The 57,671-nt window shown below is 39.3% G+C and carries 40 protein-coding genes and 1 pseudogene (1 of these 41 running past the window's edge); 6 read left to right on the top strand and 35 right to left on the bottom strand.

Annotated features, from left to right (window positions below; translation table 11 throughout):
- The 3 genes in view from EO121_RS01965 to EO121_RS01955 are tightly spaced (at most 12 nt apart) and all read right to left on the bottom strand, a layout consistent with a single transcriptional unit that may run on beyond the window.
- Positions 1-34, bottom strand: partial view of a hypothetical protein gene (locus EO121_RS01965; RefSeq protein WP_127165635.1) — the start only. It extends 938 nt beyond the left edge of the window; only the first 34 of its 972 coding nucleotides appear in the window; it begins with the start codon at positions 32-34; its stop codon lies beyond the left edge, outside the window.
- 4 nt (positions 35-38) lie between these two features.
- Entirely contained in the window at positions 39-851 is an 813-nt protein-coding gene (locus EO121_RS01960) for a hypothetical protein (RefSeq protein WP_127165633.1), read from the bottom strand.
- 12 nt (positions 852-863) lie between these two features.
- Positions 864-2,321 carry a nicotinate phosphoribosyltransferase gene (locus EO121_RS01955; protein WP_127165631.1) on the bottom strand — a complete coding sequence of 486 codons (1,458 nt, stop codon included), beginning with the start codon at positions 2,319-2,321 and terminating at the stop codon, positions 864-866.
- 212 nt (positions 2,322-2,533) lie between these two features.
- On the opposite strand from EO121_RS01955, the gene menA reads away from it, so the two are divergent.
- Complete coding sequence (gene menA / locus EO121_RS01950) at positions 2,534-3,439, top strand: 1,4-dihydroxy-2-naphthoate octaprenyltransferase (RefSeq protein ID WP_127165629.1); 906 nt, start codon at positions 2,534-2,536, stop codon at positions 3,437-3,439.
- A 325-nt stretch (positions 3,440-3,764) separates the two neighbouring features.
- Entirely contained in the window at positions 3,765-4,586 is an 822-nt protein-coding gene (locus EO121_RS01945; RefSeq protein ID WP_127165627.1) for a MetQ/NlpA family ABC transporter substrate-binding protein, read from the top strand.
- 276 nt (positions 4,587-4,862) lie between these two features.
- Here EO121_RS01945 and EO121_RS01940 read toward each other — a convergent pair whose 3' ends face one another.
- From EO121_RS01940 to EO121_RS08610, 11 genes are all read right to left on the bottom strand, one after another.
- A complete protein-coding gene (locus EO121_RS01940) occupies positions 4,863-8,675 on the bottom strand; it encodes a YadA-like family protein (RefSeq protein WP_164725827.1) in 3,813 nt (1,270 codons plus the stop codon).
- A 355-nt stretch (positions 8,676-9,030) separates the two neighbouring features.
- Entirely contained in the window at positions 9,031-20,640 is an 11,610-nt protein-coding gene (locus tag EO121_RS01935; RefSeq protein ID WP_127165623.1) for an ESPR-type extended signal peptide-containing protein, read from the bottom strand.
- A 658-nt stretch (positions 20,641-21,298) separates the two neighbouring features.
- The gene (gene mglC / locus EO121_RS01930; RefSeq protein WP_127161263.1) at positions 21,299-22,306 is read right to left on the bottom strand and encodes a galactose/methyl galactoside ABC transporter permease MglC; all 1,008 of its coding nucleotides are present in this window, start codon (positions 22,304-22,306) and stop codon (positions 21,299-21,301) included.
- Between the two features lie 10 nt (positions 22,307-22,316).
- Positions 22,317-23,828, bottom strand: coding sequence for a sugar ABC transporter ATP-binding protein (locus tag EO121_RS01925; protein WP_127161262.1), 1,512 nt, complete (start codon positions 23,826-23,828; stop codon positions 22,317-22,319).
- A gap of 60 nt (positions 23,829-23,888) precedes the next feature.
- Complete coding sequence (locus EO121_RS01920) at positions 23,889-24,923, bottom strand: galactose ABC transporter substrate-binding protein (RefSeq protein WP_127165622.1); 1,035 nt, start codon at positions 24,921-24,923, stop codon at positions 23,889-23,891.
- Positions 24,924-24,985: 62 nt separating this feature from the next.
- The gene (locus EO121_RS01915; protein ID WP_240629374.1) at positions 24,986-26,149 is read right to left on the bottom strand and encodes an ROK family transcriptional regulator; all 1,164 of its coding nucleotides are present in this window, start codon (positions 26,147-26,149) and stop codon (positions 24,986-24,988) included.
- Between the two features lie 13 nt (positions 26,150-26,162).
- On the bottom strand, positions 26,163-27,317 hold the full coding sequence (locus EO121_RS01910; protein ID WP_127165620.1) for a galactokinase: 1,155 nt from the start codon (positions 27,315-27,317) through the stop codon (positions 26,163-26,165).
- Positions 27,310-28,296 (bottom strand): galactose-1-phosphate uridylyltransferase, encoded by a 987-nt coding sequence (galT, locus tag EO121_RS01905; protein ID WP_127165618.1) that lies wholly within the window; start codon positions 28,294-28,296, stop codon positions 27,310-27,312. Before galT ends, EO121_RS01910 begins: the two co-directional genes overlap by 8 nt.
- A gap of 486 nt (positions 28,297-28,782) precedes the next feature.
- Positions 28,783-29,403: a 3'-5' exonuclease gene (locus tag EO121_RS01900; RefSeq protein WP_126938812.1), complete on the bottom strand. Its 621-nt coding sequence runs from the start codon at positions 29,401-29,403 to the stop codon at positions 28,783-28,785.
- Between the two features lie 108 nt (positions 29,404-29,511).
- A complete protein-coding gene (locus EO121_RS01895) occupies positions 29,512-29,790 on the bottom strand; it encodes a glutaredoxin (RefSeq protein ID WP_127068381.1) in 279 nt (92 codons plus the stop codon).
- 86 nt (positions 29,791-29,876) lie between these two features.
- Positions 29,877-30,032, bottom strand: a complete 156-nt coding sequence (locus EO121_RS08610) for a hypothetical protein (RefSeq protein ID WP_164725826.1) — start codon at positions 30,030-30,032, stop codon at positions 29,877-29,879.
- A gap of 276 nt (positions 30,033-30,308) precedes the next feature.
- On the opposite strand from EO121_RS08610, the gene EO121_RS01890 reads away from it, so the two are divergent.
- Positions 30,309-30,887 carry a TetR/AcrR family transcriptional regulator gene (locus EO121_RS01890; RefSeq protein WP_127165616.1) on the top strand — a complete coding sequence of 193 codons (579 nt, stop codon included), beginning with the start codon at positions 30,309-30,311 and terminating at the stop codon, positions 30,885-30,887.
- 203 nt (positions 30,888-31,090) lie between these two features.
- Here EO121_RS01890 and EO121_RS01885 read toward each other — a convergent pair whose 3' ends face one another.
- From EO121_RS01885 to EO121_RS01845, 9 genes are all read right to left on the bottom strand, one after another.
- Positions 31,091-32,413 carry an MATE family efflux transporter gene (locus EO121_RS01885; protein WP_127165614.1) on the bottom strand — a complete coding sequence of 441 codons (1,323 nt, stop codon included), beginning with the start codon at positions 32,411-32,413 and terminating at the stop codon, positions 31,091-31,093.
- A gap of 179 nt (positions 32,414-32,592) precedes the next feature.
- Positions 32,593-33,366 carry an ABC transporter ATP-binding protein gene (locus tag EO121_RS01880; protein WP_127165612.1) on the bottom strand — a complete coding sequence of 258 codons (774 nt, stop codon included), beginning with the start codon at positions 33,364-33,366 and terminating at the stop codon, positions 32,593-32,595.
- Positions 33,359-34,150, bottom strand: a complete 792-nt coding sequence (locus EO121_RS01875; protein ID WP_009353461.1) for an ABC transporter ATP-binding protein — start codon at positions 34,148-34,150, stop codon at positions 33,359-33,361. Before EO121_RS01875 ends, EO121_RS01880 begins: the two co-directional genes overlap by 8 nt.
- 106 nt (positions 34,151-34,256) lie before the next feature.
- The gene (locus EO121_RS01870; protein ID WP_206168534.1) at positions 34,257-35,840 is read right to left on the bottom strand and encodes an ABC transporter substrate-binding protein; all 1,584 of its coding nucleotides are present in this window, start codon (positions 35,838-35,840) and stop codon (positions 34,257-34,259) included.
- 36 nt (positions 35,841-35,876) lie between these two features.
- Positions 35,877-36,704, bottom strand: a complete 828-nt coding sequence (gene nikC, locus EO121_RS01865; protein ID WP_127161253.1) for a nickel transporter permease — start codon at positions 36,702-36,704, stop codon at positions 35,877-35,879.
- Between the two features lies 1 nt (position 36,705).
- On the bottom strand, positions 36,706-37,638 hold the full coding sequence (nikB, locus tag EO121_RS01860; protein WP_127061556.1) for a nickel ABC transporter permease: 933 nt from the start codon (positions 37,636-37,638) through the stop codon (positions 36,706-36,708).
- Positions 37,639-38,181: 543 nt separating this feature from the next.
- Positions 38,182-39,135, bottom strand: a complete 954-nt coding sequence (locus tag EO121_RS01855) for a magnesium transporter CorA family protein (protein WP_009353462.1) — start codon at positions 39,133-39,135, stop codon at positions 38,182-38,184.
- Between the two features lie 368 nt (positions 39,136-39,503).
- A complete protein-coding gene (locus EO121_RS01850) occupies positions 39,504-41,597 on the bottom strand; it encodes a cation-translocating P-type ATPase (RefSeq protein WP_127165611.1) in 2,094 nt (697 codons plus the stop codon).
- 351 nt (positions 41,598-41,948) lie between these two features.
- Positions 41,949-44,042, bottom strand: coding sequence for a heavy metal translocating P-type ATPase (locus EO121_RS01845; RefSeq protein ID WP_127165609.1), 2,094 nt, complete (start codon positions 44,040-44,042; stop codon positions 41,949-41,951).
- A 302-nt stretch (positions 44,043-44,344) separates the two neighbouring features.
- Here EO121_RS01845 and EO121_RS01840 point away from each other — a divergent pair, with 302 nt between their 5' ends.
- Entirely contained in the window at positions 44,345-45,361 is a 1,017-nt protein-coding gene (locus tag EO121_RS01840; protein WP_127165607.1) for a virulence RhuM family protein, read from the top strand.
- 130 nt (positions 45,362-45,491) lie between these two features.
- On the opposite strand, the gene EO121_RS01835 is transcribed toward EO121_RS01840, so the two are convergent.
- The 8 genes from EO121_RS01835 to EO121_RS01800 all read right to left on the bottom strand — a co-directional run bounded on the left by EO121_RS01835 (position 45,492) and on the right by EO121_RS01800 (position 52,607).
- Positions 45,492-45,656: a 4Fe-4S binding protein gene (locus EO121_RS01835; RefSeq protein WP_127068391.1), complete on the bottom strand. Its 165-nt coding sequence runs from the start codon at positions 45,654-45,656 to the stop codon at positions 45,492-45,494.
- Positions 45,657-45,990: 334 nt separating this feature from the next.
- On the bottom strand, positions 45,991-46,323 hold the full coding sequence (locus EO121_RS01830) for a helix-turn-helix domain-containing protein (RefSeq protein WP_009353482.1): 333 nt from the start codon (positions 46,321-46,323) through the stop codon (positions 45,991-45,993).
- 115 nt (positions 46,324-46,438) lie between these two features.
- Positions 46,439-47,089 carry a hypothetical protein gene (locus tag EO121_RS01825; RefSeq protein WP_127165605.1) on the bottom strand — a complete coding sequence of 217 codons (651 nt, stop codon included), beginning with the start codon at positions 47,087-47,089 and terminating at the stop codon, positions 46,439-46,441.
- A 209-nt stretch (positions 47,090-47,298) separates the two neighbouring features.
- The gene (locus tag EO121_RS01820) at positions 47,299-48,351 is read right to left on the bottom strand and encodes a hypothetical protein (protein WP_127165603.1); all 1,053 of its coding nucleotides are present in this window, start codon (positions 48,349-48,351) and stop codon (positions 47,299-47,301) included.
- Positions 48,352-48,882: 531 nt separating this feature from the next.
- Positions 48,883-50,151 (bottom strand): O-acetylhomoserine aminocarboxypropyltransferase/cysteine synthase family protein, encoded by a 1,269-nt coding sequence (locus tag EO121_RS01815; protein ID WP_127161247.1) that lies wholly within the window; start codon positions 50,149-50,151, stop codon positions 48,883-48,885.
- Between the two features lie 47 nt (positions 50,152-50,198).
- The gene (metA, locus tag EO121_RS01810; protein WP_127165601.1) at positions 50,199-51,158 is read right to left on the bottom strand and encodes a homoserine O-succinyltransferase; all 960 of its coding nucleotides are present in this window, start codon (positions 51,156-51,158) and stop codon (positions 50,199-50,201) included.
- A 689-nt stretch (positions 51,159-51,847) separates the two neighbouring features.
- Entirely contained in the window at positions 51,848-52,168 is a 321-nt protein-coding gene (locus EO121_RS01805) for a hypothetical protein (RefSeq protein ID WP_127165599.1), read from the bottom strand.
- A gap of 7 nt (positions 52,169-52,175) precedes the next feature.
- A complete protein-coding gene (locus EO121_RS01800) occupies positions 52,176-52,607 on the bottom strand; it encodes an Rpn family recombination-promoting nuclease/putative transposase (RefSeq protein WP_255416479.1) in 432 nt (143 codons plus the stop codon).
- A 444-nt stretch (positions 52,608-53,051) separates the two neighbouring features.
- On the opposite strand from EO121_RS01800, the gene EO121_RS01795 reads away from it, so the two are divergent.
- Entirely contained in the window at positions 53,052-53,678 is a 627-nt protein-coding gene (locus tag EO121_RS01795) for an RNA polymerase sigma factor (RefSeq protein ID WP_127165595.1), read from the top strand.
- A 336-nt stretch (positions 53,679-54,014) separates the two neighbouring features.
- Here EO121_RS01795 and EO121_RS01790 read toward each other — a convergent pair whose 3' ends face one another.
- Both EO121_RS01790 and EO121_RS01785 read right to left on the bottom strand, forming a co-directional pair.
- Positions 54,015-54,218 carry a DUF1659 domain-containing protein gene (locus EO121_RS01790; protein WP_126939940.1) on the bottom strand — a complete coding sequence of 68 codons (204 nt, stop codon included), beginning with the start codon at positions 54,216-54,218 and terminating at the stop codon, positions 54,015-54,017.
- A gap of 13 nt (positions 54,219-54,231) precedes the next feature.
- Positions 54,232-54,465: a DUF2922 family protein gene (locus tag EO121_RS01785; RefSeq protein WP_127165593.1), complete on the bottom strand. Its 234-nt coding sequence runs from the start codon at positions 54,463-54,465 to the stop codon at positions 54,232-54,234.
- Between the two features lie 595 nt (positions 54,466-55,060).
- Here EO121_RS01785 and msrB point away from each other — a divergent pair.
- Complete coding sequence (gene msrB, locus EO121_RS01780; RefSeq protein ID WP_127165591.1) at positions 55,061-56,029, top strand: peptide-methionine (R)-S-oxide reductase MsrB; 969 nt, start codon at positions 55,061-55,063, stop codon at positions 56,027-56,029.
- A 277-nt stretch (positions 56,030-56,306) separates the two neighbouring features.
- Here msrB and EO121_RS01775 read toward each other — a convergent pair whose 3' ends face one another.
- Positions 56,307-57,119, bottom strand: a complete 813-nt coding sequence (locus EO121_RS01775) for a class I SAM-dependent methyltransferase (protein WP_127165589.1) — start codon at positions 57,117-57,119, stop codon at positions 56,307-56,309.
- 420 nt (positions 57,120-57,539) lie between these two features.
- Positions 57,540-57,671: pseudogene (gene tuf, locus EO121_RS01770) on the bottom strand (elongation factor Tu); the annotation flags it as partial.

Genomic DNA, 57,671 nt, shown 5'->3' with positions numbered 1-57,671 from the left:
AGACAGCCAGTCCCATTTGCTTCCAAAATTTCATCTACTTATTCTCCCTTCACACCTAACAGACTCTTGATAACAGGATTCCAATAGGCTCTCGATGTATCCGCCGTTGTAACCCATGTGATAGATACCCCATCCTGACCATACCGACCTACAAAGCTAATATACGAAGGTACTACAAATCCATCTACATCTAATTGTACTCTACCATGCGTATACAACCCTGTATCGCCTTGTAGACGTACAGGTTTCATCATCTCTCCATCAAGAAATCTTACGTTCACAAGGGGTAATACGGCTTTCATAATCTCAGTACTACTGAACTCTGGATTAGTACTTGTAATAAATGGAACTAATGCTGCCCCATTCTTTTCTATACGTTTTCCACCCATAAGGTCCACATTGTAGAGTCCTATATTTTGTACTTCTTTCACCATTTTGTTATATAATGTTTCTCCTACAGATTGTGGCGCTATCGTCGTTCCTTTATATTTTATCTTCCACAATTCAGCTGCTTCTGCACCTGTCATATGAAGGTGTACCAACTCTGCCGTATGTAAGCCCCGCTCATCACGCCCTTGTAACTGATAGCGTTGACCACGTTGTACTACACCTTTGACAATTGTATCTAGTACCTTAGCCTCTGTTTCATCTATATGCCAATCATTAGAAGGTACTACACTAACTGTATCTTCTTTTTTTATAAACCCTTCCATTAAATCATCATGATTAGCAACTGAAATATAGCTAGGCAGCTCCACACTACCTTGCCCATCCAATGCAATTGATGCTGCATTTCCTGAACACATCATCCCTACTAATGCCACACTAGCCATCACACATTTCCAATTCATAATAACTCCTTCCTAACTAGGGTCCCCTACTTTTTCCAACAATAATTTAGATTTCAACTGATGCAATTCTTCGCTGATGTTGACTTTCACCTCTGGTGCTCTACGAAGTCGCAAAAATTCCGGCCACAGCAATTGAATTTGCTCTTCTCCATAGGCTTTCACTTGTGATAAGGTTGGTACGTCGTACACTAACTCTCCGTCTACAAAGATAGGTACTAATAATTCTTGTACTCTGAACGTATTTGCTTTCAGCACTGTTTGCTTCCATGGGTGTAGCGGATTTTTAAACACATAGTCCTGTGTGGTGTCCACTGTTTCATGGTCCAAGCAGATTAAATCACCAATCAATTTGTTATTTCGTACATTGATGAGGCGCAATACCTTTTTCTTACCAGGGTTTGTCACCTTTTCAATATTATCGGAGAATTTCATAGCAGGCATAAAGGTGTCCCCTTCCCATTGACCGGCTAATTTGTATACACCACCTAAAGCTGGTGTTTCATCAGCCGTAATCAGTTTAGTGCCTACACCCCACGCAGTAATGGCAGCCCCTTGCTGTTTCAAGTCCGCAATTTTATATTCATCTAGATCATTGGTAGCAAAAATTAATGCCTCTTTAAATCCTGCCTCATCTAACATCTTACGGGCCTCAATAGATAAGTACGTTAAATCACCACTATCCAGGCGAATACCATACACAGACGGCATAGTGCCACCACGACGTTCACGAATCTCTTGGAACACTTGAATCGCCGCAGGCACACCTTTATGCAGTGTATTATAGGTGTCCACTAAAAACACCAAATTATCTTCATATTGATTTGCATAGGCACGGAACGCATCAATTTCAGTTGGAAAACTCATGACCCAACTGTGTGCCATAGTCCCTACCGGTCGCATGCCATACAAGGCAGCACTGTATACATCACTAGTACTATCAAATCCACCAATGAAAGCCGCCCTAGCCCCTTGTACTGCTGCGCTTACCCCTTGGGCACGACGCATGCCAAATTCTGCTACCCCATCCTTACCAATAACAGATCGGATACGGCGGGCTTTGGTCGCAATCAAGGACTCATGATTCAAAAACATGGAAAGCGCTGTTTCCATTAAAATAGCCTCATCCTTGGCCGTTTCTACTCGAAGTAACACTTCCCCAGGAAATACGACAGATCCTTCTGGCGCTGCATAGATAGTGCCTGTGAAGCGGAATGTTGTTAAATATTCTAAAAATGCCTCAGTGAACACACCCGTTTGACGTAAATAGGTAATATCTTCCTCTGCGAATTGCAAGCCTTTCACATACTCGATGACCTGTTCCAATCCGGCTACCACCGTATAAGCACCTTTGAACGGATTTGTCCGATAAAAACGATCGAACACGCAACGGGTACGATGTTTGTTTTGTGTAAATAAACCTTGCATCATGGTAAATTGATACATATCTGTTAATAGAGCATGTGTAATCATGAATAACTCCTATTCTTATAGGTCTAGCCTATAGCATACTAAGCACTTTTCTATGACATTTGAATACTATGCCTATCCTCTACTTCTTTCTATTATACTCTACTATTACATTTCATGTATAATTGTTTTTCTCCTTATTGTTTGTCATAATCTCCTATTTAGGTTAGAATGATACCATATATTATATAACTTCTAATGATGAAAGGATGACTATGAATCTGTCACAATTTTTTGCATTAATTCGCCCTCGTACCTTAACGGCTGCTTTCAGCCCCGTTGTGTTAGGGGCCGCTATGGGGGCTACGCAATTTGAAACCGTACAACCTGTTTGGCTATCCTTAGTCTATACTCTAGGTATTTTAATTTGTGTGTTAAGTGCGCAAATCGCAGCCAATATTTGGAATGAATATTTCGATTTTAAATCTGGTCTTGATCTCACACAAGCTGCGGGAAACAGCGGATCCATCGTCCGTGATGGTATTTCTCCAGCGATAATCAAACGTTGGGGGTACATCACAACTATACTTCCACTTATCTTAGGCATTGCCCTCGCTAATGCTATCACATGGTGGTATATTCCTGTAGGCATGCTTTGCATTCTTACTAGCATCTTATACTCTGGTGGACCTAAACCCATTTCTCGTACTCCTTTCGGTGAACTCGCCTCTGGTCTTGCCATGGGCTTTGCTATCGTGGGCATTACCCTCTACGCATGGACTCACACCTTGCACTGGACCTATCTTATTCCTGCAATACCATCCACTATCTTAATCGGTGCTATTATGATGACTAACAATTTACGAGACTTTACGAACGATGCGAACCACGGTCGACGTACCTTAGTCATTCTTCTTGGCCGTGAAAGAGGCCTCCAACTGTTACAAGGGCTCTTCCTCATTAGCTCTCTATGGATACTAATATGGACTATCTGCGGAGTTATCCCGTGGCCTTCCTTAGTAGCTTTGCTCTCCTTACTGCCCGCTATGAAAGTCATCCATATCTTTAACACCTATGCGGATCCAATACGGTTAAACGAGGCTATGAAATTTACTTCTATTTCTTGTACACTGTATCACTTCTTGTGGGCTATAGGACTTCTTTGTAATACTATTATGTAAACCTAGTATCTTTTTTATGATACACCTCTATATAAAATAACCATCCCCATCATCTTGAATTACCAACAATCATACCAATTAAACTTTCATACTGAGGCAGTTACTTCACATACAAACCTTGATGATAATTAGTACTTTCATAGAGTTAACACTAGCTACTGACAAAAAATAATTGGTATAACTAGAACATGGGGGCATTCACCAAAATATAGTTAAAAACTATAAACGCTTAGATATATAACATATTTTACTTATAACGGAACTCTTGTTATACTAAGCAAGTAGAAATTCACTATGTAAGTACACAAAGAAAAGGAGATAAGACATGAAGAAATTATTTAGTTTAGCCGCTACGGCTGTATTAGGCGCTGCCTTGTTATTAGGTGGCTGTGGTTCCACTGGCACTAGCTCCACTGGTTCCGACGCAGGTAAAACATTAAAAATTGGTGCTTCCCCAGTACCACACGCTGAAATCTTAGAGCAAGTAAAACCAATCCTTGCTAAAGAAGGCATTAAATTGGAAATCATTGAGTTCAGCGACTATGTACAACCAAACGTATCCTTGAACGACAAAGAAATTGATGCGAACTTCTTCGCTCACATTCCTTACCAAGAAAACTTCAACAAAGAAAAAGGTACTCACATTGCAACAGCAGGTGCTGTACACATCGAGCCAATGGGCATTTACTCTAAAAAAGTAAAAGACTTGAAAGATATCGAAGATGGCGCACAAGTAGCTATCCCATCTGATGCAACAAATGGTGGTCGTGCGTTACTATTGCTTTCCAAAGCTGGTTTAATCACATTGAACGATCCTAACAGCATCTCTGCTACAGTACAAGATATCAAAGACAACCCTAAACACTTGAAATTCGTTGAATTAGAGGCTGCTCAATTACCTCGTACATTAGATGATTCCACAATCTCTGTAATCAATACAAACTTTGCATTAGGTGCTAACTTGAACCCAACAAAAGATGCATTGTTCTTAGAATCTAAAGATTCCCCATACGTAAACATCGTATCCGTTCGTGAAGGCGATGAAAAACGTGATGAAATCGTAAAATTGATTAAAGCGCTACAAAGCCCTGAAATCAAAAAATTCATCGAAGATAAATACAAAGGGGCTATTCTTCCAGCATTCTAATGGAATCGCTTAGAATAGACTCCTCCAAATAACAAATAAACGCTAATAACTATCATACATACTTAACTATACAGCAACAGAGGCAGGTTGATTCGCTCAACTTGCCTCTGTTGCTTTTCATGCATAATACAATATAAACGCAATCTACTATATCAGTTTTCACAACCAGTAATAGTATATGTAAATATGAGAAGAAATAACCTGTACTAATATCCCAATATATAATAGATTTAAATACCTGTTCAAAATAGAAAAGGGTCCCGAAGGACCCTTTTATCATTTACGAACCATAGCTCGCAATTCTTGCATTTGTTCTTGCAATACGGCAATGTCTTGTCGTAGATTATTATTTTCTTGTGTCAATACTGTAATCTCACGGCCATAGGCTTCTTTCATAGCCACCATTTCATCATGTAACACTAGTACAGAGGAAATAGGACCATTGCGATAGCGTTCTGGCACTGCTTTTTTCTCTGGACTATTACCAAATTTAAAGGTAGCTCCACCATTGATCATCGTACCACCACGAACCATGGATACACCAGCATGGAACATAGTTGATTCTTTTGTATAATGGGCAATACCGATAGCAAAGGCATTCACATTTTTATAGTGACCAATACCGGCCATAAATTGAGTTGGTTCTAGTGGATCGTATTGAATTGGTTTTAATGCCGACAAAGCAGCACCTAAGGCATCACCATCACGACTTTCCTTGCGTAACTCTTGTAGATTATTACCAAGCTCATCGATTTGATGTTCTAATTTTTCATACTCTTGAGTATTAACTTTGGTTCCACCCTCTAAAGCTTTTCGGAAATCATCTTCTGTTTTATTTTCATTACCTTTGATTTCTTTCCAATATTCATACGCAGATTTACCATTTGCGCCATCTTTACCGGCAGTGCCCGCATCCCCTTTATCTCCTTTAGGACCTGTTACTCCAGTTTCACCTTTTGGTCCTACTGCTCCAGTTTCACCTTTTTCACCTTTAGCTCCTGTAGCACCAGTTTCACCTTTTTCGCCTTTAAGGGATGCTAAGTATTCTGTTTCACTCTTACCTGCATGACCTTCTTGATTTTTCCATACTTCATAAGCAGATTTACCATTCTCACCTTTAGGACCTACTTCACCTTGTGGACCTTGTGGACCTGCTGCACCATCTCTACCTGGTTGACCTTGTGCTCCAGTTTCTCCTTTTTCACCTTTAGCTCCTGTAGCACCAGTTTCACCTTTTTCACCCGGTAAACCTCGTTCACCTTGTACACCTGGATCACCTTTAGGCCCTTGATCGCCTTTAGGTCCTGGATCGCCTTTATCTCCTTTGAAGTCAGGGTCCCCTTTCAACTCAGTCTTGTTCAAACTAAGTGTATATGTTTTACCGTATTCTCCGCCTTCTTTTTCAGTGATTTTAATACCTGATTCAGCTTTTAATACATCCTTCAAAGAAGCGACTGTCAATACAGGGCTTATAGTGGATGTTGCACCATCACCTTTACCACCCGTTGTTAACGTCAACTGTCCTTTATCATTACTGCCTAAGGAAATATTCATCACAGGGTTATCAAAATGTACTCCGGTGAAAGTAGGTGCTTTTAGCATACCGATTCGCAAGATAGAAGACGTTGGATCTTTGTAAGTAATCAAGTTATCAGAGCTATATAAAGTTGGCGCTGCATACTCACTTTTACCATCAGGAGCTTTAGCACCTGCTTGTGGAGCGACTCCATACACAGTGTTTACCTTACCTTGGATTTTAATTTCTTTATCCCCCGGCGTATATACACGTGTATCCGGTGTAGCGTCAGATACAGTACCATCTGCCTTAAACGGCACATCATTACCTGCCAAGATTGTATTGCGTTTTTCTAAGGCTTTTAATTGAGCTACATTGACTGCATCTGTATCTTCTGCACCTGCTGCTACATTGATAATTTGACGAGTTACACGATATTCTGGACGACTATTACCTACTGATAAGGCTGAACGATTGGCTTTCCATGTACTTGTCAGCATATCTCTAGCTTGTCCATATAAAACCTTCGCCTTATCTAATCGTTCTTTTACCGCATATCGATTACCTGCTGGAGCATTAGCATACTCATTTTCTAGTTCTGTTACTTTTGCTTTTGCAGCTATCACATTAGGATCTGTTTCAACCTCTGCATTCTCTGCCTCTTCATTAACAAAATGAGGCCCATGCAAAGAAGGGTCATATCCTTGGTTAGACGGAGAGTCTACTCCCCGATTAGCATATGTTCCTGAACCTAATGCTATACCAGTTCTTACATCTGTATATGCCCTTTCCCCAATACTGATACCCGAAGTTGCTGTGATTCCCGTTTCTTTATTTCCTACTTTTGTACCCGCACCAATAGCAATGGTAGAAGTTCCATTAGCCACACTCATTGCCCCTACAGCAATGGCTGATGTATCTCTTGCTTCAGCACTATAACCTACTGCCACAGTTTGTTTATAAATTGTGATTGAAGAATCACCTATCGCTACACTTTCCATGGCACTAGTAGATCCTCGACCAACAGCTACACTATTCAACCCTTTAGCATGAGAAGATCCACCCACTGCTACTGAATCTTCCGAAGCTTTAGAGCGAGCACCTACAGCAAGACTAAAGTTTCCAGAGGTAATTGCATTTTCTCCAATATTAACACTATACTTGCCAGCACTTCTAATACCAAACCCAATTGCCACGGTATTTTCAGAGTCATTACCTATATTAGTACCACGACCTATCGCAATACTATTTAATGCATGTGCTGCTGCTCTTGGGCCAATAGCAATAGCACCTTCTTGGGTAGCACCGTCATTATTTTCATTACTATCTACACCAAGGTCTCGACTTTTAATGGAAATATACCGCGGTTTTTCTCGTTCTAGTCGATTACGAAGCACGCGGAGCTGCCCTACAGTAGCCGCATCTGTATCTTCAAACCCCGCTGCCACATTCGTTATTTGACGGGTATGCTGGATTCCATCTTTTAGACCACCTACAGACACCGCCCCATCCGTAGCATTCCAAGCACTACTTATAGCATCATTACCCGCTTTATTAGCTTCTTCTATCGCTGCTGCATAAGCCTTCTCTGCATCGACCAGATCTTGATCTACTTTAGTTTTTTGCGCATTCGCAGTTGCTATAACTGCAGCATCTTTACTTGCTTCCGCTCTTTTAACCTCTTCTTCTGCTTGTAGTACTTTATAATTAGCTTGACGAATTTTTTCATATAAGGCTTCAAGCTTTGGATTATCCGCCCCAGCTTCACCAACTTTATAATGTGTATTACTCATTGGATTATAGCCAATATAACTAGCCGTTTTCCCTGATCTATCTGCAATGGAGTTAACCCCTATAGCGACAGCTCCATCTACTGTAGCTTTAGTTTCTTTACCGATAGCTATACTATTAGTCCCTGTACTTTCACTTTGGAGACCTATGGCCACCGTAGATTCTCCAGTCCCTTTTGACTCTTTACCTATAGCTAAACTATTGGTTCCCACACTTTCACTCTGTGTACCTATAGCTATAGTAGATGCTCCAGTTGCTTTTGATCCTTTTCCTATGGCCGCAGTAGATTCTCCAGTTGCCTTAGCTTCCTTTCCAAAGGCCAAACTATTCGTTCCTATACTTTCACTTTGTGGGCCTATTGCTGCGGAAGATTCTCCGTTAGCTTTCGCTTCTTTACCAAATGCTAAACTATTAGATCCTGCACTTTTACTTTGTGTGCCTATGGCCACCGAAGATTCTCCATTCGCTTTAGCTTCTTTTCCTAAAGACAAGCTATTAATCCCTATACTTTCACTTTGATCCCCAATCGCTACAGACGATTCTCCGCTAGCTTTAGAATTTTTACCGATGGCAACAGCATGATTCGCTTCCACTTTAGAAGTATCCCCTATTGCGATGGCAGACGCACCATTAACTGACGCTGTGCTTACAATAGCTACAGATTTTTCTCCTGTAACTTGTCCACTCTCTACAAAATGGGAATCTCCCTCTGCATAACCTACTGCATGACTTCCCAACACTAACATACTTGCCACATACACTGCTACTTTTTGTTTCTTCATGTTGTTCCTCTCATCTTCCGATCTAGTCATCTTGCTCGGCTAGGTCTTGTATCAATCAAGTTGAAACAGAATTAATTTTAATTTATTATATACCATTTGTGTATACTATTCAAATTGAATTTTTTAAATTTTATTCATATATGTAACATGTTCACTAGAACATATATAAAAATATTTTTAGAAGTTTCTTTACATTTCTACTCAGTTTAGTTAGGGATAGCAAGCATATAATCCTTCCTATGTTCATATACATGTGATGCTGTATCTGAAATAGGACTAATTTATATGCTCACACACCCACATTATTACTAAGCTTATCCTATTTACACTCAATAACTCAAATGTAATCTTCTTATCATTTTTCACTTAATCGTTTGAATAACTCAGCAATTTGTTCTTGTTGCTTTTCATTTAACTCTTTCAATAGTTCTACCTGTTTTTCTAACCCTTTTATCGTTTTCAACTGTTCCTTTTGTACTCTAGTCTGAGCTTCTAAGGCAGACACTTTGTCTTGTAATGTGTAGGATGCACTGATAGGTCCTTGACGAAATGTGTCTTTTACAGCCGTTTCATCAGCACGTGCGCCGAATTTCCAAGTCACGCTAGCGTTCATCATAGTTTCATCTCCATGACCATTTAAGGATGCTCCTAGGTGGAACATTGTGGATTCGTTTTTGAAATGATTTACGCCCAATGCTAATGCGCTAGAACCTTTATAATGTCCTACGCCTGCAGAAATTTGAGTTGGCTCTAATGGATCGTACTGAATGGTCTGTAATCCTGCTAAGGCTGCTGCTTGTGCACCTATACGATTCATACGGTTATTCACATTCATCACCGCATTAGATACGCCTTTCAACTGAGATACATTAACCGCATCTGTATCAAGGACACCTGGTGCCACATTTGCCATCACTTGACCACCTGCAGAAATACCAGATTTCATCACTGGATTTCCATTTGCATCTACCATTGGTTTTTTTGTATTAGGGTCAACCACGATTGTTGGAGAACCGAAGGATACTACTTTCGTAGGATCTACTACTTCTCTACCATCTTTATCAATGATAGGGTTACCATTCACATCTCTTACTTTAGCCGTTTCCGGAGTTACCACCAATCCATCTGGAGTAAATGCAGTAGATTGTGCCGGTTTCACTGGTTCAGGTTTTGCATCAGCTTTTGGTTTACCATTTTCTAGGTTATCAGCTTTATAGTATTTACCATCCACTAATACTAACGGATTACCTTTTTCATCCTTAGGTGTAGGCGTGTTGAAAGTCAATCCTGTGCCAGTCAATCTAGATGTAGGACCTTCTTGGATTCTATCATTAGACACTGGATTCAATGGTTTAGCTTCTGTAGCAGGTTGACCATTAGTCACCAATTTACCAGTAGTATCTTTGATGGTACCTGCTGGATATGGTTTTCCATCAATGATGACAGTACCTTCAGGATATACTTTACCTTCTTTAACAACCGCTTTTTCAGGATAGTATTTACCATCTACTACTTTCAATGGGTTGCCTGCTTTGTCAGTTTTGCTTTCAAAGTTAGCACTGTTCAATTTTTCTAAGTCTTTCGCTAATTGAACGGACAATTTACCATCTGTATTGAATACGCCGATGTTGCCTGTTGTTGTAGCATCTTTCGCTACTGGTTTACCAGTATCTTCACGGTTGCCACCAGTCAATTGTACAGTAGAGTTCAATGGTTTGCTGATAGATTCGCCGTCATCACCTTGGAAACGAAGTCCGTCGTCCATAGTCGCAACGTCACGAAGTTTACCATCTGTACCAGTGTATTGGATACGATCCATAGTTGGTGCGTCTACAATTGGAGATTTACCTGCTTTTGGTGTCACTACTGTTTTACCATCTTTAGTTTCTACAGTCACATCTGCTGGAACATACCATTTGCCGTCATTGGCACGAACTGCATCTTTCGGTGTGTCGTTCAAATCAGCTGGAGCTTTGCCTGTAGAAATATCTACTTTAGAAGCATCTTTACCATCTTTGTCAGTACCAGTATTATTCAATGTCAATGTACCTTTGCCATCTTTCGCTGTCGCAGACACGCCATCTTTACCAGCTGCATTTTTCACGATCATAGCACCATCTTTGGCCGGTGTTACATCCGCTTTTGGTACTGGTTTTGCATTGGCTTTTGGTTGTTTTGTCACTGGATCAATGTCGGATTCTTTGTAGTAGTAATCATCACCAACTTTCACAAGGTTGTTACCATTTTTGTCAACTGCTGTACCACCGGCTGTGACAGAGTCAATTTTTAGATTTCTATTTACATCTACTTTGATAAAAGTAGTTTCCTCCTTAATACCATCTTCATTAACTCCATCTACAGTTACCATAGATACATTCGTATTGGCACCATCTGCGAATTTCACATGATCATTAGGATTCACTTTATCATAAGCTTTTGTTTCTTTACTGAAATCTTTATTAGTCGATCCAAGGCCTATATTCCACCCCGATGCTTGAATCGCATTAGCAACGGTATTACCAGTTACAACACCAGAACCAGTATTAGTAATTGTATCCTCCTTAGGGTTAATATGTAATGGAGCACCTACTAAATTTCCATGTTCATCTTTGTTAATACTTGCCACTCTATCATCTTTATCTAGCTTATAAAAATGATTTCCAACTCTAAGAGCTCTAGTTCTCTTACCATCTGCGTGAGTGATTGTTACTTTATTCGTAACTTCTCCCTCTTTGATACCTACCGTAATTTCACGAGTACCATCTGCCAATGTTTTACCAGTAATTTCAATACCATTACTGCCTTTAAAGTCCACTACATTAGCATTTTTCACCACGTCTTTGTAATTATTGCCATCTTTGGCAGATACAACCCAGCCCATATTTTGTAAGTCACCTACTGTAGCTGCTGCGTTTTTATTCACAGGCGCATCGACTGTACCTTCCAAATCAACTAAATTTGCTGGTGTTGTGTTAGGAGTAGCACCTGGCGCTGTACCTGTTGGTGTAGTATCTACAGTTTTAGTATTCAACGTGGAACCTACACCTGTAATTTGTGTTGGTTTGCCATCCTTAGATGTGACATTTAATGCGGAAGATGGTTGTGCATCTGATGCATTATTCGCAGCTGGTTTCGCCGCTTCTGCTTTCATCGTCACAGGGCTCACTGGTGTAACAGGTGTTGTTGTTACATCCACTGGTGTTGCACCTGGTTTTGGAGCGCCATTCACTACATCAGCTGGTTTGTAATAGTTGTCGCCCACTTTCGTGTACGTATTACCTTTCCCATCTGTATAGGTATTTGGGCTGCCTACGTTCAATGTGCCTGTATCCACATTGGTGAAAGTCACATTATCCTTTGTAGCGTATGTAATTTTACCATTTGCATCCTGCTTCACAGTCAAGTTATTGCCTGCTACCATTTCCACAGTATTGCTTGGTTTAATTAACTCCCCATCATCCTTAGTTCCAGTAAGTTTTTCTCCCCCCTCAGCAGATGTTTTTAAGTTGAATCCTGCATTGTTAATCGCTTCCGCTACATTTTGTACGGTAGCCACTTTGTTCAATCCTGCCTCATCATGAGCTTTTTGAGCTGCGTCTACTGGTGTTTGTTTAGCTGCTACATCAGCTTTCTTATCTGCCACAGCTTGTTGTAATGCTGGGTCCTTCGGATTAGCTGCTAATGCTTTTTCTGCGTCTTTTAAAGCTTCTCGTGCTGCAGACAAGTCTTTTTCAGCAGCTGCTAAGGTTTCTTTTAATTGTTTAGCTGTAGCTGGATCTGCAGGTGTAGCAATAGCTCCTGTTTCCTTATTATCCGTACCTACTACTGGTTTCATTTCACCTGTAGTTACTTTTACACCATTTTCATCAACTGTTACAGAACCATTAGCTGCTTTTACATTAAATGTAACATCACTTGCCGTGTTACCCTCACGAGTTGTTACCACCGCTGTAGTACCACGACCATTGACAAAGTTCACTGTATCATATGGCTTTACAAAATCACGAGATTCTCCATTATTTTGTAAATTCCAACCTGCATTTAATACATCGGACACTGTGGCTGCATTGTTACCAATATACTTCGGATTAGTTTGTCCATCTTTTGTTTTTGGATTTGCTAATGCTGTAGCTTCTTCTGCTGTTAATGGCGCTTTGTTGATATTTTCTACATTACCTGTTTTTTCTGTACCATCAGGATTTGTAATTGTTTTGGATCCATCATTTACATTTGGAATATTGTTCTTCACATTTTTCAATGTAGTCGGACTAGTTGTACCTTCTGGTCCATTGATAGATGTAACCACATCACCTTTTGGAACTTCTGCACCAGATCCATCTGGATTTTCAAAGAATTTAAGTTCTTCTTTTCCAGTATCTGGATTAGTAACCATCTTAGGATATACTTTTGTTCCATCTGCTTTAGTATAGTTCACAGGTGTTACAGAGTTATTCGTAGATACTTGGTCATCTACTTTTACAGTGATGGTACGAACACCATCCACCGTTTTACCAGATACGATGGCTGTACCTTCGCCTACAAATTTCACTTCGTTTGCATTTTTCACGGTATCTGTATAGGCCTTATCTGTTTCCCCTGTTGTTTTGTCAGCAGATACAATCCAACCCATGTTACGCAAATCGCCTACCGTAGCAGCTGTATTATCGCTTACTTTTGGTTTTGAACCATCTATTGGAGTCGATAAATCGACTAAACCATGGTTCGCTTTTGTAGAACCTGGAACTTCTTTTCCATCTACTGTATCACCATATTTGTGTAAACCAGATGTTACATTTCCTAATTGTGTAGGATCTGTTGTCTTCTTATTTGGTTCAGCATCTGTATTTTTAACATTTGGGTTCACCAAAGAAGAGGTTAATGGGTTCGCAGTTGTATCAATTGGTTTGATAACATTTCCATTTTCATCCACAGGTTTACCATCTTTATTCACTTTCGTACTTGGTTTACCATTTGCATCAATTGGTTGACCTTTATCATTCACTGTATAATAATCATCTCCAATTTTAGATACTGGTGTACCATCTGCTGTAGTGTATGTTACCGGTAAACCTGTTACATTGTAGGTAACATTGCTTGTGGTTCCATCTTCAGATGTGGTCACCACAGCTGTCGTATTCACACCATTTACAAAGTTTACAGTATCGAATGGTTTTACGAAGTCTTTTGCAGTGCCGTTATTTTGTAAGTTCCAACCTGCATTTAATACATCGGACACTGTAGCTGCATTGTTACCAATATACTTAGGATTTGTTTGTCCATCTTTTGTTTTTGGATTTGCCAATGCGGCTGCTTCTTCCGCTGTTAATGGCGCTTTGTTGATGTTTTCTACATCTCCTGTTTTTTCTATACCATCAGGATTTGTAATTGTTTTGAATCCATCATTCACATTTGGAATGTTATTTTTAACATTGCTTAAGGATGTTGGACTTGTTGTTCCTTTTGGTCCATTGATAGTCGTTTTTACTGGACCTGTTACATCCGCTCCTTTTCCATCTGGTTTTGTATTAAAGATTTGGTTACCATCTTTATCTTTCTTACCAGTTGGATATACTTGGTTGCCATCTTTATCTGTATATACCACAGGTGTTACAGCATTGTTCGTAGACGTTTGGTCATCCACTTTCACAGTAATAGTACGCACACCATCCACTGTATCACCAGATACGATGGCAGTACCTGCACCTACGAATTTCACTTCGTTCGCATTTTTCACTGTATCAGAGTACACATTAGTCAAATCACCGGTCTTTTTATCGGCAGATACAATCCATCCCATATTGCGTAGGTCACCTACAGTAGCGGCTGTATTGTCGCTCACTTTTGGTTGTCCATTTTCTGGTTTGGATAAATCAACTAAGCCACGGTTTTTACCTGTTGTACCTGGTACATTATCTCCATATGTATCTAAGCCAGATGTTACATTAGTCACTTTCACTGGAGACGTACCATTAGGACCAGACACTTTCAAGTCTCCCGCATCTGTTTTAGACAACTTAGGACCTTGATCTCCACCTACTTGTACTGTATCAAAAGATACATCATTTTTAGTGGTAAATGTAAATTTACTACCATCTTGTGTAATCTTGATGTTTTTATCCGCTTCAAAAGTAACTTTGTCGCCTGATTTAACAAGTTGATTAGTGGCTTCTTTTCCTAATTCTCCATCATTTGTTTTCGCAGATGTAGCCGTCCATGCTGCATTGTTGATAGCATTAACAACATTACCTACCGTAGCGACTTTATTTTCATCACCATTATTGGCTTCCACAGTACCTGGTTTGTCACCTGTAGTAACATTATTGATCGTACCTGTGTTAACTTTCACACCTGCATCATCAACAACTAAAGAACTATCTGCTGGTTTTACAGAAATTGTATTTCCTGTATCATCCTTTTGTAAGCCCTTGCCAAGATTTACACTATATTTTACAGTAGATATTTTGCCATCTGTACTTGCCACTGTTGCGGTTGTCCCCTCGCCATCGATGAAGTTTACAGTATCATATGCTTTTACGAAATCTACTTCAGTTCCATTGCCTTGTAAATTCCAACCAGCATTCAATACATCAGATACTGTAGCGGCATTGTTAGGATTCACATAATCATTGCCAGCTGTATTCGTTGTATTTGGTGCTGCTTGAGCTGTGGTAGCATTACTTGGACCTGTTGTAGCATCGTTATTCTTCGTATCAGGAAGATTAGCTTTTACGTTGGACAATGTGGTTGGAGTAGTTGTTCCTTTTGGCCCGTTCACAGAGGTAATAACTTCTGTGCTTGGAATTTCTTTACCCGTACCATCTGAATTTTCAAAGAATTTAACTGTCTTAGTTCCATCTCCATTATCTACTTCTTGCGGATACACTTTAGTACCATCTGCTTTTGTGTAATTCACAGGAGTTACAGTTTTATTGATACCTGTTTGATTATCTACTTTTACAGTGATGGTACGAACATTACCCTCTGTTTTACCAGATACAATAGCACTACCTTCACCGACAAATCGCACTTCATTGGCATTTTTTACTGCCTCAGAATATGCAGTGGCAGTTGTTATTCCATTAGCGCCTGTTGTTTTATCGGAGGACACAATCCAACCCATGTTGCGCAAATCGCCTACAGTAGCAGCATTTGTATTCGCTACAGAATTATCATTAAGATTACGCAAACTATTTTTAGCTAGTTGTACACCATTTACTTTAGGGTCTGTATAGTTAACTAAATTACTTGTTACACTAGTAATTGGGTTCCCACCATTATCCAAACCATTATTAGTTAAAGATACTGGTTGTTTACCATTAGTAGCAGGTGTAATTGTCACGCCATCACTATTGATTACAGTTTTATCACCAGCTTGGTTTTTAAATTCAGCACTTGTTAGACCAGTTAATTCTTTTTGTAAAGAATAGATAAAGTTTTTACCATCTTGTTTAACGGCTAAATTGTCACCAGCTTTGAAAGTTACTGTATTACCTGCTTTGATCAACTCTGTAGCAGCACCAGACACAATACCAGAGCCATCTTTATCTGCTGTCGCTTTCCAACCCATTTCTGTTAAGGTATTCACCAATTGATCAGCAGTCACCAATTTGCCATTTGTCGTATCCGCTGTTGGCACGCCATCAGCTCCTGTTGTTAGGCTTGCTGTTTTTGGTTTTAATGTGATCGTATCCTCTGCTGCACTCACTTCTAGCAAAGTACCATCGCTAGATTTAACAGTGAAAGCAATCCCATTTTCTTTGTTTAATGCTTGTTTCTTAGTTTCTGTAGCAGCATTATCATCTGTTTGGCCTTTTAATTGGATAGTATTATTGGCTAGTTTATGGAATTGACTACCGTTAATAGCATCTTTGGAATCTGCAGAAACATCTCCATCTTTTACATTTGTAACTTTCACTGGATCTGTACCATTAGGGCCAGATACTTTAAGGTCTCCCGCATCAGATTTACTTAATTTAGGGCCTTGATCTCCACCTACTTGTACAGTATCGAAAGATACATTATCTTTTGTAGCAAAGGTAAATTTACTACCTGCTTGTGTAATCTTAATATTTTTATCTGCTTCAAAAGTAACTTTGTCTCCTGCTTTCACAGATTGATCTGTTGGTGCTGCACCTAACTCACCTGCTGATGTTGCTGCAGATGTTGCTGTCCATGCTGCACTATTTACAGCATTGACTACAGAATCTACAGTAGCCACTTTACCAGTATCGCCATCTTTTACTTTCACAGTACCAGGGTTAGTACCAGTAGTAACAGATTCAATTTCACCAGTATTTACTTTTAAACCCTTTTCATCAGTAGTTAACGTTTTATCTCCAGCTTTGACCTTTAAGCCCGCATCAGTTACTTCTAAGGATTTATCAGCTGTATTGACGGTTAAACCAGCATCCGTTGTTTTTAATGACTTATCTCCTGGGTTTACCTTAACTCCATCTGTTCCTACGGTTAAAGATTTGTCAGCTGCGGTCACAGTAATTTTGTTGGTCGCATCATCTTTTTTCAAGCCATCGCCAAGGTTTACGCTGTATTTCACAGTAGATGTTTTACCATCTGTACTTTCCACAGTAGCTGTCGTGCCATCTCCATTGACAAAGTTCACTGTATCATAAGGCTTCACGAAATCTACAGCTTTATTATTACCTTGTAAATTCCAACCAGCATTCAACACGTCAGATACAGTAGCTGCATTGGTCGGATTCACTTGATTAGTAGTGTTTCCTAATGTTGGCGCCGCTTGAGATGTAGTGGCATTACTTGCTCCTGTAGTAGCATCGTTATTTTTAGTACTCGGTAAATTACCTGCCACATTAGAAATCGCATTACCGCCATTATTCAAGCCTGTCGTCGTTAACGAAACAGGTTGTTTCCCCGCAGTTACTGGAGTGACTGTCACTCCAGCACCATTGATATCAGTCGTATCGCCTGCATCATTTTTAAACTGAGCGCTTTTTAATCTCGTTAATTCTGGATTCAAGGAATAGGTGAATTTAGACGTCACACGTGTTCCAGTTTGACGGTCCGGATTATCTGGATCTTCATAGACTGGTCTAGATGCATCTTCTTGATGTAACACCAAATTATCGCCTACACGAATTTTTACTTCATCACTAAGGCGAATCTTATCGATATTGCCTGTAGCTGTTCCAGGGTTTTCTCGTGTTGTTGTTTTACCATCCGCAGAATGTACTTCAGTTCCTTTTGTAGCTAGCGCTCCATTTAATTTCAATACACCAGAGCTAGTTTTATCTTTTTCAGCTTCTACAGCCCAACCACTGGACATTCGTTTTGTAACAGAATTCAACTGAGAACCATTGATAGCGTCTGTAGAATCATCGGCAATTCGGCCAGCTGCTACATTTTTCAATTGTCGCTCTGCCCCTGGTGAACCAAAAGAAACTACGTCACCTTCAGAAGTATTTGTGCCACCTGCCCAATAGAATGTATAAGCTACTTTTTTACTATCAAAGGGTACAATTTTACCTTCATTATCATAAGAAATATCTGTTTGACGAGTACCAATGGAATTCATATCAGCTCTAGATCCAGTTCCGATAGCTACCCCATTTTGTAACTCAGAAATAGCCCCTGTACCTAAAGCTACACCACCTAATTTTGTCACACGAGCACCTGTACCAATCGCCGTTCCTAAATCTCCAGTAGATAAGGAATGTACCCCCATAGAAATAGATCCATGACCATTTTTATTTGTTGTTGAGGAATAATCTAATGTAGTTGTATTTAAGGTGCCTCCATTTGTTAACTCTCCATAAGCTTGTTGGATTGTACCACTAGTGTTCTCCATTTCTACCGAGCGGATGGTTCGTTCAATTTGTTCTCCGCCAATGGTCTCTGTTTTTTTAGTGGATTTGATAATCGTGTGGCCTTGTGCATCTTTTTTCTCTTTTTGATAGTTCACAGTTTGTGCAGCTACCTTAGTAATTTCGGAACCACCAATCATAATAGAGGAATCACCTTGTGCCTGTGTTCCTAAGCCCATAGCAATAGCACCTTGCTCACCAGAAGCAACAGCACCTTGACCTACCGCAATATCTGCCACTTTTTTAGCTTTTGCCAATTGACCTACGGCTACAGAAGCTTCAACTGCTTGGGACTCATCACCAACAGCAACGGCAGAACCTTTTGATACTGATTTATTACCCACAGCAACAGCATTTACATCTGCTTGAGAACTATAACCAAAAGCTACTGCAGACTCCTTTGCTCGTGCAGCTGTACCAGCCGCTACTGCATAATTACCTCGTGCTTCCGATCCCATACCAATAGCGACTGCCGCCTCTGCATTCGCCACTACAGAAGCACCAGAACCAATAGCTGTGGCACCAAAGGCACCTTTACGAACAATGGAATTCGTACCGATGGCCACCCCTAATGGTGTCGTGGAGTGGGCCTGCATGCCGATAACTGTAGACCCATCTTGACCATAGCTAGCACGCCAAGCTCTATCTAAACCTACACCTACAAGCTCCTTATATTTATCGGCAATCGTAATAGGTTGTCCATTTTTTCCTGTCCCTGGAGTTACCTCAGCATTATAATCATTGACGCCTTTAGCCTCTCCACTATCAGGATTTTTGGCTTTAAAATATTTCTTTTGGTCATAGGCTTGAATATCATTACCACCGATAACGATAGAACCCATACCGGCTACAGATTGCGCACCAATGGCTACTGATTGGTCACCAATGGCACGGGTGTTACGGCCTAAGGCTGTACCTTCATTAATATCTACGCCTTGAAACGAAAAGAACCCTTCTGACTGGGCCTTTCCTGTTTTTTTGAAATAATCCAATTTACTGGTAGTCCCACCAAAAGCTTTCACCAATACAGTTGCATTATCATCTGCATCTGTACCAACGCCAAGAGGGTTTCCATCATCCCCTACGGAGCGATACCCTACCCCTGCACCAGCACCGACCGCAACTGAATTGTTAACGGCAGTATTATCCTTATTAAGTCCTGTATAGGCATTTGTACCAATAGCTACACTACCGTCATCTCCCCGTCTTCCCGTACTAGCATCATCTTTTTCATGACCATTTCTATTACTTCCCGCCATGGCTTTAAAGCCAATGGCAACACTACGTCCCCCACCTTGGTCACGGCTTTTTGCATCCTTACCAATGATGATATCTCCCACTTGTTTGGCAGTTGCTGAGTTACCAATTGCTATTGTATCAGCTGCTTTTGCATATGCTTGCGCTCCCAAGGCTAAGACTCCTTCTTGTTCTGCCTTCGCTGAGTTACCTATAGCAATTGTATTTTTAGCAGTAGCTCTAGCCTCATATCCTAAAGCTGTAGCTCCTTCTTGATTCGCAAAAGCTTTTCCACCGACCGCTGTGGTGAACTTATTCATTGATGTTGTACTACTACCCAAGGCAACACTGAATTCATTCGATGCATTTGCAGCATTACCGATAGCAATGGAATTCTCACCACTTGCTTGACTTCTGGAGCCTACTGCCACTGCTTGCTTATTAGTTGCATTAGTTTGTAACCCAATAGCAACTGACCAGTTACCAGTAGATTTAGATCCAAAACCTAAGGCAATTGCACTGTCTTCTGTAGATTTTGCTCCTTTACCTATGGCCACACCATTGTTCTTCTCAGCTTTTGTTTCTTGCCCCAAGGCTACAGCACCAGAAGCACTAGCTGTAGCCGTTTTCCCCAAGGCCACAGCACCAGATCCCCCTGCAGTCGATTGCTCTCCAAAAGCAACACTCTCATTTCCCCCTGTGCCTGCCTGATTTATAGTCGCACTGACTGTACTTGTCATCACTGAACTCACCGCCATAGCCATAGCAGCAGAGCTAATGACAATAGCTTTCGCCTTATTGCGACCTACTCGTTTTGCTAGTTCTGATACAACAATATAACAACCTTTTGTTTTACTCCAAACAACTTTATAAATATGATTCAATGACATATAGCCACTCTCCTTTATTAAAACTATCAATACCAGAGTAGATAATAGATACCATTTTTGTATACAAACCTTTATAAAAAAACGACTATAACTCGATCTGTGATGAAGCTATAGTCGGTTAATACATAAGTTTACTTATATTTATAAATTTATAAAGGTCTTGCATTTCTTACTTTATCTATATTTAATTTTTGTTATCCTTATTATATATTCCACTTTTGATTTTTTTCAATACAAATTATCTTGATATTCAAAATTGGTATAATTACATATTTAAACAATATATACAATACCCCCCCCCACTTTTTTCAAGTTTGAATACTTATTCACCTTCATTCTAAAAATTATATTCTATTTTTCTATTCATAACATAAACAATTACACCAAACAAAGATATATTCATAATTTATAAAATTCACGAAATATATAATATACAATTCGAATAATTTTTCCAATTGGATAATAATCTACATTTATTTGATTATATACATTTTGTGGAATCTATTTAAAATATCTCCTACAATATTAAATATTACAAAAACTCATTACAAGATACTGTAATGAGTTTCAATCTAAGCTTTCAACATTTGAAGGTAACACAAAACCCCCGACTTTCACAATCCTGTGAAAGCCGAGGGCTAATGAATTCAGTATTCGATTATTTGCGTGCCATAGATTTACGTACGTCGAAGGCAACCGCTACAACAATGATTAAACCTTTGATAATCAACTGCCAGTATGGTCCCATTCCAACGAATGTTAAACCATAGTTAATAACTGTAAAGATCAGCACACCTGCGATGATACCAGGTACAGTACCGATACCACCAGTAATGGATACACCACCTACCACAGAGGCTGCGATAGCATCTAACTCGTACATGTTGCCATAGTTGTTAGTAGCACCACCAGTACGAGCTGCTTCTAGAATACCACCTACACCGTATAAGGCACCAGCAATAACATAGATAATAACAAGTGTTACTGCTACGTTGATACCGGATACGACAGCTGCTTGTGGGTTACCCCCAATGGCAAACATGTTTTTACCAAGAATTGTTTTGTTATATACCACATACATAATTAAAGAAATCACAGCAGCGATAATAACAATATATGGAATCGTCATAAATCCTAGGTCTAAAGAACCTGTACCAATTTGTGTAAACTCTGGACGTAAACCACCAATCGGTTGAGAGTTATTTGGTTCCATATCAAAGTACAAGGAACAAATACCATAGGTAATAACCATGGTACCTAGTGTGGAAATAAATGGTACAATTTTTAAGTACGCCACGATGACACCAGATACTAAACCGATGATAGCACCCACCACGATAGCAATGACGATTGGTAGAATCAATGGTAATTCTGGTAAATGTTCAAAGAATGGACGGGGATAATCTGGCAACTGTGTTAAAGATGCAGATACAACCGCTGTCAAGCCTACTACACGCCCTGCGGACAAGTCACAACCTGCGGTGATCAAAATCATAGCAGAACCTAACGCAATAATAACACGTGGAGAAGATTGAATTAAAATATCACGAAAACTTGTGACGGATAAAAAGTTCGGGCTATACATAGAAATAGCCGCTACTAGTACTACTAGTACCAAATAGATAATATTTTGGGAAAGAAACTTTCCTAACTTACCTTGGCTCATACAATACCTCCTAGACTAAACCAGCTGTTGCTAGTTCCATAATTTTTTCTTCAGTCGCTTCATGAGCATCTAAAATACCGCTCATATATCCATTACTCATCACCATAATGCGATCACTCATACCCAATAACTCCGGCATTTCTGAGGAAATCATAATGATACTTTTACCAGCACTAGCCAGTTCATTAATAATGGAATAAATTTCATATTTCGCTCCTACATCGATGCCCCGTGTCGGTTCATCTAAGAGTAGGATTTCTGGGTTCGTATTTAACCAACGGGCAATCAATACCTTTTGTTGGTTACCACCAGAAAGACTTTGAATTTTCGTTTCTGTAGACGGTGTTTTCACTCGTAAAGAAGCCACACCATCTTTTGTATCGTCTAGTCGTCTTGCATCATTTAATAGTTTAAACTTGTTTTCATATTTTGGTAGAGCCGCCATCGTTGTATTATCTACAATAGTGAGCATTGGGAAAATTCCTGTAGTACGGCGTTCTTCTGTAAGCAATGCCATACCCAGTTTTTTCGCATCCCGTGGGTGACGAATACGCACTTCTTTATCGTGCAAGTAAATCTTTCCAGATTCAATGCCACGAAGACCGAATAAGGCTTCGATAACCTCTGTTCGCTGCGCCCCTACTAGACCACCTACACCAAGGACTTCACCTTTACGAAGAGAGAAGCTTACATCTTTAAAAGAATGTGGATGAATAGATGTTAATTTTTCTACACGTAATACTTCTTCACTTGGAGTATTTGTTTTTTCAGGGAATAACTGTGTCATTTCACGACCTACCATTCGTTGAATGATAAGATCTGTTGTTAATTCATCAGCATGCCAAGTACCTATATATTGACCATCACGCATAATCGTTACTTCATCAGATATGCGCAGGATTTCTTCCATTTTATGAGAAATATATATAATTGCAACTCCTTTTTTACGCAAGGAGTTAATGATTTTGAAAAGATGTTCTACTTCATCACTCGTTAGGGAAGAGGTAGGTTCATCCATAACAATAATTCTAGATTGGTGAGACACTGCTTTTGCAATCTCAATATTTTGTAGCTTAGAAACAGATAAATCACCAGCTAATTGTTCTGGATCGATATCTACATCGATTTCATTAAACAAGGCTAGTGTGTCTTCTTTCATTTTTTTATGGTCCACAAATGTAAAAGGACCAATTTTTTTGGTTGGGAATCGACCTAACCATAGATTTTCCATAACATTACGCTGTAATACAGGGTATAACTCTTGGTGGATCATGGAAATTCCCATTCCAAGAGCTTTTCGGGAATCTGTCATTTCTACTACTTCGCCATCAATGACCACGTCCCCTTGATCAGGCTTATAAATACCGAACAGGCATTTCATAAGAGTAGACTTTCCCGCGCCATTCTCTCCCATTAGAGCATGTACGGTGCCTGGTCGGACTTTGAAAGTGACATTATCCAAGGCCTTTACGCCAGGAAATTCCTTCGTAATTTGGCGCATTTCTAATATGTACTCGCCCATACATTTTCCTCCTACTAATCAGATAATAAAGGGGGCAAAATGCCCCCTTACTGCATTTTCTTATTTGTCACCTAAAATCTTATCCGCATTTTCTTTTGTTACGATTTCGTAAGGTACCCAAATATATTTACCATCAACAATATCAAAACCTGTATTGTCTTTATTTGGTGTTTCGCCTTTCGCTAACACATAGGAAAGATTAAATACAGCTTGACCTTGTTTTTTAGCATTGTTTAATACTGTACCCAATAATGTGCCGTCTTTCAACGCTTGTACTGCTGGAGTTGTAGCATCAACGCCTACTACTGGAATGTATTTGCCATTTGTGAAGTAGCCTGCTGCTTTCAACGCTTCAATAGCACCTAATGCCATGTCGTCATTGTTACAGATAACAGCATCGATTTTGTCGCCGTAACGGCTCAAGAACGCTGCCATTTTTTCTTGACCTTTAACGCGGTCCCACATACCTGTATCGCTAGCTAACTCTTCTACTTTCATACCTTCTTTTTTAAGGGATTCTACAGAGTATTGTGTACGAAGTACAGCATCTTGGTGACCTGGTTCGCCAGTGATCATAACATAGTGGATAACACCATCATTGCTATGGTATGCTTCAGGATGTTTTTTGAAGTAATCTGCTAAGATTTTACCTTGCATTTCACCACTTTGTTCAGCTTTCGCACCTACATAGTATACTTTATCCCATTTCGCCATATCTTCTTTCAATGGTTCACGGTTCAAGAATACCAACGGAATGTTAGCTGCTTTTGCTTTATCAATGATAACGCCTGCTGCTGTGCGGTCTACCACGTTAACGCCGATTGCTTTGTACTTCTTATTGATGAATAAGTCAATCTTTTCGTTTTGTGTTGGTTGAGAGTTTTGGCTATCTACGATATCCACTTTAGCTTTGTCTTTCGCAGCTTTATCAATTTCTGCACGAACGCCACTCATGAAAGTGTCATCAAATTTGTAAATAGCAACCCCAATTTGAGGTTTGTCACCGCTTGCTCCTTGATCGCTTCCGCAACCACCTAACACAAGTGCACCTACTGCTGCAGATGCAAGCATCGCTGCTTTCCAAGATCGTTTCATAATAATATCCTCCTTTTAGATATCCTATATACCTATAAGACTAGTGTATCTAGTCGTGGTACCTACCGTAACCAAGCTTCTTCAGCTCGTTTTGCACTGACAATATCAATCATCCCTAGCAATGTATAATAGGAACCATTGCCGGAATATTCTAGATTGATTGTATGTGCTTTGTATGAATTGCGTTCTAACACACCTCGAAGAATAGGGTCCATCACTCCTACCGCATTACCCATAGCACTGCTCAAAATAATCCGCTCTGGATTAAATAAGTTTGCAATATTAGCTAAGGCAATGCCTAAATAATGACCTACTCGTGAAAGGGCCTCTAAACACACTTCATCACCTTCTACTGCAGCCTCATAAATAGGCTCTACGCGAAATGCTTTGCTTACAACCAATGGATTATCTTGTACCGATGTGTATCGGCCTTTTTCCATTTGTTCCATCACATAGGTATGGATCGATGTTTCCGATGCAATGTCTTCCAAGCGGACTTCATTTCCCTCTTCATCCAGTCGAATCACACCATATCCAATTTCACCAGCACTATCATTAAAGCCGCGATAGAGTTCACCGTGATAAATCAAGGATATACCAAGTCCATAGCTAAATTTAAGGACGATAAGATTATCCATCTCTTTACCACTGCCATAATAATATTCACCTGTCGATAAACAACGGACATCATTTTCTACATATACGGGCACATGGAATCGTTCTTCTAAGATATATTTGAAAGGAATATTATTCCATTTCCCATTAGGAGAATAAATGGAAATTCCTTTCCCCGAGTCTACCGGACCACGCAATACGAGTCCTATACTTTTAATCTTATAGTCTTCTTTAAAGATATCCTGCATGCCACGATACATATGTTGCATAATTTCATCAGAAGTACAACCGATAATTGATGTTTCTCTTTGATGTAAAATTTGCCGGCCTACCGTCGTCACATAAAACACAATGGCATGTGTTCTTACATGAACGATTAGATAAGTTTCAATATCATGATTAAAGTCTAATAACATTGATGGGCGTCCCAATGCAGACCGTTCTTGGCGATCTTCGTAGACCAATCCTTTCCGAATTAAATTCGTACAAATATTAGTCACTGTGGGAGGCGTTATTTTGGTTTGTCTTGCGATCAATGCCTTCGATACGGGGCCATGACGCCTGATGTAATTCAAAATAATTTCATCATTGCTTATTTGTGGCTTTATCATGATTCTATCTCCTTTACAGCGAATACACCCCATCACCAATATCAGCAATATATAGACTAGGGGTAACACCTATTTGTTTCTCGTACTCTTCTGGAATAGCTCTCATAAAAGCCTCAATATGCTCATCTTTTACAAGGGCAATGGCACAACCACCGAAACCTGCACCTGTCATACGAGATGCAATACAGCCTTCTTGAGATCGTGCTAAATCAACAATCGTATCCAACTCTTTACCTGTTACTTCAAAATCAACCTGTAAGGATCTATGGGATTCATTCAAGCAATGCGCAATGCCTGTTAAGTCAGCGGCTTCCAAAGCTTTCATGAAATCTAATACACGTAAATTTTCAGTGATAACGTGACGAGCTCTACGCATCAACACATCATCAGAAATAAATTCCAAATCATCCAATGTAGCCAATGCCAAGCCAGAGATATCCTTATGCTTGCGGATAATTTCATGAGCTGCATCGCACTGACCTTTACGCTCGTTAAATTTGGAGTCCACAAGACCTCTTTGTTTATTTGTATTCATGATGACAAGGGTATGTCCATGCCAATTTAATGGAACTAGTTTTCGCTCCATTTTTGTGCAATCTAACAAGACACCATGGCCTTCTTTACCGTGTGCGATAGCATACATATCCATAATGCCTACTTTTACACCTACGAAATGGTATTCTACATGCATGGCCATTTTTGCCAGTTCCGTGCGATCAATTGGTGTTAGACCCAGCTCTGAAAGCAACATATAACCAGTTAAATCTAGCATACATGCAGAAGAAGACAAGCCTGCACCAGCTGGCAGATTACCATTAAAATAAATGTCCATACCTGACACTGTGTGACCTTTGTCTTTTAAGAACTGAATCACGCCTAATGGATAGTTGGCCCAATCGTGTTCAATATTATATTGGAAAGGTTCATTTACATCAACCACTACTGTCTTTTCCATATTATCAGAGTGTAGACGTACCTTGCTATCTTCACGTAAACGGATGGCTCCATAAATGCCTACTTTAAGTGCCGCTGGGAATACATGACCACCATTATAGTCTTGATGCTCACCAATCACATTGACACGACCTGGAGCAAAATAACAATGCACATCTCCTGAACCTTCGCCAAAGAAGGACAGAAAACGCTGCTGTAATTCTTCTTTATTCATTTTCTTGTTCAACCTCACTATATAGTTTGCGTAATTCCGGTGCTGTTTCTTCTACAGCACTCGTATTCGCTGCTGCCCATGCTCCCATTTCAGAGGATGCATAGTATTTGATTTTATTTGCTTCTCTGAAAGGAGGATAGAATTGAATATTAAAGTGATAATATTCTTCATGTCCTGCATATTCAGGGCTATTTACAGGATTTTGATGATATACCATCATGTATGGGAATGGCATATTAAATAAACGATCGAAGGCTTCCGTTAATGTTTTTAACATATGCGCCAAATCTTTGGTTTCTTTTTCAGTACAATCTGTGATGTAATTTATGTGACGTTTTGGCACGACAAATACACCATATGGATAATCTGTAAAGAACGGGATATAGGCTAAGAAAGAGTCATTTTCTCCCACAATGCGAGCCTCTTTTTCTTTCTCAACTTGATTCATTTTGCAGAATAAGCATTCACCATGTTCATGATGATGATCTTTCGCACTATCTAGTTCCACTTGTAGCTTCTGCGGTACAAAGGAATAGCCATATAATTGACCATGTGGATGTGGCATTGTCACACCTACAGCTTCCCCTTTATTTTCAAAAGGATAAATATATTTAATTTTTTCATCTTTTGCTAATTCACTATGACGCTCTTTAATAAGGTTTAGTAATTTAACAATATGATCTTCGGATAATTCGTAAAATTTAGCAGTATGCTCCGGAGAATATAAGATAACTTCACATTTCCCATAGTTTTCTTGACTTTTGTAAAAGTCATTACCATCTTCATAAGGAGCCTCTGGCGTTTGCGTTAAGGCTGGAAAGTCGTTATCATATTTCAACACATCATAATCTGCAGGGACTTTTTTATTAATACCTGGGCAGAATGGGCACCAATCCTTTGGCATCGTTGGGCGTGCTTTACGGTTTGAAGCGACCATAGTCCAAGTCCGCAATAAAGGATTCCATCGTAATTCCGACATGGAATACCTCCAATCTATAGCTATATCATGTTAATAAATAAAGATAATTTTTTATATAGTTCTATTCTTTCATATTTTAACATTTTTTTCAATACTTAATTAAATAATAAGTTATATGATTTACTCATAATCTGATGAGCAGCATGATTTTTATCACAATTTTTCTCTTATGAGATACAAAACCGGCGCCACATCCCCCTTCTCTCACTGCATTCTGAATGTTCGTTCAGGGGAATATGGCACCGGTTTCTTATTACTACGGCGTCGATTTATATAAAATTTTAGTACTCCACAGATTATGAGTACATCATATGGGGGCTTATTAGGAAGGGTGGGGGCTAATGTAGTGTATCTGCTAGTATGAATAAATGTAATAACTATGTGGAGTACTCTTGTCTATGTATAGGTCTATTAAACACTGGTATCTATTAATAGCTACATAAAATCCACCTTACCTATAAAAAACTTAGTAAATACTATGGCTCACTAGAAGAAGGTATCTTGTGTGCCGCTTTGTTTGACTTCCATTTGGGCACGTCGTTCATCGGTGATGAAAGAGTCTGGTTTCATATTGATTAAGTGTAACAAGCCCCGCATGGAATCTACACCTTTTTCTTTCGCTGCTGCAATGGCTACTTTAGCACATACTTCAGAGTCGTCCAAAGCATTGTGATGGTTAAATTTGATACCTAAAAATCCACCCAATGTATTCAACTTATGGTTCACCAAATCAGGCCATACTTTTCGTGTTATGCGAACGGTGCAAGTATATTCTAAATCAGGCCATTCAATATTGTAGTGGTCCAAGGTGGCACGTAACACGTCGATGTCAAACTTCGCATTGTGTGCTACTAACAGTTTACCTTTTAAATGGTTATTATAAATCGCCGGCCACAACTGATCAAAGGTAGGCTTATTCAGAACCTCTTCCGGTTGGATACCATGGATACCAATGAACTCTTGGTTGAACTGCATCACTGGGGGCTTAATTAAGCTATAGCCACGTTTTGTGATCCGTCCATCTTCCACAGTCACCACCGCCAAGGAAATAGCACTATTCTTACTTTCATTAGCCGTTTCAAAATCTAAGGCCACAAAATTTAACATATATCCTCCTCACGCAAGACTTTAACATCTGCGATTACATCAAGAAAAAGCAGATGCATCATAGCATCTGCTTTTATTATATAGTATTTTTAATGAAAGTAAAATCGATTATTGAATCGCTTTCTCAAACACTGCTTTGATTAAAGATTTTGTTTGTTCGTAACTTTCACCAGGTTGTGCTTCATATTGTTTGTCCAAATCGAACCACAAATTTGGATAGTATTCGTATGGATGTGTTTTGAACAATTCTACAGCATCTTGATCTTCTACCCAGTTAATTTTGATATCTTTGAAGGCAGGGTTTTCTGCTTGCAATTCTTCGATTGCGCGGAATGCGTTAGCGCAATATGGACAATGGTGTAAATGGAAGCCTAAAATTTCTTTCATAGTATACTCCTTTCATCGAATCAATGTTTTATATCGAATTTATTCAATTATAAGATTAGTATACCACAAGAAAATTCATGTTACAACTATAAGCCGGCGTGGTATGTCAAAATCGCAGTCCAAGATGTATGAATCCAACTAGACACATCAACCGTTGTCTGTAGTGCAATGGCTAAAAACATGGCTCCTGTAATTACGGTTGCAGCAGTACTGCTCATAATCGCATCAATTCGTTCTAACATAAGAACACATCCTCTCTAATCTCTTACTTTATATAGCTGAAAGTCATCACTGCACCCAGTCTTTGTAGTAGATACTCTCAGTTAAAAATCTAAACCATCTTTCATACCAACAAAGATATGAAACACTTTGTCACTTATGATATACTATTAGTATAGTGGAATTAAAAGATTTGACAAGAATCACTTTTTCTATTTTGTTATTTACGAAACATATATAGAAAAGTATCCTATATTGAACAAATATCTCATTTTATTTGATTTATACAAGGAGGAATTATGGATAAACGACAAATGAAAACTAGAAAAGCCATTTTCGACGCCTTTGTAAGGATTTTAGAACATAAAAATTATAATGCTATCATCGTCCAAGACATTATCGATGAAGCCCTCATTGGCCGTAGTACATTTTACGCACACTTTGAAACAAAAGAGGATCTACTCGAGGCCCTATGCCAAGAATTATTCTCTCATATTATCGACACCGCATCAGACTTCTCTCATGCTCACGGCTTATATAAAAATAGTCACATCAAGGAAGCCATCTTCCTTCATATCTTGCAACATTTAGAGGACAATGACAACAATATTTTAGGTCTTCTTTCCTGTGAAAGTAACGAGCTCTTCCTTCGTCATTTCAAAAATAGTTTAAAAGAACTCATCCAAAGTCATTTCTTAAACAATCAAACTTGTCCTCACAATAATATTCCACATGATTTTATCTCTAATCATATTGCCGGTTCTTTTGTAGAAATGGTACTTTGGTGGTTAGAAAACAATCGCCAATACTCCATCGAAGATATGTCACGATACTTTTACCATATTACAGAACCATTGATTTTAGAACATCAACATTAATACCATAAATAAACGCAACAAGGCGCTACCTTAAGCAAATTCGCTCATCGGTAGCGCCTTTTTATAGTAATATCAACTGTATATGTTTTTAATTATCATTAAGATATTCTTTATGGCATATTGCTGTGCCGACTAGAATGTAAAACATCCATCTACTATTGATTACGCTATTTTGTAAAACAGCAATTTTCATTAGAAACATATTAGACCGCTAAGGAAAACCGTTTTTTTGCCAACGGCAAGAACAATACTAAAATAATAGATTCTAATAGGTACGTGATCACATAGGTCATCCATATGCCGTCATTACCGAATGGAGGGATCAGCAGTTCTTGCATGCCTACAAAGAAGACCACTGCAATGAACATCATATTCCGGATAGATGCAGTCTGACCGATGCCATTGTACATACCATATAGTAATAAACCTACTGCTGCACAGATAGGATAAAGCAATAGATAATGGGAATATTCCAAGGCCATCGTGTAAATTTCTGGTACTGAGGTCATAAGCATAATGGCATCATTACGGAATAATCCTAGCACGATTTCTACAATGACCACATATACCGCTAAGCATTGCAGGGAAATCTTCAACGTATCTTTCCAAAGCACCAAGTCACGTTTTCCAAATGCTTTTCCAGTAAATACGCTGACTCCGTTCGCCTGTCCATCTGTGAAGTATGCCATGATGAAGATCATCTCCAAAATCACCGCATTCGTCGCTAGTACATCACTACCCATAGCACTGCCTGCTTTGGCAAACAAATTGTTAATGGTCAACAAACAAAATGTACGAAGCATAAGGTCTGTGTTTACTTTCATAATGGATAGGAATGGTTTCACCCGTTTTAAGGTATTCCATATATGGGACGTTAGGTCTAACCGTTCACGAACTAAGTACATAGCACCTAGACCTACTAAGAACGCATAGATTTGGGAAATTAAAGATGCCCAAGCCACCCCTTTTACTCCAAAGTCAAAGCCAAATACGAAAAGGAAGGACAAAGCAATATTCAGCACGTTCATGGAGATTTGCATAATCATAGTCGCGCGAATCATCATTTGTCCCATAAGCCAACCTAACGTAACATAATTGACCAATACGAAAGGAGATCCCCAGATTAAAATATCTGTATAATCCGCCATCAAAGCAATCACCTCTGGGTCGGGATGCATAAAACTTGCATAGTAATCAAATATCCAAGGATAGCCGATGATAAAGGCTGCGCTGATGAATAAGGCAATGATAAGGGGTCGAAAGAAACTGAGTGATGTACTTTCCTTCGATTGTTCTCCCAAAGCCTGTGCGGAAAACACCGTAGTAGCCACCCGCAGAAATCCAAAGAGCCAATACATATTATTAAACAAGATAACTCCTAATGCTACGGCAGCAATGTACATAGCATTATCCATATGCCCCATAATCCCAGTATTCACCGCCCCTAAGAGAGGTTGGGTCACAGTAGAAATCATAAATGGAATTGTCACTTTTAAATAGTCTTTATAGGTTAATCGTTCTTCCATCTTACCCTCACAAAAAAGAGGAACACCTAGGTGTTCCTCTTGAAACATTTTCATACACCATTTGATACATTTATTGTATCAAAGGCTGTTCATATAACACAAATATATCTTATTCATACGATTTATGTTATATTACAAAACAATCTATTCATCTAATGAAAAATAATGTTAGCCATAGATTAGCGATCTAAATTATATACCGCACTTAACAATTGTTTTGTATACGGATGCTGAGCCTCTGCTAAGGCATCTCCACTGAGGCGTTCTACTACTTCCCCTTTATACATAACCACAACTTTGTGGCAGAATAAATGGACTAATGCCAAATCATGGCAAATAAATAGGTAAGTAATGCCTTTTTCTTTTTGTAACCGTACCAATAGCTCGATGATGGTATCTTGTACAGATACATCTAGAGCACTTGTGGCTTCATCGCAAACGATGATTTCTGGTTCTAATGCTAAGGCTCTAGCAATAGCCACACGTTGCCGTTGCCCGCCACTCATATTATTCGGATATCGGTCTGCAAAATCTTCTGGTAAATCTACCATTTTTAACAATTCTTTAGCTTTCGCATCTACATCTGCTTTGCTAATGAGATCAAAGTTACGCAATGGTTCACAAATGATGTCACGCACTTTCATCTTCGGATTGAAAGCGGCTGTTGGATCTTGGAATACCATTTGAATATGACGATAATTTTGGCGTTTTTCTTCACCTGTTAATTTCGTAATATCTTTACCTCGGAAAATAACAGAGCCAGATGTAGGCGCATGCATATTCATAATAGTCTTCACCAAGGTAGACTTACCGCACCCAGACTCACCTACAATGGCTAAGGTTTCTCCCCGTTCTACATCGATGGAGATTCCATTACAAGCACGCAAAGTAGAACCATCAGCTAAAGGGAATTCTTTCACAATATCTTGAATTTGCATAATAATATCAGACATAGCGTTTCCCTCCGATTTCTGGCACTGCATTGAGTAATTGTTTCGTATACTCCGCTTGTGGATTACGAATCACTTCCTCAGCTGTTCCATATTCCACGACAGCCCCTTGCTTCATAACCACAATTTTATCAGACATATGAGCCGCCACACCGATATTATGAGTTACAATAATCATCGATGTTTTATTCTCACGATTAATACGTAATAATTCTTCTACAATTTGTGCTTGCGTCGTTACATCTAGGGCCGATGTCGGTTCATCACCTAGCAATAGTTTAGGAGAGAATGTAATTGCCATGGCAATACCTACCCGTTGACGCATACCGCCACTGAGTTCAAAGGGATAAGACTTCATAATTGCTTCAGGATGTGGCAAATTGGTGAGCGCCAACATTTCGATAGCTTTTGCCTCTGCCTCTTGTTTAGACATAGTGCTATGTAATTGAATGAACTCTACAAATTGCTTCCCGATTGTTTGAATTGGATTCATCATATTGCCACTATCTTGGAAAATCATAGCAATATGATTGCCTCGCAAATCCAACCAATCCTTTGTGGAAAACCCTAATAAGTCTTGTCCATCAAAGGTGATGCTTCCTTCAGACACACGACCTGTATTTGGCAATACACCTAACAGTGCACGGATGACCGTAGTCTTACCACTGCCGGACTCCCCTACAATGGAAACAATCTCCCCTTCTGCTAGGTCTAGGTTAACTCCTGCAATCGTAGGATTCGGATTATTTCCATAGGTAACTGCTAAATTTTTAATACTAAGTAACATATATATCCCTTCTGTATATTTCTTACCAATGCTACTGAAAGCGACTGCTACATACAACAAGGGGAGGCAAACCTGCCTCCCAATTGTTGCGGACATCTGCAAAGGATTATTTTGCTGGTTTAATATCTTTAGTCAACCAGTAGTAGTCTGTTGGATACATCACTACATTTGTTAACCATTTGTTATTAACAAGATTTGTTTTAGGGTAACCTAAGAACAATGCTGCACCATCATTCAATAAGATTTGTTGTGCTTCGATAATTAAGCTTTGACGTTTAGATTTATCGAATTCAACAGCTAATTGATCCATGATTGCATCGAATTTAGGATTGCTGTAACCAGAACCATTTTGTGGGTTATCACCATTCAAGTTAGTTTTCCAGTACCATTTCAAGAAGATTTCTGGGTCACCAGTGTTCGCTGTTACGATGTTGGAGATCAATAAGTCATAGTCGCCATCAATACCCATTTTATCCATTAAGTTATAGTCAACAGTTTCGATGTTTACTTTAATACCGATTTTTTTCATGTCAGATTGAACAGCTTCTGCATAGATTGGAAGTTCTTGACGGCTGTTGTATACTACGAAGCGCACTTCTAAGTTTTTACCGTCTTTATCTACGTAACCGTCTCCATCAGTATCTTTCCAGCCAGCTTCTGCCAACAATTGTTTGGAACGATCAGGATTGTATGCATTAGGGTCTTTCAAACCATCGAAACCATAATCCAAGCTTGGTGGAATTGGCGCTTTACCAGGAATGAAAGTACCTTTTAACAATACTTCGTTGTAGGATTTACGATCCGTACCGCTGATGAAGGCAGCACGAACTTTTTCGTCACCTAATACGCCTTTTTGGTTAATACGAGCTAATACAGTACGCAAGGAAGCAATTTCATCTACTTTGAATTTGCTGTCATTACGCATAGTTTCAAGGTCACCCGCACCGATATTAACTGCGAAGTCTACGTCACCATTTTGTAATGCCAACGCACGAGTTGTAGGATCATCTATAGATGGAATTTCTACAGTTTTGAATGGAACTTCCCCATCCCAGTAATTTTCGTTAGCTTCTACAACTGCTTTTTCTTTAGTGAAAGATTTCACTTTGTACGGACCAGTACCGATAGGACCTTCTTTAGCGAAGTCACGGCCAGCTTTTTCAGCAGACACATCTACAATGATGAATAATGGGTCAGCCAAGAAACCAGGTACATTTGGATACGGTTTATCAGTAGTAATGATCAAATTTTGACCTTCTGCTTTGATATCTGTGTATTTGAAGAATGTAGCGGCACGTTTATTTTTCTCGAAAGCACGCTCAATGGATTCTTTTACCGCTTCAGCAGTTACTTTATTACCATTAGAGAATTTCGCTTTATCGCTAATTTTGAAAGTCCAAGTCAATTTATCTGCAGATACAGACCAGCTTTCCGCCAACCAAGGTTGTGTGTTCATTTTTTCGTCGAATTTAGCTAATGTTTCGCCAATACCGTAACGCATAACTACCCAACCGAAGTAATTTTGTGTTGGCTCCAATGTATCTGCGAAGTTTGTAACACCAAATTTTACTACACTTTTGTCAGCTGGTGCCGCATTGTCGCTACCGCAACCTGCAATCACGCCTAATGCCGCTACTGCCATAACGCCAAATGTAGCATTACGAAGCCATTTTTTCCAACTTTGTTTCATGTTAAGTTCCTTTCTACAAAACTTACAACTAACATATTAATGTGAATCTGTACTACGTGGGTCTAAGATATCCCGTAGCGAATCGCCCCATAAATTGAAGATAGTAACCACAATGAAAATGGCCATCCCTGGATATAACATCAATTCTGGTGACGATAAAATATATTGACGGTTCTCATTGAGCATTAAGCCCCATTCTGGCGTCGGAGGCTGTGCCCCAAATCCCAAGAATGAAAGTCCCGCAATTTCCATCATCATAGACCCGATATCCATTGCCCCTGTAATGATAACCAAAGGCAATACATTCGGTAAAATGTGGCGCCATAAAATGGTTAATTGTTTCGTACCATTCACTCTAGCTGCCGCAATAAAGTCATTATGACGAAGTTTGATTACCGCAGATCGAATCAATCGTGCGTATTTCGCCCAGCTCACCACAACAAGAGCTAAGATCGCATTGATGGCACTACCACCCAAGATCCCGGCAATGGCAATGGCCAATACCACCCCTGGGAAGGATAGCATAATGTCCGTAAAGCGCATCAATACGAGTTCTACTTTACCTCCAAAGAAACCGGAGAAAATCCCTATCACTGTACCAACAGTGGCCGTTAAGATAACAAGGATGATAGTCATGGACAAGGAAGTTTGTGTACCGTAAATGATACGGGAGAACGTGTCACGCCCCAATTTATCAGTGCCCATCAGATGATCTGCAGAGGGCTTTAAGAAAGCTTTTGACATATCTGCATGAAAGGCATCATGTGGTGTGATATAGGGAGCAAATATAGCAATTCCTACTACAATAGCCACTAAGAGGGAGTAGAAAGAAAAGCGCTTGTGTTGCAAAATAAATTCTTTCATCTTATCCCCTCGCTTTCAATCGTGGATCCAAAATAGAGTAGGACAGGTCTACCAAGAAATTGATGGCTGTATAGATAAGGGCCACCCACAATACAAAGCCCTCAATGAGTGGATAATCGCGCATGGCAATGGCATAGACCGCCATTTTCCCCATCCCTGGCCAAGAGAATACGATTTCAATCACCGCAGCCCCTGCCAAGAGCCAACCAATACCTATACCCATAACCGTAATCAATGGTAATAAAGCATTTGGTAAGACATGTTTCCATAAAATTTGAGATTCACTCATGCCACGGGCACGAGCCCCCATCACATAGTCTTGATGCAACTCCTCAATAATCACAGTCCGTACTTGACGTGTGAATTTAGCTGCCATTACAAAAGATAATGTAATCGCTGGCAAAATTAAAGCTTTAAAGCTAATCGCAGACGTAGCAATCGGTACCCAATGTAATTTCAATCCGAAGATGTACAGTAAAAGCATACCTAACCAGAAGCTTGGCATTGACACATTCACAAAAGAAAAGAATCGAATGATAAAGTCTGGCAGTTTATTCGCTTTTACCGCCGAATAAATCCCCATGGGTATAGAAATAAGAACATTTAGCGTAAAGGCAGACACTGCTAATAAGGCTGTTCCGCCCAAGCCTTCTAATAATTTGTCGGTCACTGGTTTTTTCCCTGAATAGGAGGTTCCTAAATCACCTTGTACGGCACCTGCTACCCAGCGCACATACTGTTCCATGAATGGACGATCTAAGCCCATTTCTTTTCGTGTAGCATCAATCATTTCCTGTGACACAATGGTGTCCCCTGCTTCCAATACCATCAAAGCTGGATCACCAGGAGCAATGTAGGTCAAGCAAAATGTCAAAAATGTAACCCCAATTAATGTGACTAGCAATTGTGACACCTTACTTAATATGGTTTTCAATCATCCACATCCTTTCCTTAATGTTAGTGAGCATACATTGATGTAATTAATACATACCAAAAAAAGAAAAACCACCCTTTGGGTGGATCTACATTAAGTTAGCAAGGGCTATAGTTTAGACAACCTTGCTCCATCTTGCCCATAACCCTATACAACTTTTAGCAATATCTTCCCCAAAATATTCTTCCCTTATTTAAGGCATTCATAGTCAATATCTACGCCCAACTATATTCATAGATATTACATAAATATGTTAATTTCTTTTATCAAAATTGTCAAATGACTAATGTGAATATTGCAAGACATGGAATGCATGCTTGTTTGAAAGTGTACATTTCTAGGTATTTATCTGTGATTTATATCATTTTAAATCATTGCGTTTACACAAATTGAAAAATATCTATATAGTAATTTTATTCATTTTGTATAATATTCATGACTTTTAAAGATAGATATAAGAAACTTTCATAATTAACCTGAATCGTGACATAAGAAAACACACCCCAGGGAGCCCCCTTAGGTGTGTTCCATTTTACTATGCAATTAAAAGAAATCGTTTTTCCAAAGCCAATAGCCTGCCAGGGCTGCAAAGCTTATACCAATACCAATCACATACTCAAAGCCATATTCCATATCAGCAAATGGCACCGGTACATTGATACCCCACAAGCTAAAGATGGCCGTTGGTACAGCTAACATAATTGTCATGGCTGCCAATAATTTCATAACTAAGTTTAAATTGTTAGAAATAATGGATGTAAAGGCATTCATCATATTCATCAAAATATTAGAATACATTTCAACCATTTCCACAGCCTGCTTGTTCTCAATGATCACATCTTCTAATAGATCCTCATCTTCTTCATAGATTTTTAATAAGTATCGTACATCATCATGGCGGCGAATGCGTAAAATCCGTTCCATTACCGTACCATTACCACGCAGTGCGGAGGTAAAATAGGTCATGGATTTTTGTAATTCCAATAATTGAAACAAATCTTTATTCCGTGTCGTATGTCGTAATGTTTTTTCAATGTCATCCGTACGGCGGTCAATTTGTTGTAAATATCGCAAATATAGTACCGCTGTGCGATACATGATTTGGAACAGAAATCTTGTCTTTTTAAAAGTATAGAAGGTTGGCATTTGATTGCTCAAGAACGGATAGAGCACTTCTGCTTCTTCTAAACAGATGGTAATAAAGAAATCTTCCGTCACAAAGACACCTAGTGGAACTGCATCATATACATCAGAACCACGCAGTACTGGAATGTTAATAACGACGAAAATGTATTCATCTTCAATTTCTACGTGAGACCGTTCTTCCGTATCCAAAGCTGCTTTCAGTACGTCCGTTGGAATCTGTGTCATCATATTGACGATAGCCAACTCATCGGGGTCTGGGTTCACCAAATTTATCCATGAACCTTTTGTAGCATCTTGTACAGTGGAATCTGTAAATAATTCCCCCTCTACGTGTTTGTGTACCGTTAACATGTGACACCTCCTTAACGTCTTAATAACCCTACCCTTTATCTTAATCAATCGAGGCCGATTCGTCAATTTTTTTATGATTTCTTCTGAAAGTTTATAATAGCCTTTCACCATTTCCACTCAATCAATATTTAGACATAACTAAGTTGGTGGGTTATAGAGCAAAATGAGTTGGTAGGCTAGTTCGTGCTTTAAAAAATATCCTTCAAGACATCTATGCACAACAAAAAGGACCTGGCCTAATGACCAAGTCCTTTTTGCTGTATAGTTATTATGTAGTGATATATGCCTTGCATGACTGCAAGGAGGGGAAGATATCACAATCCCTCCTGCCACATAGTAGGGCGTACATTCTAGCAGGAGGGCTTATATTATTTACTATAGAAAATACGGATAGAGTTCAAGATACACAAAATGGATACCCCTGTATCTGCAAAGATCGCTACCCACATGTTTGCAAAACCAAATACACCAGCTACCATGACAATAATTTTCACAGCAATAGCGAAGAAAATATTTTGCCAAGCAATAGACAAAGTACGATCCGCAATACTTAAGGAACGCCATACAGAATCTAGGTTAGAGTTCATGTACACCACGTCTGCCGCTTCGATGGCAGAATCTGCACCACTACCCATAGCACCGCCTACGTCAGCACCTGTCAATACAGGCGCATCGTTGATGCCATCACCTACGAACATAACAGAACCATGATCATTACGTAGAGACTGTACCACTTCTAATTTATCTTGTGGTAATAACTCAGCACGTACTCCTTGGATACCTACTTGTTGAGCAATGTATTTCGCACTAGCTGCCACATCACCTGTAAGCATCACTGTTTGATATCCTTTGCCGTTCATGCGACGAATGGCTTCCTTAGAATCCTCTTTCACAGCATCGGCAATGACGATACGACCTACATATTGACCATCAATAGCTACGAATACTTCACTACCATATACATGTTCAATGGTTGGTACCGTTACATGTTCTGTTTCTAATAAACGACCATTACCAACCAATACGGTATGGCCTTCTACGGTGCCTACCATGCCGTGACCAGAGATTTCTTTTACATCCTTGGCCGCAGTAAACTCTACCCCTCTACGTTGTACTTCTTCTACGATAGACATCGCAATTGGGTGTGTAGATACGGCTTCTAAGGCTGCTGCATATTGCAATACTTCGTTTTCTGTATACTTACCATCCACTTCGACTGTTTGTACGTTGAAAGTACCAGTTGTAATAGTACCAGTTTTATCGAAGGCAATCGCTTTCACACGGCTCATCGCCTCGATGGCTTTACCACCTTTGAACAAGATACCTTGTCGAGAACCAGCACCGATACCGGAGAAGAATGCCAATGGCACAGACAATACTAAAGCGCATGGGCAGGATACAACTAGAAATGTTAAGGCTGTATAAATCCAATATTGCCATTCCCCTGTGAACAATGGTGGTACTACAGCTACGATAATAGCCAATGCTACTACGATTGGAGTATATACACGAGAGAATCGAGTAATGAATCGATCGATTTTTGGTTTCGATGCCGCCGCATTTTCCACTGCATCTAGAATACGCATAACCATGGAATCTTTTAATTCGTGAGTGACTTCTAAGACAATGCGACCATCCACGTTGATACAGCCAGACATCACTTCAGTGCCTACCGTAGCACTCACAGGAACTGGTTCACCAGTTACCGCTGCTGTGTCGATACGTGTAGTCCCTTCTACAACACGACCATCCAATGGAATACGATCACCAGGACGAATTTCGATATGAGATCCGACTTGTACATCTTCTGGGTTCACCACCTGCACGCTGCCATCACAAGCGATTAAACGCACTTCTTCTGGGCGAAGATCCACTGCATCCATAACCGCATTACGACTGCGCTCTGTAGCACGTTCCTCAAAATAAATGCCCACTTGGAAGAACAACATAACCCCAACTGCCTCTGCATATTCACCAATGATTAACGCACCAATAGTAGCAATGGACATCAAGAAATTTTCATCGAACAGTTTACCTTTCATACCATTCTTAATTGCTGCCCATACAATGCGCCATCCTAGTATAACAAAAGTCGCCACCATCAATGGAATCATATATTGCTCAGACACCCAATTGGTAAACTCTGCTACTACCATCACGATAGCGCCTATAATAATCCCCACTAAACTAGAATTATGCTCATGGTCATCCTCTGCTTGTTGTGCTTTTTTAGATGCACGCACAAATGGTACCACTACTACACCATCTTCCGTAGCATCACATACCGCTTGGATTTGTTCTTGCAAAGCCTCCGTGTCTTCTACGGTAGACGTAATCCGCAATTGTTTCGTACCAATTGTGAAAGTCGCTGCCGACACAGATTCTAGTTGATTTAATTTTTCTTCAATGACACTAGCGCAATTTGCACAGTTCAAGTTTTGCAATGTAAAAATGCGTTCCATAGTAACTCCTTTTTATTGATATATTACATATATTTTATGATTGAGTATTCATTCATATATTCATTATATCTACAAAATTCTATTTTGTCAACATATGATTGCATATTCATTTATTTTTTTTATCCCTAGTTTTATCTCATTTCGATAATAAAAAAGCACCCTAGTACTTAGAGCGCTGTATGCGGATTCGAACCGCATCTTTATAACAATATGTTATCGTCGTGCCAGTAGACCAACAACGATTTTTTATTTGTTCCATTATCCCACAAATTTAATAGAAGAGGGGGGGAAAAGATATCACAATGCCTCCTGAAACATAGTTGGGCGTACATGCTAGCAGGAGGACTTATATTATTTACTGTAAAAAATACGGACAGAGTTAAAGATGCAAAGAATAGATACCCCTGTATCTGCAAAAACTGCCACCCACATATTTGCAAAGCCAAATACACCAGCCACCATAACGATAATTTTTACAGCAATAGCGAAGAAAATATTTTGCCATGCAATGGACAAGGTACGCTCTGCAATACTTAAGGAACGCCATACGGAATCTAGGTTGGAGTTCATGTATACTACGTCTGCCGCTTCGATGGCAGAGTCTGCACCACTACCCATAGCACCACCTACATCGGCACCTGTCAATACAGGCGCATCGTTGATACCATCACCTACGAACATGACAGAACCATGTTCGTTCCGAAGAGATTGAACTACTTCTAATTTATCTTGTGGTAATAACTCAGCGCGTACACCTTGGATACCTACTTCTTGAGCAATGTGATTAGCACTTGCTGCCACATCACCTGTGAGCATCACGGTATGATATCCTTTTCCATTCATACGACGGATGGCCTCTTTAGAATCCTCTTTCACAGCATCAGCAATGACGATACGACCTACATATTGACCATCAATAGCTACGAATACCTCACTACCATATACATGTTCAATTGTTGGTACCGTTACATGTTCTGTTTCTAATAAACGACCATTACCAACCAATACGGTATGGCCTTCTACAATGCCTACCATACCATGACCAGAGATTTCTTTTACATCTTTAGCCGTAGTAAACTCTACTCCTCTACGTTGTATTTCTTCTACAACGGACATAGCAATCGGGTGTGTAGAACCAGCTTCTAGAGCTGCTGCATATTGCAACACTTCGTTTTCTGTATAGTTACCAGTTACTTCTACTGTTTGTACGTTGAAAGTGCCTGTTGTGATAGTGCCTGTTTTATCGAAGGCAATGGCTTTCACACGGCTCATAGCCTCGATCGCCTTGCCACCTTTGAACAAGATACCTTGTTTAGAACCAGCACCAATACCAGAGAAGAATGCCAAAGGCACAGACAATACAAGAGCACATGGGCAAGATACTACTAAGAACGTTAAAGCTGTATAAATCCAATATTGCCATTCTCCTGTGAATAGAGGAGGTACTACGGCAACAATAATCGCCAATGCCACTACGATTGGCGTATATACGCGAGAGAAACGAGTAATGAAACGATCAATCTTTGGTTTCGATGCCGCTGCATGTTCCACAGCATCAAGAATGCGCATAACCATGGAATCTTTTAATTCATGCGTTACTTCTAAGACAATGCGCCCATCCACATTGATGCACCCAGACATCACTTCTGTACCTACGGTAGCGCTCACTGGAACTGGTTCACCAGTTACCGCTGCTGTATCGATACGCGTAGTACCTTCTACTATACGGCCATCCAATGGAATACGATCACCAGGACGAATTTCGATATGAGACCCTACTTGTACATCTTCTGGATTCACCACCTGCACGCTACCATCACAAACGATTAAACGCACTTCTTCTGGACGAAGATCCACTGCATCCATAACCGCATTACGACTGCGTTCTGTAGCACGTTCCTCAAAATAAATACCCATTTGGAAGAACAACATAACCCAAACAGCCTCTACATATTCACCGATGATTAACGCACCAATAGTAGCAACAGACATCAAGAAGTTTTCATCGAATAATTTACCTTTCATGAAATTTTTAATTGCTGCCCATACAATGCGCCAACCTAATACAACAAAGGTTACAATTAATAATGGAGTCAGGTATTGCTCTGGCACCCAATTTGTAAACTCTGCTACCACTATCACGATAGCGCCTATAATAATCCCCACTAAACTAGAATTATGCTCATGGTCATCCTCTACTTGTTGTGCTTTTTTAGGTGCACGCACAAATGGTACCACTACTACGCCATCTTCCGTAGCATCGCACACCGCTTGGATTTGATCTCGTAACATATCTGTATCTTCTATACTAGAGGTAATGCGCAATTGCTGGGTGCCAAGCGTGAAAGTTGCTGCTGACACAGATTCTAGTTGATTTAATTTTGTTTCAATCACGCTAGCGCAATTGGCACAATTCAAATTTTGTAGTTTAAAAATACGTTCCATCGTATCTCCTTATGAAATTATAATATGTAACCTTACTACTTACTTTACTGTTTGTTTTAACACCGCTTTAACACTTAAGTGTTTGTTTATATGTTATCGTCGTGCCAGTAGACCAACAGCAATTTTTTATTTGTTCCATTATCCCACAAATTTGATAGACTTGCAATATCACGCTACCCCTAATACTTTAGATATCTCTGCCTCTATATAAATACTATCCTATTTCTCCTTGACTTTGCCCCTCTGATAAGATGTAATATAAGTAAGAGAAAGAGCAGTACATGACACTAAGGAGGCCTACCATGATTCCTATCGATTCTGCTTTACATGGAGACGTAATCATCTACCAATCAGGACAAGAAAATATTTCTACCAACGTTCTATTTAAAGACGAAACATTTTGGATGACACAAAAAGATATGGCGACGTTATTCGGAGTATCTTTATCTTCTGTCAGTCGCCATTTAAAAAATATCTTTGAATCCAACGAATTAGATGAATCAGTGGTTATTGCAGAAATTGCAATAACCACTAAGCACGGAGCTTTAGCCCAGAAAACGCAAAGCTCAACAGTAAAACTGTACAACCTAGACGCCATCATAGCTGTTGGCTACCGTGTAAACTCAAAAGAGGCTACACAATTCCGCATCTGGGCTACAAAGGTATTGCGCGAGTATATTGTGAAAGGTTTTGCCCTCAACGACGATATGTTGAAGAATGGTACGCCTTTTGATCAAAACTATTTTAAAGAACTCCTACGCAGAGTCCAATCCATTCGAGCAAGCGAACGTCAAATCTATCAACAAATTACAGATATATTCGCAGAATGCTCTATTGACTACGATATACAGGATCCTTTCACCCGTCAATTTTACGCCATGGTGCAAAACAAATTCCATTATGCTATCACAGGCAAAACTGCAGCTGAAATTATTTATAATGCCGTTGATAGAGATAAACCACACATGGGATTACAAACTTGGAAAAGCTCCCCTCATGGGCGCATTTATAAATCCGATGTAACCATCGCAAAAAATTATTTAACCGCAGACGAAATACGCAAACTAGAACGAACTGTATCCTCCTTTTTTGACTATATCGAAGGCATCATCGAACGAAAACATACTTTCACCATGAAAGCCTTTGCTGAAAGCGTAGATAAATTCCTATCTTTCAACGAATATGAAGTGCTCACTAATAAAGGGCATATTTCAAAACTACAAGCTGATAAGAAAGCAGTTACTGAGTATAAAGAATTTAATCGTACGCAGAAAGTATTCTCTGATTTTGACAGAATCATACACAAACAAAACAAGTAATATGATGAGAGCCTCAAAAAGGTTGAACAACGGTTGAGCAACCGCATCGAAACCGCCTAAAATTAGAGTAAATCGAAAATGAGAAAACCCCGTAAACACGTATGTTTACGGGGTTTATTATTCGCTTGAATTATTCAGCTGTGATTGTTGCTACTGGGCAAACGGATTCGCAAGAACCGCAATCAATGCAAGTTTCATTGATTTCGTATTTAACTTCGCCTTCAGCAATTGCTCCTACTGGACAAACAGAAGCACAAGAACCACATTTAATGCATGCATCACCAATAACGCGCATGAGACACCTCCATAAAAAATAGAAATTCGCTAACTTTATGATTATCATTTACTAAGGTACTTACCTTTTTTACATTCTCATTATTGCATGTTTTTTTAGTCTTGTCAAATATTTCTATATACTTTTTGTATCGAATTTTCACAAGTAATGTTGCATTTTTTATATCAACAAGCCTATATATTACGCTATTTGATAGAATTTATCATTTATATTTCATTATGTATACAAAGAATAAGTATGTGCCCTATATTCTCAGTTAATTCTTCTCAATTTTATTTTTGAGAATAATTATATTATCATTTAAAATGATACAATTCCAACTATACATAATCTATCAATGTAACTGATTTGATTCGTACCCCATGACCCGTTGCTTGATCTTATACATTCGTACCCGTTGGTAATCGATTTCATCATGACACACCAAAGTTGCCACATCCACCTGCAAAGTCTTGGCAATTAAATACAATACCTGCACCGATGTCCCTAGGGAACCTTTAGCACCTTCAATTTTTGCTAAATAACTTGGACTAATACCACATCGTTTAGATAACTCTTTTTGTGAAAGTCCCTGACAACGTCTAACCCAAGCAATTTTTCTACCTAAACAAATACAAAACTCTTCATACTCTGGCATAGATTCCATCGATTGTAAGTGAGTCCCCATATCTATACACCTCGTTTTCAAAAGTATACGACCGAACTGCTCTACTCACATTATATACAGGTGAAATTCATAAATCAAGAACATATCTGATACGCCGGTTTTATAAAATATCATTCTAAGATAATGAGACGGATGCTCCTCGACTTTCATCAGCCCCTGTATACACAAAATTATCTAATAAGTGCAACAAAGTCTGCAAATCATATCTATGAATATCATCATATTCAAGCTCCATCAAATATCGGTGCGTAGGATCAGCTTTCATAATCATATCCAAGGTAAACGTTACATATGGTCCATCCGGTGTAGGCTGTTCAAATCGCTCCCAGCGAGCCATTGTCATATCATCTCGAGATAATGCCCCCACTTCTACTACTGTGAACTCTTTAAAAACTTCGGGACTGTTTCGACGCAACACTTCCATATAGTCCGCATCCGTCATTCCTTGAATTGGTGTGTCATACCATGTAGTATTCCACTGTTCCTGAGATTCCCCTTTCGGTGCTACATTATCTATACGAGTTACCGTCATATTTACATCTTTGTCTAAATGCAACAGAACTCCTACTGTATGTCCCTTACCTTTAAGTTCCGTCGTATCAATCCATACCATAGTTTGTATTGCCCAAGGAATCGCAAAGCGAAAATGCCCCTCACGACTATTGATGTACGTATAGTGTGGTATATTTTCTGCTTCTTTATTGCTTTTTATTAGGCTATTTTTTGAATAGTGGTCTTCTATATAAAATGGTATTCCTTTTTTCATTCTTCCCTGGTCTATGAAAGTAACTATAGGCTGTACCTGTATATCATTTGCTAGACTTATGGTGCCTATAAAAGTTGCAATCGCTATACCACAGGCTAAGGCTTTCCAAAATATCTTCCCCATTGTTGTGTGATTCCTCCCTCTAATTCTCTTCATAGTAATGTTCTTCCCTTGGTCTATATCAATTTTCACCAACTATTTTCGCTAACTCATTCTTTCACTAGTCCTATTCGACCAGACCGTTGGATGGTAGCCTTCGTCTTACTCATATCTTCCCAAGTGGATTGGGATGTAATCCCTTCTTCTGTAATTCTTAATTTCTGCTCTTTACGCACCGATGGCTTGCCTAGGCTTAACTCCTGATGGTATAAATCTTCAAGATCCGTTACCTCCTTCGTTTCCATCCACATGTCTGACAGCAACGTAGATGGTAAGTTATATTCTTCGTCTGCTAGTGAAGGGGCTCTCTGCTCCTTAGCCTGTTGTTTTTTGTTTTGCTGAGCATCTGCATCACTTTCATCTGGCAAGTACTCCAGAATATCCACTAAGTGTTTCAATGATTCTATACTATCCTTTTGGATATCATCATAGGTGAAAGTAATCACATAGCGATGCGTAGGGTCGTCTTTCAAAATCATGTCCACCGTAAAACGCGCTTTCGGTCCTTCCGGTGTCATTTGTACAGACCGGTCCCAACGAGCAGCCGTCATCTCTTCTCTCCACAACAAGCCACCTTCAAGCTGTGTATATTTTTCAGATAGATGCGGATCTTCGCGTCGCCAAATTGCCATATACTCCTCATCGGTCATCCCTTGAATCGGTTGATCATACCAGGTCGTATTCCATCGCTCCTGAGAAACACCTTGCGTTGGTGTATTATCTCGTCTCGTGATCATCATAGTAGTATTTTTATCAAAATCTAATAAAATACCCACTATATGTCCACTATCTGTAGGAACTACCTTATCAATCCAATGAATATCTTTCACAGTGCCAAACATAGACACCCGAAAATGAGCTGGTCGGTGGCTAATATAGAGCCCCCTCTTCTCTGGTGCAGCATTCTCCTTTTGTAATACGAAGTGTTCCCCATCTATTCCTTGAGCATCTACTGTTTGTACACTATCTAACTCCTTTGTGAAAGTCCTCACCGGTGTTCCCTCTATAGCATACGCCATACCTACAAAACCGGTGAAAGTAACCATCGCCATGCCACATACCACAGATTTCCACCACGTATTTTCAACTAGTTTACTGTTCATTCGTTGATTTCCTTTCTTCGTAGCCCTTTATATCCTATACTGATTTCTATACACTTTTAAAGTCAGCATATATCTATATACACCTCTAATAGTTTTTGCTATATCACTTCGTGTTTAATACAAATATATATCTAGTATACCATAAAATGGCCTATTATAAGCACCTAAGCACTACATCACACCGTTTTTGTATGATTTTGTGTATCTCCAAACCAACATTCATACATATCAGCACCAGTTCCGACAATGCTCCCATAATCACTATAAAAATATACTTAGATGCGACTATCAACGCCGAATATAGTATAAAATCATATATGATAAAATCCTAACATATATGAACATTGATGTCTTTAATCAGATTTCCCCCTATTAATTTAGTCATATATCTTATGATACTCTTAGATTATATTATCCTATAACCCATCTTGTAACGATAACGTTCTTAGAAAATGTCTATCCCTATTTGCACAACAAAAAGAGAACCCACTATTGTGAGTTCCCTTATATAGTATTATGTAATTCTATATCTTATAGTTTATCCAATGCTTGTGCTAAGTCAGCAATGATATCATCTACATTTTCGATACCGATGGATACACGTAATTGTTCTGGTTTTACACCTGCTGTCAATTGTTCCTCAGGGCTCAATTGGGCATGTGTTGTACTTGCTGGGTGAATAACCAAGGATTTAGCATCCGCCACGTTCGCAAGGTTAGAGAAGATTTCAAGAGCATCAACGAATTTAATACCTTCTTCTTTACCACCTTTTACACCGAATGTGAACACTGCACCAACACCGTTCGGGAAGTATTTATCAGCCAATGCTTTGTATGGGCTATTTGGTAATTCTGGGTAATTTACGTAAGCAATTTTTGGATGATTTACCAAGAAATCTACTACTTTACGAGTGTTTTCTACATGGCGCTCTACACGCAAGGACAATGTTTCAATACCTTGGATAATCAACCATGCTGCTAGTGGAGTAATGGATGCACCAGTGTCACGCAATAATTGAGCACGCACTTTCACAGTGAAAGGAATTGGAAGATTGCCGTATACTAAACCATTGTAATGTACGTCGCCTTCTACGAATCCAGGATAACGACCGCTTGCTTTGTAGTCGAACTTGCCACTTTCAACGATAACACCAGCGATAGTTGTACCATGACCGCCTAAGTATTTTGTGGCGGAGTGAACCACTACGTCTGCACCATGTTCAAATGGACGGAACAAGTATGGAGTGCCGAATGTGTTGTCCACGATCACGATGATACCGTGTGCGTGAGCGATTTCAGCAATCGCTTCTAAGTCCACAAGGTTAGCACCTGGGTTACCAACGGATTCCACATACACAGCTTTTGTGTTGTCATCAATCGCTGCTTTGAACTCATCTAAGTTGTCTGGATTTACGAATTTCGTAGTAATACCGAAACGTGGTAATGTAGCACTGAACAAGTTGTATGTACCACCATATAACGTGGAAGCTGCTACAATGTTATCGCCAGCAGATGCTACGTTTTGGATGGCATATGTAATCGCTGCGGATCCAGATGCTACAGCGATAGCACCAGCACCACCTTCTAAAGCCGCTACACGGCCTTCCAATACGTCTTGAGTAGGGTTACCTAAACGAGTGTAGATAGGACCTGCATCAGTTAAAGCAAAACGACCTGCTGCTTGTTCTGCATCTTTAAATACATAAGAAGTTGTTTGATAAATTGGTACTGCACGGGAACCTGTTGCGTCTACTGTATGACCTGCATGTAATTGTAATGTTTCAAATTTGTAATTGCTCATGTTACTTTCCTCACTATTCTTAAATCTTTACTATCTATTAACTAGGATTAAATCACCCAGTCTTGTATATATGGTTCTTCAATCGGTCTCGATTGTAATTCACTAACCTCATATGGCGTTTCTTGATACACATAATAATTTAACCAGTTTGTATAAAGTATGGTCGATGCCGAACGCCATCGTATCATCGGCGTCTTAGTAGGGTCATCTCCAGGGAAATAATTTTCTGGAATCTCAATCTCTAACCCTTGCTTTCTATCCCGATCATACTCTTGGTATAAGGTGTCTCTATCATATTCAGGATGTCCAAAAATAAACACATGTTTATTATCATAGGACCTGGCAATACCAACACCGGTCTTATCCGCGCGGACTAGCACTTCTAACTGAGGGTGAGCGTTAATTTCGCTTTCACTCACCGTCGTATGCCGTGAATGAGGCATATAGAAGAGTTCATCTAGACCACGCATAAGCATGGGCTTACTGTTCTGCACTTCTTGTTCATAGACACCGAACAGCTTGGTAGGCAAATCTTCCTTGTGGATACCAAAATGCTTATAAATCCCTGCTTGGGCTCCCCAACAAATGTAGAGGGTCGAACACACATGGGTTTTACTCCATTCCATAATTTCTGAAAGCTCATCCCAGTAATTCACTTCCTCAAAGGGCATTTGCTCTACCGGAGCACCTGTGATAATCAAGCCATCAAAGTATTGATCTTTGATTTCCTCGAAAGTCCTGTAAAAGGTTTCCAAATATTCTTGGCTTGTGTTACTCGCTGTATAAGACGCCGTGTAAAGAAAGGTGACCTTTGTTTGTAACGGTGTGTTACTCAAAGCACGAAGCAGTTGAATTTCCGTGGTCTCTTTCCGTGGCATCAAGTTCACAACCACAATGTGGAGTGGTCGAATATCTTGTGACTCTGCCCGTTCCGAATCCATGACGAATATATTCTCTTCTGAAAGTTTCCCTATGGCTGGTAATCCTTTCACTACTCGTATAGGCATTCAATCCACCTCTCTTTCCAGTAAAACCTATCGATTAACGATGAATTAAGTATACTAGGATGTCCATCATATGTCAACAATATACGTACATTTATCCTTATACAGGATACATATTATTATATATAGTCATTACCTATAACAAAATAATATATCTATAAATTTACAAATATCTCCTAACCATTGGACATAGCGACCTTTATGTCGTATTATATTAGCGAACTACATAGTATTTTTACTGAAAGTATGCTAAACTTAACTCATAAAAAGAAGAGCCATCAACGTGTCTGTGGCCTTAGGCTCATCTCAAGAATATCAAAATATGATGATGCCTAACGTGTATAAGTGCTGAGAACACTTATCGTTTACGTTAGGCTTTGTCATTTCTAGTTAAAGAAATGATAAAGATCTATTATAAATTTTAGAATTTTTATCAGTAAAGATAATTTCTTAAAATTTTTCATAGAACCACCTCCTCCCATTACAGGAAGAGATGAGGCTAAGGAACGCAGTTAGGCGTAGCAGTCTTTGTGGCGGTTCTTACTGACTAAATGAAACTAACGCAAGAAGCCCATGGCGTGCTCCTGAACAAACATTATGCAATACCGTTTGAGAAGGAGTATGCCATGGGCTTCCCTTTATCCTATTCAGTTACGACCGCCACAAGTTTTCATAGCATCGCAAGAGACGTCTTATAAGAGCGCATGCTCTTTCCCGATTTCAACAACTTGCTCTACAGACATATTTGTAATACGGGCAATCATCTCTACCGATAATTTTTCACGTAGCATACCAATAATAGCTTCTAATCTACCTTCTTCTTTTCCTTCTAGTTTTCCTTCACGCCAATATTTCTTCCGATCCATTTCTAGCTTCATATACTCACCCCTCCATTCTTTACTTTGCTTTACTACATGTACTATCTCATCCATCTGTTGTATTAACCCATCTACTGGTGGTCTACCATCTACATAATCCAAAAAATTCTGTAATAATTCCGAAACATCATTCATTTCTGCTTTAGTACTTAAAAAGATAGTAATTAGTCCATCTCCCAACTCTTTGCCCAGTTCTTCTGTACATTTTTTTTGTAAATGTATACTTATGACGCTTCCCAGAAAATATAGGAAACGTACAGATAAAGATAACAAAACAATCATTCAGTGTCATATAGTCAGCGCCCTTTTCCATAGAATAATGGTCAATCGCACTATGATAAAACCGTGACCGTTTGATTAACTCTGGCATATTTTTGTATGTTTGCATTTCAATATTGTAGACGGTTCCTTTCTCATCATTGACATACACATCTAAGCGAATCCCCTTTTCATCAAGGCCAGATTCTATCGTTTTTTCCGTTTCAATATACGCAATGTCCCGAATAGAAATCTCCAATACCCGTTCTAATAATTCCTTACAAATTGACTTCTCACGCATTACCTTTTCAAAGATAAAATTGTGGCGGTTCTTTATCGACTACATAAACTAATAAGTGACGATTTATTATGCAATACCGTTTGAGAGGAGGTATACCGTGCTCTTCCCTTTATCATAATTAGTCAAGACCACCACAGGCTGCATAGCGGAATAAGTGACTAACCTTTAATTATATCTACTTTTGTGATCCTCTTATATACTATTATAAACAACTAGCATATACATTATATTTTTCAAATTCCATATACCAATTCTGTATATATGAGCAGTTTTGATCATTTTATTGGTGACTTTTATCACTTTTTGATTTATAATTCTAATCAATAGTACAAGCGCTTGTAACAGAATTTATTTTCTTATTCAAATTTGTAGGAACCAGGAGGTGTTCACCAGAACTAACGGACAGATAACGTATTCTAAAGTACAACAGTGATAAGTCCTTTCTACAAGGAGGATGCTATGGAAAGATCCTACATTACAAAAGGTCTTCAAAATGCATGTCCCGATTGCGCAGAAGATTCGTATACTGATGAAGAACTAGTCGCTTTAGCCCAAGCAGGGCATACATCGGCTACTGTTATTCTATGTCATCGTTACGTACCTCTCATTGCACGGTACTCTCATGTACGTCAGCTTCGCAATATGGAAAATGACTTAGAGGCCACTTTATGGGAGACATTCTTAACCGCTATCCAAACGTACGATCTGAACGGTGAAGTCCCCTTTGCAGGGTTTGTAAAATCTCGTATCCATTATGCAGAAATGAACCTCTTCCGTAAAAGCGTTCATCAATGGAATCATGAATCTTTACTTCATGAAGAGGATGACTCGAATCCAATCATCCATATCCCTGCCGAAGATGATACAGAGCAGGAGGCCCTTGCGCACTTACAAATTGCAGCGTTGAAAGAGGCACTTTCACGGATTGATACCGTGCACGCTGCCCTATTAGAGCAGATTTTATTTCAAGGTAAGTCCATTAGTGATATGGCCAAATTATATGGAATGAGTCGTCAAGGAATGTATAAAAAGTACAAAAAAGCTATTGTTTTGGTGCAACAAGAACTGGAAAAATCTAAACGTTAATCTATGGTAGGACTTATCACAAAAACCTGAATCTCCACTTCCGAGATTCCGGTTTTTACATTTCTATCATATAGGTTGTCATCATCAACACCATGCCTTCTAAGTATATTTTCTAGGTATGCATTCTACATATAGCATAACAATAGCCATCTTGCTATTGTTAACAAGATGGCTACGGTAATCCTTGGCACTAAGTCATATATACACTTTTACAATACCTTTGGGATATGTGGTTTTCTCCTGTCTAAAGGCTCTATCCTACCTTATCGTTTTAACCACTTGTATACCCACAAAGCAATTCTAACGATTTTTACTACTTTTTCAAGCTTATCCATATTACGCCGCCAAAGCGATCGCATTATTGCGAACCACACCTACCAATGGGTACGCATATAACTTGCCTAATGCATCGCCCACGGCTTTGATATCTTCGTCGGATGCTGCTTCGTTTACGTAGGCAAAATTGGCTACTTTCACATTGTGTGCACCTTCACCTTTTTTAAATTGTAATTGCAATTTAGTCACCATTGTTGTAGTCATACCTTACTCCTCCTTATTCTACCACTGTGGATTCTGTAGTCACTAATGTACCATGTTGAAAGCTAGTTAAGCGTTGATCTTTACGACCACGAAGTACATCTTTTTCTACCATAAGCTGTCCAACTGTGTCGATTTCAGATTTAGTAACCCCTTCTTTTGGGAATCCTACTACAATACTTACCTCTTCCTTAGATGTGTCCATAAAGACTAAATGTAATTCTTTTTTCACTACTGTACTTGCTGCCATATTCTTCTCCTTTCTTAGTACCAAGTCCTTACACTTAGATACATTCAGAAATAGAGATGATGTCAACCAAATAATTTTACTCTTTATAGATTCCAGTAACACCAATACATATGACAGCCATATACACTGTAATTATACATTTTATAACTGCATATAATATATGCATATTAGTTCATAAAAAGTACTTATATGATATAGTCATACCCTATAATAAGTAAGATTTTATTCTTATTTTACTTATTCCTACTCTTTTGCTATACTATGTTTGTCGATGTGATACTCGACAGGAACTATGAAACCTCATATGTTCCAGCCTTTCAAACTACTTACATATGTGATAACGGTGACTTCCCATACACACCTATAGTTATCACAAACAAGCCACCTACTCGGCCCCATACGAGTCAGGTGGCTTTCACCATTATAAACATATAGTATGAGGAATCTTATTACTCTACATATCATTACACCATATATCTCATACCTGTAATAGTATTATTTCATACACTCTTTCATACAAATACATGCTATAATTAAAATCAAGTATATAATGATGCCATTGTCACTAATATACACAATAAAAAGGAGTGATATTATGAACAAAACTATATATCTAGGCGGCGGTTGTTTTTGGGGTGTTGAAAGCTACTTTCAACGCATTCCAGGTGTTGTAGATACTGAGGTAGGTTACAGCAACGGCGCTCAGCCAAATCCAAGTTATGAGGACGTATGTCGTGGCAGTGGTCACGTGGAAACTGTGAAAGTCACCTATGATCCATCTGTGATTCCTCTCTCTAAAGTTTTGCAGTATTTTTTACGCATTATCGATCCTTTCAGCATTAATAAGCAAGGAAATGATGTAGGGGTGCAATATCGCAGCGGTGTGTATTATGAACACCCTGACGATAAAGCCATCATTGAATCCACCCTAGAGCGTGCTAACAGCCATTACAAAGAGCCTTTTGCCATAGAAGTCTTACCTCTAGCATCCTTTTATCCAGCTGAAAACTATCACCAAGATTATTTAGACAAAAATCCAAATGGCTATTGTCATATTAATGTGTCCAAAGCTTATGAACCACTCGTTGATGAAAGCGCCTACGAACGCAAATCCGATACTATTTTACAAGAGGAGCTCAGCGACCTAGCCTATTCTGTAACCCAGCATAGTGCTACAGAACGCCCTTTCTCTCATGAATATACAGATGAGTTTCATCCCGGTATCTATGTTGATGTTACCTCTGGAGAACCTCTCTTCATCTCTGCTCAAAAGTTTAACTCCGGTTGTGGCTGGCCAAGCTTTGCGCAACCCATCAACAGCGATGTCATCCGTTACTATCAAGATGATAGTTTAGGGCATCGCCGCATCGAAGTGCGCAGTCGCATTGGCGATGCTCACTTAGGACATGTCTTTGAAGATGGACCTCAGTCCATGGGCGGCCTCCGCTATTGTATCAACGGCGCTGCCTTGCGTTTTATTCCTTTAGAAAAGCTTGAGGAAGAAGGATATGGTAGTTTGCGTAAGTTCGTAGAACGTCGCGAAGCTCTATCTCAAGATTCTTAAAAAGATTAGCATACTATAATATTGCATGTCTTTAGGCTCACGTTCATGCCTACACCTCATCGCAACTGACAACACAAAAAGACTGTAAACACAGGGTGTTCCCAAGTGTTTACAGTCTTTTATTATATAGATAGCCTATGGTTTTGTGTCCTGTCTATATCGTTAGAACTAACATACTTGATACACTATGTTTGCTCTAATAAAGTACGTATATCCCTATAGATTATGTATATACTAGGGTAACCCCGTAAAGTCTATATCTTATAAGTACAAAAGATTACACTCGCCAAGAAATCCACGCAATGGTATCTGTTGTATGGTTTTCTAATTTGCCATCTACAGCTTTCGCAGATAAGAACTCCCGGATTTCTTGTTTAATCACCTCTAAATCGCCACCTACTTTACGATGCACACGTAAGCAGAAATAATCGACTGCTTCATCAACAGTTAAGGTTTCTACTTCTTCTACTGTTTTATAAGTAATATTTACATTCTTGCCGATTTCGTTAACTGTGCCCAAGCAATCTTGTAACATGGATTCCCATGGGCTTCCGCTTACACCATATCGCTCAGAATAGATGGCATCTAAGTATTCATCTTTTCGATCGGCGAACATAATACACAAACAATGCTTACGACTAGCCCGATGTAAAGCGTGCAAATTAGCTGTATCCGACATAATAGGACAAAAAATACTATATACCAAATCGAATTGTTTGTCCCACCCCAAGGCTTGCCGTGCCTCTTCAGACCATGGTCCTAGCCATAAATCTAGTGAAAGACCTTCATTTTCACTAATGGCTTTACCACCTTCTAGCATGCCTGTGGAAAGATCGACTCCAGTTACTTTTACCCCATTACGAGCGAGTCCCATGGCATAGTCACCAGTACCACAGCCTACATCAAGTGCAGTTTCTCCTTCTACTGGATGGATGCCTAACTCTTGTAAGCGTGCTACAAAATCCACCACTTGCGCCACACGATCCTCGCGCTTGTGCATATTCACGAAAAACTTGGACGTTTGATTCCAAGACTGTTGCTCCTCTTGCCAGCCTTCCATAGAAACGGGCATTGTTGTGATTGTACTCATAGAAATCTCCTTGTGTCTATCAATACTATTAATATAATTTACTTGTATATTGCTACTATTATTATATATGATATTCTCCAAATTATATATGATATATATTATCAGTTTATTATATTTTAGTATACTTAAATACCTTTCATTTTACTGTATCTATGGCTACAAAATCTGTGCAACTATACACCATACATTCTTATAGGCATCTATGATTCTAGGAGTCTATACATCTATCATATCATCTTTAATAACAAGCACCATGTTGTAAACTATAGGATAGTAAGTACAGGTACATATAACCTTATAGGAATACATACATGAGTAACCTAAGAGCAGTCTTTGGGAACCAATAATCTATACAAGAAGTATTAAAACACAAAAAAGCGACCTTGCGGTCGCTTTTTGTATTTAGAATCTATGATTCAATTATGCTTCGATAGCTGTAACAACACCAGCGCCTACTGTATGGCCACCTTCGCGAATCGCGAAACGTAAACCTTCTTCAATAGCGATTGGAGTGATAAGCTCGATGTTCATAGTGATGTTATCACCAGGCAT

Source organism: Veillonella sp. CHU732 (assembly GCF_003992085.1).
Classification (GTDB): domain Bacteria; phylum Bacillota; class Negativicutes; order Veillonellales; family Veillonellaceae; genus F0422.
The sequence above is the reverse complement of the archived record's forward strand: the minus strand, read 5'-3'. Positions and strand labels throughout refer to the sequence as shown.

What these genes read in the sequence shown, in the direction of transcription:
- EO121_RS01960 (WP_127165633.1), bottom strand. Translation starts at nt 851, where the DNA reads ATGAATTGGAAATGTGTGATGGCTAGTGTGGCATTAGTAGGGATGATG.
- EO121_RS01955 (WP_127165631.1), bottom strand. Translation starts at nt 2,321, where the DNA reads ATGATTACACATGCTCTATTAACAGATATGTATCAATTTACCATGATG.
- menA (WP_127165629.1), top strand. Translation starts at nt 2,534, where the DNA reads ATGAATCTGTCACAATTTTTTGCATTAATTCGCCCTCGTACCTTAACG.
- EO121_RS01945 (WP_127165627.1), top strand. Translation starts at nt 3,765, where the DNA reads ATGAAGAAATTATTTAGTTTAGCCGCTACGGCTGTATTAGGCGCTGCC.
- EO121_RS01940 (WP_164725827.1), bottom strand. Translation starts at nt 8,675, where the DNA reads ATGAAGAAACAAAAAGTAGCAGTGTATGTGGCAAGTATGTTAGTGTTG.
- EO121_RS01935 (WP_127165623.1), bottom strand. Translation starts at nt 20,640, where the DNA reads ATGTCATTGAATCATATTTATAAAGTTGTTTGGAGTAAAACAAAAGGT.
- mglC (WP_127161263.1), bottom strand. Translation starts at nt 22,306, where the DNA reads ATGAGCCAAGGTAAGTTAGGAAAGTTTCTTTCCCAAAATATTATCTAT.
- EO121_RS01925 (WP_127161262.1), bottom strand. Translation starts at nt 23,828, where the DNA reads ATGGGCGAGTACATATTAGAAATGCGCCAAATTACGAAGGAATTTCCT.
- EO121_RS01920 (WP_127165622.1), bottom strand. Translation starts at nt 24,923, where the DNA reads ATGAAACGATCTTGGAAAGCAGCGATGCTTGCATCTGCAGCAGTAGGT.
- EO121_RS01915 (WP_240629374.1), bottom strand. Translation starts at nt 26,149, where the DNA reads ATGATAAAGCCACAAATAAGCAATGATGAAATTATTTTGAATTACATC.
- EO121_RS01910 (WP_127165620.1), bottom strand. Translation starts at nt 27,317, where the DNA reads ATGAATAAAGAAGAATTACAGCAGCGTTTTCTGTCCTTCTTTGGCGAA.
- galT (WP_127165618.1), bottom strand. Translation starts at nt 28,296, where the DNA reads ATGTCGGAATTACGATGGAATCCTTTATTGCGGACTTGGACTATGGTC.
- EO121_RS01900 (WP_126938812.1), bottom strand. Translation starts at nt 29,403, where the DNA reads ATGTTAAATTTTGTGGCCTTAGATTTTGAAACGGCTAATGAAAGTAAG.
- EO121_RS01895 (WP_127068381.1), bottom strand. Translation starts at nt 29,790, where the DNA reads ATGAAAGAAATTTTAGGCTTCCATTTACACCATTGTCCATATTGCGCT.
- EO121_RS08610 (WP_164725826.1), bottom strand. Translation starts at nt 30,032, where the DNA reads ATGTTAGAACGAATTGATGCGATTATGAGCAGTACTGCTGCAACCGTA.
- EO121_RS01890 (WP_127165616.1), top strand. Translation starts at nt 30,309, where the DNA reads ATGGATAAACGACAAATGAAAACTAGAAAAGCCATTTTCGACGCCTTT.
- EO121_RS01885 (WP_127165614.1), bottom strand. Translation starts at nt 32,413, where the DNA reads ATGGAAGAACGATTAACCTATAAAGACTATTTAAAAGTGACAATTCCA.
- EO121_RS01880 (WP_127165612.1), bottom strand. Translation starts at nt 33,366, where the DNA reads ATGTCTGATATTATTATGCAAATTCAAGATATTGTGAAAGAATTCCCT.
- EO121_RS01875 (WP_009353461.1), bottom strand. Translation starts at nt 34,150, where the DNA reads ATGTTACTTAGTATTAAAAATTTAGCAGTTACCTATGGAAATAATCCG.
- EO121_RS01870 (WP_206168534.1), bottom strand. Translation starts at nt 35,840, where the DNA reads ATGAAACAAAGTTGGAAAAAATGGCTTCGTAATGCTACATTTGGCGTT.
- nikC (WP_127161253.1), bottom strand. Translation starts at nt 36,704, where the DNA reads ATGAAAGAATTTATTTTGCAACACAAGCGCTTTTCTTTCTACTCCCTC.
- EO121_RS01855 (WP_009353462.1), bottom strand. Translation starts at nt 39,135, where the DNA reads ATGTTAACGGTACACAAACACGTAGAGGGGGAATTATTTACAGATTCC.
- EO121_RS01850 (WP_127165611.1), bottom strand. Translation starts at nt 41,597, where the DNA reads ATGGAACGCATTTTTACATTGCAAAACTTGAACTGTGCAAATTGCGCT.
- EO121_RS01845 (WP_127165609.1), bottom strand. Translation starts at nt 44,042, where the DNA reads ATGGAACGTATTTTTAAACTACAAAATTTGAATTGTGCCAATTGCGCT.
- EO121_RS01840 (WP_127165607.1), top strand. Translation starts at nt 44,345, where the DNA reads ATGATTCCTATCGATTCTGCTTTACATGGAGACGTAATCATCTACCAA.
- EO121_RS01835 (WP_127068391.1), bottom strand. Translation starts at nt 45,656, where the DNA reads ATGCGCGTTATTGGTGATGCATGCATTAAATGTGGTTCTTGTGCTTCT.
- EO121_RS01830 (WP_009353482.1), bottom strand. Translation starts at nt 46,323, where the DNA reads ATGGGGACTCACTTACAATCGATGGAATCTATGCCAGAGTATGAAGAG.
- EO121_RS01825 (WP_127165605.1), bottom strand. Translation starts at nt 47,089, where the DNA reads ATGAAAAAAGGAATACCATTTTATATAGAAGACCACTATTCAAAAAAT.
- EO121_RS01820 (WP_127165603.1), bottom strand. Translation starts at nt 48,351, where the DNA reads ATGAACAGTAAACTAGTTGAAAATACGTGGTGGAAATCTGTGGTATGT.
- EO121_RS01815 (WP_127161247.1), bottom strand. Translation starts at nt 50,151, where the DNA reads ATGAGCAATTACAAATTTGAAACATTACAATTACATGCAGGTCATACA.
- metA (WP_127165601.1), bottom strand. Translation starts at nt 51,158, where the DNA reads ATGCCTATACGAGTAGTGAAAGGATTACCAGCCATAGGGAAACTTTCA.
- EO121_RS01805 (WP_127165599.1), bottom strand. Translation starts at nt 52,168, where the DNA reads ATGAATGATGTTTCGGAATTATTACAGAATTTTTTGGATTATGTAGAT.
- EO121_RS01795 (WP_127165595.1), top strand. Translation starts at nt 53,052, where the DNA reads ATGGAAAGATCCTACATTACAAAAGGTCTTCAAAATGCATGTCCCGAT.
- EO121_RS01790 (WP_126939940.1), bottom strand. Translation starts at nt 54,218, where the DNA reads ATGACTACAACAATGGTGACTAAATTGCAATTACAATTTAAAAAAGGT.
- EO121_RS01785 (WP_127165593.1), bottom strand. Translation starts at nt 54,465, where the DNA reads ATGGCAGCAAGTACAGTAGTGAAAAAAGAATTACATTTAGTCTTTATG.
- msrB (WP_127165591.1), top strand. Translation starts at nt 55,061, where the DNA reads ATGAACAAAACTATATATCTAGGCGGCGGTTGTTTTTGGGGTGTTGAA.
- EO121_RS01775 (WP_127165589.1), bottom strand. Translation starts at nt 57,119, where the DNA reads ATGAGTACAATCACAACAATGCCCGTTTCTATGGAAGGCTGGCAAGAG.